The 57,671-nt window shown below is 52.6% G+C and carries 49 protein-coding genes (2 of these 49 running past the window's edge); 19 read left to right on the top strand and 30 right to left on the bottom strand.

Annotated elements, in window-relative coordinates; genetic code table 11:
• The 7 genes from K7P01_RS28985 to K7P01_RS28955 form a co-directional block, all read right to left on the bottom strand.
• Positions 1-76: the beginning of a DUF3570 domain-containing protein gene (locus K7P01_RS28985; protein ID WP_267298084.1), read on the bottom strand. The gene continues 1,142 nt to the left of window position 1, outside the view; only the first 76 of its 1,218 coding nucleotides appear in the window; its start codon is at positions 74-76; the stop codon falls past the left edge of the window.
• 12 nt (positions 77-88) lie between these two features.
• Complete coding sequence (locus K7P01_RS28980) at positions 89-298, bottom strand: DUF4266 domain-containing protein (protein ID WP_267298083.1); 210 nt, start codon at positions 296-298, stop codon at positions 89-91.
• Positions 295-1,239: an FAD:protein FMN transferase gene (locus tag K7P01_RS28975; RefSeq protein WP_267298082.1), complete on the bottom strand. Its 945-nt coding sequence runs from the start codon at positions 1,237-1,239 to the stop codon at positions 295-297. Before K7P01_RS28975 ends, K7P01_RS28980 begins: the two co-directional genes overlap by 4 nt.
• Positions 1,236-1,745 (bottom strand): thioredoxin family protein, encoded by a 510-nt coding sequence (locus tag K7P01_RS28970; RefSeq protein WP_267298081.1) that lies wholly within the window; start codon positions 1,743-1,745, stop codon positions 1,236-1,238. Before K7P01_RS28970 ends, K7P01_RS28975 begins: the two co-directional genes overlap by 4 nt.
• A gap of 112 nt (positions 1,746-1,857) precedes the next feature.
• Positions 1,858-3,321 (bottom strand): aminopeptidase P N-terminal domain-containing protein, encoded by a 1,464-nt coding sequence (locus K7P01_RS28965; protein WP_267298080.1) that lies wholly within the window; start codon positions 3,319-3,321, stop codon positions 1,858-1,860.
• A gap of 668 nt (positions 3,322-3,989) precedes the next feature.
• Positions 3,990-4,202: a hypothetical protein gene (locus tag K7P01_RS28960; protein WP_267298079.1), complete on the bottom strand. Its 213-nt coding sequence runs from the start codon at positions 4,200-4,202 to the stop codon at positions 3,990-3,992.
• A 20-nt stretch (positions 4,203-4,222) separates the two neighbouring features.
• A complete protein-coding gene (locus K7P01_RS28955) occupies positions 4,223-4,597 on the bottom strand; it encodes a co-chaperone GroES (RefSeq protein ID WP_267298078.1) in 375 nt (124 codons plus the stop codon).
• A gap of 99 nt (positions 4,598-4,696) precedes the next feature.
• On the opposite strand from K7P01_RS28955, the gene K7P01_RS28950 reads away from it, so the two are divergent.
• Complete coding sequence (locus tag K7P01_RS28950; protein WP_267298077.1) at positions 4,697-7,969, top strand: S41 family peptidase; 3,273 nt, start codon at positions 4,697-4,699, stop codon at positions 7,967-7,969.
• 65 nt (positions 7,970-8,034) lie between these two features.
• Here the strand turns inward: K7P01_RS28950 and K7P01_RS28945 are convergent, their stop codons facing one another.
• The 3 genes from K7P01_RS28945 to K7P01_RS28935 form a co-directional block, all read right to left on the bottom strand.
• Complete coding sequence (locus K7P01_RS28945) at positions 8,035-11,508, bottom strand: tetratricopeptide repeat protein (RefSeq protein ID WP_267298076.1); 3,474 nt, start codon at positions 11,506-11,508, stop codon at positions 8,035-8,037.
• Positions 11,509-11,878: 370 nt separating this feature from the next.
• Positions 11,879-12,682 carry an anti-sigma factor gene (locus K7P01_RS28940; protein ID WP_267298075.1) on the bottom strand — a complete coding sequence of 268 codons (804 nt, stop codon included), beginning with the start codon at positions 12,680-12,682 and terminating at the stop codon, positions 11,879-11,881.
• A complete protein-coding gene (locus K7P01_RS28935; RefSeq protein ID WP_267298074.1) occupies positions 12,679-13,338 on the bottom strand; it encodes an RNA polymerase sigma factor in 660 nt (219 codons plus the stop codon). The genes K7P01_RS28940 and K7P01_RS28935 overlap by 4 nt, the downstream gene beginning before the upstream one ends.
• A gap of 108 nt (positions 13,339-13,446) precedes the next feature.
• Here K7P01_RS28935 and K7P01_RS28930 point away from each other — a divergent pair, with 108 nt between their 5' ends.
• Together K7P01_RS28930 and K7P01_RS28925 are read left to right on the top strand one after the other, a co-directional pair.
• A complete protein-coding gene (locus K7P01_RS28930) occupies positions 13,447-13,785 on the top strand; it encodes a PadR family transcriptional regulator (protein WP_267298073.1) in 339 nt (112 codons plus the stop codon).
• Complete coding sequence (locus K7P01_RS28925) at positions 13,782-16,454, top strand: ABC transporter permease (RefSeq protein ID WP_267298072.1); 2,673 nt, start codon at positions 13,782-13,784, stop codon at positions 16,452-16,454. The genes K7P01_RS28930 and K7P01_RS28925 overlap by 4 nt, the downstream gene beginning before the upstream one ends.
• A gap of 5 nt (positions 16,455-16,459) precedes the next feature.
• On the opposite strand, the gene K7P01_RS28920 is transcribed toward K7P01_RS28925, so the two are convergent.
• Positions 16,460-16,900: an Lrp/AsnC family transcriptional regulator gene (locus K7P01_RS28920; protein WP_267298071.1), complete on the bottom strand. Its 441-nt coding sequence runs from the start codon at positions 16,898-16,900 to the stop codon at positions 16,460-16,462.
• A gap of 120 nt (positions 16,901-17,020) precedes the next feature.
• Here K7P01_RS28920 and K7P01_RS28915 point away from each other — a divergent pair, with 120 nt between their 5' ends.
• A complete protein-coding gene (locus K7P01_RS28915) occupies positions 17,021-18,298 on the top strand; it encodes an NIPSNAP family protein (RefSeq protein ID WP_267298070.1) in 1,278 nt (425 codons plus the stop codon).
• A 105-nt stretch (positions 18,299-18,403) separates the two neighbouring features.
• Here K7P01_RS28915 and K7P01_RS28910 read toward each other — a convergent pair whose 3' ends face one another.
• Positions 18,404-19,177 carry a class I SAM-dependent methyltransferase gene (locus K7P01_RS28910; protein ID WP_267298069.1) on the bottom strand — a complete coding sequence of 258 codons (774 nt, stop codon included), beginning with the start codon at positions 19,175-19,177 and terminating at the stop codon, positions 18,404-18,406.
• A 139-nt stretch (positions 19,178-19,316) separates the two neighbouring features.
• On the opposite strand from K7P01_RS28910, the gene K7P01_RS28905 reads away from it, so the two are divergent.
• Positions 19,317-20,474 (top strand): GWxTD domain-containing protein, encoded by a 1,158-nt coding sequence (locus tag K7P01_RS28905; protein ID WP_267298068.1) that lies wholly within the window; start codon positions 19,317-19,319, stop codon positions 20,472-20,474.
• Between the two features lie 55 nt (positions 20,475-20,529).
• On the opposite strand, the gene K7P01_RS28900 is transcribed toward K7P01_RS28905, so the two are convergent.
• The 9 genes from K7P01_RS28900 to K7P01_RS28860 all read right to left on the bottom strand — a co-directional run bounded on the left by K7P01_RS28900 (position 20,530) and on the right by K7P01_RS28860 (position 30,806).
• Entirely contained in the window at positions 20,530-21,996 is a 1,467-nt protein-coding gene (locus K7P01_RS28900; RefSeq protein ID WP_267298067.1) for a lytic transglycosylase domain-containing protein, read from the bottom strand.
• Position 21,997: 1 nt separating this feature from the next.
• Positions 21,998-23,428, bottom strand: coding sequence for an Asp-tRNA(Asn)/Glu-tRNA(Gln) amidotransferase subunit GatA (gene gatA / locus K7P01_RS28895; protein WP_267298066.1), 1,431 nt, complete (start codon positions 23,426-23,428; stop codon positions 21,998-22,000).
• Positions 23,429-23,430: 2 nt separating this feature from the next.
• Positions 23,431-23,634 (bottom strand): Sec-independent protein translocase subunit TatA/TatB, encoded by a 204-nt coding sequence (locus K7P01_RS28890; protein ID WP_254090990.1) that lies wholly within the window; start codon positions 23,632-23,634, stop codon positions 23,431-23,433.
• A gap of 116 nt (positions 23,635-23,750) precedes the next feature.
• Positions 23,751-24,938, bottom strand: a complete 1,188-nt coding sequence (locus K7P01_RS28885; protein WP_267298065.1) for a murein hydrolase activator EnvC family protein — start codon at positions 24,936-24,938, stop codon at positions 23,751-23,753.
• Entirely contained in the window at positions 24,925-25,680 is a 756-nt protein-coding gene (locus K7P01_RS28880) for a DUF4292 domain-containing protein (RefSeq protein WP_267298064.1), read from the bottom strand. The genes K7P01_RS28885 and K7P01_RS28880 overlap by 14 nt, the downstream gene beginning before the upstream one ends.
• On the bottom strand, positions 25,673-27,445 hold the full coding sequence (locus K7P01_RS28875) for a tetratricopeptide repeat protein (RefSeq protein ID WP_267298063.1): 1,773 nt from the start codon (positions 27,443-27,445) through the stop codon (positions 25,673-25,675). The genes K7P01_RS28880 and K7P01_RS28875 overlap by 8 nt, the downstream gene beginning before the upstream one ends.
• Positions 27,442-28,446, bottom strand: a complete 1,005-nt coding sequence (locus K7P01_RS28870; protein WP_267298062.1) for a sugar nucleotidyltransferase — start codon at positions 28,444-28,446, stop codon at positions 27,442-27,444. Before K7P01_RS28870 ends, K7P01_RS28875 begins: the two co-directional genes overlap by 4 nt.
• A gap of 74 nt (positions 28,447-28,520) precedes the next feature.
• Positions 28,521-29,981, bottom strand: coding sequence for a lipopolysaccharide biosynthesis protein (locus tag K7P01_RS28865; RefSeq protein ID WP_267298061.1), 1,461 nt, complete (start codon positions 29,979-29,981; stop codon positions 28,521-28,523).
• Between the two features lie 48 nt (positions 29,982-30,029).
• Entirely contained in the window at positions 30,030-30,806 is a 777-nt protein-coding gene (locus K7P01_RS28860; protein WP_267298060.1) for an enoyl-CoA hydratase-related protein, read from the bottom strand.
• Positions 30,807-30,870: 64 nt separating this feature from the next.
• Here K7P01_RS28860 and K7P01_RS28855 point away from each other — a divergent pair, with 64 nt between their 5' ends.
• The gene (locus tag K7P01_RS28855) at positions 30,871-33,126 is read left to right on the top strand and encodes a hypothetical protein (RefSeq protein ID WP_267298059.1); all 2,256 of its coding nucleotides are present in this window, start codon (positions 30,871-30,873) and stop codon (positions 33,124-33,126) included.
• 51 nt (positions 33,127-33,177) lie between these two features.
• Here K7P01_RS28855 and K7P01_RS28850 read toward each other — a convergent pair whose 3' ends face one another.
• On the bottom strand, positions 33,178-34,143 hold the full coding sequence (locus K7P01_RS28850) for an NAD-dependent epimerase/dehydratase family protein (protein ID WP_267298058.1): 966 nt from the start codon (positions 34,141-34,143) through the stop codon (positions 33,178-33,180).
• A gap of 134 nt (positions 34,144-34,277) precedes the next feature.
• On the opposite strand from K7P01_RS28850, the gene K7P01_RS28845 reads away from it, so the two are divergent.
• From K7P01_RS28845 to K7P01_RS28830, 4 genes are all read left to right on the top strand, one after another.
• Positions 34,278-35,081 carry a hypothetical protein gene (locus tag K7P01_RS28845; RefSeq protein WP_267298133.1) on the top strand — a complete coding sequence of 268 codons (804 nt, stop codon included), beginning with the start codon at positions 34,278-34,280 and terminating at the stop codon, positions 35,079-35,081.
• A gap of 5 nt (positions 35,082-35,086) precedes the next feature.
• Positions 35,087-36,298: a glycine C-acetyltransferase gene (gene kbl, locus K7P01_RS28840; protein WP_267298057.1), complete on the top strand. Its 1,212-nt coding sequence runs from the start codon at positions 35,087-35,089 to the stop codon at positions 36,296-36,298.
• A gap of 146 nt (positions 36,299-36,444) precedes the next feature.
• Entirely contained in the window at positions 36,445-36,846 is a 402-nt protein-coding gene (yiaA, locus tag K7P01_RS28835; protein ID WP_267298056.1) for an inner membrane protein YiaA, read from the top strand.
• Between the two features lie 125 nt (positions 36,847-36,971).
• Positions 36,972-37,892: an NAD(P)/FAD-dependent oxidoreductase gene (locus K7P01_RS28830; protein ID WP_267298055.1), complete on the top strand. Its 921-nt coding sequence runs from the start codon at positions 36,972-36,974 to the stop codon at positions 37,890-37,892.
• Here the strand turns inward: K7P01_RS28830 and K7P01_RS28825 are convergent.
• The 5 genes from K7P01_RS28825 to folP all read right to left on the bottom strand — a co-directional run bounded on the left by K7P01_RS28825 (position 37,887) and on the right by folP (position 44,506).
• Complete coding sequence (locus K7P01_RS28825) at positions 37,887-38,807, bottom strand: aldo/keto reductase (RefSeq protein WP_267298054.1); 921 nt, start codon at positions 38,805-38,807, stop codon at positions 37,887-37,889. The two genes, K7P01_RS28830 and K7P01_RS28825, sit on opposite strands and share 6 nt — an antisense overlap.
• Positions 38,808-38,906: 99 nt before the next feature.
• Positions 38,907-39,359 (bottom strand): hypothetical protein, encoded by a 453-nt coding sequence (locus K7P01_RS28820; RefSeq protein WP_267298053.1) that lies wholly within the window; start codon positions 39,357-39,359, stop codon positions 38,907-38,909.
• Positions 39,360-39,443: 84 nt separating this feature from the next.
• The gene (locus K7P01_RS28815) at positions 39,444-42,674 is read right to left on the bottom strand and encodes a caspase family protein (RefSeq protein ID WP_267298052.1); all 3,231 of its coding nucleotides are present in this window, start codon (positions 42,672-42,674) and stop codon (positions 39,444-39,446) included.
• A gap of 39 nt (positions 42,675-42,713) precedes the next feature.
• Entirely contained in the window at positions 42,714-43,580 is an 867-nt protein-coding gene (gene cdaA, locus K7P01_RS28810) for a diadenylate cyclase CdaA (RefSeq protein ID WP_267298051.1), read from the bottom strand.
• A 38-nt stretch (positions 43,581-43,618) separates the two neighbouring features.
• Positions 43,619-44,506 carry a dihydropteroate synthase gene (gene folP / locus K7P01_RS28805; RefSeq protein WP_267298050.1) on the bottom strand — a complete coding sequence of 296 codons (888 nt, stop codon included), beginning with the start codon at positions 44,504-44,506 and terminating at the stop codon, positions 43,619-43,621.
• Between the two features lie 58 nt (positions 44,507-44,564).
• On the opposite strand from folP, the gene K7P01_RS28800 reads away from it, so the two are divergent.
• From K7P01_RS28800 to K7P01_RS28790, 3 genes are all read left to right on the top strand, one after another.
• On the top strand, positions 44,565-45,110 hold the full coding sequence (locus K7P01_RS28800; RefSeq protein WP_267298049.1) for a DUF1599 domain-containing protein: 546 nt from the start codon (positions 44,565-44,567) through the stop codon (positions 45,108-45,110).
• A gap of 141 nt (positions 45,111-45,251) precedes the next feature.
• A complete protein-coding gene (locus tag K7P01_RS28795) occupies positions 45,252-46,367 on the top strand; it encodes a BT_3928 family protein (protein WP_267298048.1) in 1,116 nt (371 codons plus the stop codon).
• Positions 46,364-46,882, top strand: a complete 519-nt coding sequence (locus K7P01_RS28790) for a shikimate kinase (protein WP_267298047.1) — start codon at positions 46,364-46,366, stop codon at positions 46,880-46,882. Before K7P01_RS28795 ends, K7P01_RS28790 begins: the two co-directional genes overlap by 4 nt.
• Here K7P01_RS28790 and K7P01_RS28785 read toward each other — a convergent pair.
• A complete protein-coding gene (locus K7P01_RS28785) occupies positions 46,872-48,485 on the bottom strand; it encodes an OmpP1/FadL family transporter (protein WP_267298046.1) in 1,614 nt (537 codons plus the stop codon). The two genes, K7P01_RS28790 and K7P01_RS28785, sit on opposite strands and share 11 nt — an antisense overlap.
• A gap of 25 nt (positions 48,486-48,510) precedes the next feature.
• Positions 48,511-49,749 (bottom strand): hypothetical protein, encoded by a 1,239-nt coding sequence (locus tag K7P01_RS28780; protein ID WP_267298045.1) that lies wholly within the window; start codon positions 49,747-49,749, stop codon positions 48,511-48,513.
• A gap of 160 nt (positions 49,750-49,909) precedes the next feature.
• Between K7P01_RS28780 and proS the strand changes: the two genes are divergently transcribed.
• Genes proS through floA form a run of 3 tightly spaced genes read left to right on the top strand, consistent with a single transcriptional unit; the run spans position 49,910 to position 52,894 of the window.
• The gene (gene proS, locus K7P01_RS28775; protein WP_267298044.1) at positions 49,910-51,388 is read left to right on the top strand and encodes a proline--tRNA ligase; all 1,479 of its coding nucleotides are present in this window, start codon (positions 49,910-49,912) and stop codon (positions 51,386-51,388) included.
• 24 nt (positions 51,389-51,412) lie between these two features.
• Entirely contained in the window at positions 51,413-51,883 is a 471-nt protein-coding gene (locus K7P01_RS28770) for an NfeD family protein (RefSeq protein WP_267298043.1), read from the top strand.
• Positions 51,884-51,898: 15 nt separating this feature from the next.
• On the top strand, positions 51,899-52,894 hold the full coding sequence (gene floA, locus K7P01_RS28765) for a flotillin-like protein FloA (RefSeq protein ID WP_267298042.1): 996 nt from the start codon (positions 51,899-51,901) through the stop codon (positions 52,892-52,894).
• Between the two features lie 75 nt (positions 52,895-52,969).
• Here the strand turns inward: floA and K7P01_RS28760 are convergent, their stop codons facing one another.
• Positions 52,970-55,144, bottom strand: coding sequence for a tetratricopeptide repeat-containing sensor histidine kinase (locus tag K7P01_RS28760; RefSeq protein WP_267298041.1), 2,175 nt, complete (start codon positions 55,142-55,144; stop codon positions 52,970-52,972).
• 53 nt (positions 55,145-55,197) lie between these two features.
• Between K7P01_RS28760 and murI the strand changes: the two genes are divergently transcribed.
• The 3 genes from murI to K7P01_RS28745 form a co-directional block, all read left to right on the top strand.
• Positions 55,198-56,013 (top strand): glutamate racemase, encoded by an 816-nt coding sequence (murI, locus tag K7P01_RS28755; protein ID WP_267298040.1) that lies wholly within the window; start codon positions 55,198-55,200, stop codon positions 56,011-56,013.
• 96 nt (positions 56,014-56,109) lie between these two features.
• Positions 56,110-57,192, top strand: a complete 1,083-nt coding sequence (gene nuoH, locus K7P01_RS28750; RefSeq protein WP_267298130.1) for an NADH-quinone oxidoreductase subunit NuoH — start codon at positions 56,110-56,112, stop codon at positions 57,190-57,192.
• On the top strand, positions 57,189-57,671 hold the start of the coding sequence (locus K7P01_RS28745) for an ATP-binding protein (RefSeq protein ID WP_267298039.1). 1,557 nt of this gene lie beyond the right edge of the window; 483 of the gene's 2,040 nt are visible here — the first part of the coding sequence; the start codon lies at positions 57,189-57,191; its stop codon lies beyond the right edge, outside the window. Before nuoH ends, K7P01_RS28745 begins: the two co-directional genes overlap by 4 nt.

Genomic DNA, 57,671 nt, shown 5'->3' with positions numbered 1-57,671 from the left:
CATAAGGCGTTGTTTGCTGGCCGAAGGAAGTAATGGCGGCTGCCAGAAGGGCTGCGGTAAGGTAACGTTTCTTCAAAGTCCTGGCCCGTTAGTTACATCCACATCCGCCGCTGTTCTTGGTGCTGCCGCCTCCGGTCGCGCCCTCACGGTATGCCTGTACGTTTTCCTCCATGCTGCGCGCGCCCGGCTGGCCCGGTTGCATCTCGTGGTCGTTCAGGTAAACGCGCTGGTAAGGCTTTACACTTTCGCAAGCCAACAGCGTAGCGCCGAGCAACAGGCAGTAGAGTAAACGTTTCATGTGGCAGAATTCAAAGTTATGGACAGGTGACGCGACGTGTGTAGACGATTTTGATCGTCAATGATCAAACAATGTGTGTTGGGCAGCTGATCGATGAAGTGTAATCCTACCGATGGGCCCATGACGGTAACCGCCGTGGCCAGTGCATCCGAAAGCTCGGCACTCGGGCTCACCACCGTGGCGCTCTTTATTCCCTGTACGGGCAAGCCCGTCTTCGGGTCAATGTTGTGTGAATACCGCACACCCTCCAGCTCAAAATATTGTTCGTAGTTGCCCGACGTTGCCACCGACGCCTGATGCACCGGTATCCAGGCAATAACACGTTCAGGCGCATTCGGATCTGCAATGCCCACCTTCCACGGTGTCCCATCGGGACGCGTGCCCCACGCCGTCAGGTCGCCACTGGCGTTGATCACGCCACTGTGTATACCTTTTTGTTGCAGCACGTTCTTCACCTTATCGGCCGCATAGCCCTTGCCAATCGCCCCAAACCCAATGTGCATACCCGGCGCCGACAAATATGCCTGCCCCGGTGGTGTCAACACGATCTTGTCCCATCCCACACGTTGCAGCGCAGCATCGATCGCTGCGCGACTGGGTAGCGTGGTGGGTTTGTTTCGAAAATCATATAGCTTTTTTAATACCCCGGCTGTGATATCAAAGGCACCTTGCGTCAACCGCGCAATCTCGCGGCTGCGGTGGAGGATGGCGTATACTTCTGGATCTACTTCCACGGCATGGATACCTGCCGCGCGGTTCAGCTGGGCGGTCTGAGAAGTGTCGGAGAACTCCGTCAACAGGGCCTCCATACGCCGCACCTCCGCGACCGCGGTGTCGATATGATCTTCGGGGTCGCTTGCTTCTGTCACCGTGACGAACTCGAAGGCAGAACCCATCAACCGGGCCTGCTTCCGATGCTCCGTTAACGGCGCCACCATCATGGCAATAACAGCGGTTTGATCTCGTCGATGAATTGCGCCGGCGATTCGTTGCGATAGTTCAATATCTTCACCACGTTACCATTGTCGCGCAGCAGCAGAATGTAGGGGAAGATGCCCGTGGGATTATACTTCTCGGCCAGCGCTTCGTTTTGTTTCCGGAGCGACTCCGGTTGGCGCGTACGCTGCGGGAAATCAGCCTTTAACAATACCAGGTTGGCACCAGCAAAATCCTGGAAAGAATGCTCTGCCAGAATCTTTTTTTCAAAATGAACGCAGGGCGCACACCAGTCCGAGCCGGCAAAGACCAGCAACACCGGCCGGTGATGTTCGGCCGCCTGCTGAAAAGCTTCGTCCGCGCTCTCCTGCACCTGCGCCCACACGGCCAGGCTCGAAAGGCAGAAGCAGAGCGTCAGAACAAAAGGCAATCGGAAGCGTGTCAAGGGCATGTATTCGTTGCGGTAAAAGTAACGATTTTGGAAGGTAAAATGTTTCTTGACAAAAATCATAACATAGGTCTTACAGGAGGAGACGTAAGACCTGCAAAAAATAATGCAGGGGCGGGGAAGAAAAATGAAGAAGGCTGTCTTCCGGGGGAAAACAGCCTTGCTTCGACTTGGGTTAATTGGTTTTGTTGAGGTTTGGAAGCACAAAGTTGTCCAAGGGACTAGGCTGCTTCATCACGGCCTCGATATCATCTGTCGTTCGAGGCGCATAGCTGGAGAGTAGCTCGTAGCCAGTCTTGGTTATGAGATAGTCGTCTTCAATGCGCACGGCAATGCCCCACCACTTCTTGTCGCAGGCGCTGTTGTCAGGTATATAAATGCCGGGTTCGATCGTCACCACACTGTTCTCCGCCAGCACATAAACGCCGCGGTCGTGTACATCCAAACCAATGTGGTGGGATACGCCGTGCGGGAAGTAAAGATGTTTGTCGGTGGGCGATTTGATAACGCCCAGATCGGCCAGGCCTTTGTTAATAATGTCACGACACACCACCGTCAGCTGGTTCATGGGCAGGCCTGGTTTGGCGATCTTCATCGCTTCTTCCTGCGCTTTCAATACCAGGTCGTAGATTTGCTTTTGCTCGGTAGAAAACTTGCCGTTCACCGGAATGGTGCGAGTAATATCGGCGGTATAACCGTGGTACTCCGCGCCCAGGTCCATCAGGATCAGCTCCTTGTTTGTCAGCGACGGTTTATAGTTGTCGATATAGTGCAAAATACAACCGTTGTGGCCACCTCCAACGATGGACGGATAGCCCAGGTCTTCGGCCTGATATTTCTTAAATACCAACTCGTGAATACCCTGCACTTCGCGCTCAGACATGCCCGGCTTGATCGCCTTCATGACTTCCACCTGGCCCACGCACGAAACCGTGACCGCCTTGCGCAGCAGGTCGATCTCTTCTTTTGTCTTGGTGCCACGCAGCTCGTCCATAATCGGTGCCAGCGCATCTTTGTCGAGGTTGTTCTTCTGCGCCTCGCGTGATACCGTTAACGAGGTACCCGGAGTAGGGTAGTTGGTTTTCTTTTTGAACTGGGCGATCAGATCATACAGATCCGCAGTATCGTCCTGTTCGTCGCGCACGTCGTTTTGAAAGTCGAAGAACAGGATCTTGGCAAACTTCGAAAAGTCGAGGTTATACTTATCAAACTCGCTGTTGTTAAAGGCTTGCTCAAGGCCCAGTTGCTCGCGTGTCTTCACATCGCCCAGGCGGCGGCCGGTCCACATTTCATGAATGGGGTTGCGCGGCTGTACGAAGATGATCTCGTCGTACTGCGAGCCATTGGCAGCGGTCTGTTTGTCTTTGAACACCAGCAGCACAGCATGCGGCTCTTTGTACCCGGTCATGTAAAAGAAGTCGGGGTCCTGGTGGTACACGTACTCCACGTCGTTGGCGCGGTTACGCACGGGGTTGGCAAAGAACACAGCCACCGAGTTGGCGGGCAGTTTTTCGCGCAGCTTGGCGCGGCGCTCTTTGTGAAAGGTCGGCTTCAGGAAGTCGGTCGGCAAGTCTTCATTCTGGGCGAAGACCGTAGCAGTCAGGGCTAATGATAGGAGTAAGGCTAGTGTTTTTTTCATGGTCAATGAGGTCTGACCGTAAATCTCGAAAAAAACGACAAGATCGCCGTCACCCTCTTCAATGTACGGGAAAGGAAATAGTCTGAGTGGCAGCAGGGGCATAAAAGAGATGGTCCGGAGGGGGTCAGCAGCGATTCCGGGGTGAAGCCCGGAGCCTGGTTGGGCGCGAAAAGACTGATTCCCAAATCCTGGGCCAATTCCCCCCGATTGGGGGACAAAAGACTAGAAAAAGCCAGGATATCCAATATATAAGGAATAGTTAAAGAATAAATGACCAATAGATATCCAATACTTAAATAGGTATTGGATATCTATCTAATAACTGTTCATACATACCTACTAAAATATTCAATATTCGGGCTGATAAACGGCTTTCTGAGGGTTTTTGGCAAGAAATTGCAACGCACTATGTTTTTAGGCGAAGGGCTATTGGGGGAACCGAAGATGCCCGGCGAATCGTGCCCTGGGAGAGAGCTTCCGCGTACAGCATCCTGTCCCGGCATGTATAAAAAACGAAAGCGATGAGAGGCTTTTGGACAGGGGCAAAGTATAGACCGGGCGTTACAACGAACACCTGATGCCTATTTCCGATGGACTACACTATTTTGGGTCACCGACCTAATGCGACATAAATCTGCCGCGATTCACGAAATAAGTGTTGGGTTGCCTTACTCCATATACAACTCTTCGATGATGTAGTCTTTGCCATGGCCATATGCAATCAGCTCCTTGAGGTTGTAGGGCTCGAGTGTGTCAAGATCCTTTACCCGGAAGTCTCCTCCGGGCAGGGTGGCTTCGATGATAAAATCATGTTGCTCGCCATAGTTTATGAGGCGGTATTTTTTTCCTACGCGGAGCACGTCTAAATGGAGGCCAGCCATGGTTGTCGTGTGTTGAATGGTTATAGGTCTTCTTCGCGCTCCAGCATCAGGATGGATGCCTGGGGGACGATGAAATATTTTTCCTCTTCGTAGAGTACTTCGATGGCGCCCTTTTGCAGGTAGATGGCCAGGTCGCCTTCCTGTGCTTGCAGGGGCAGATACTTCACCTGATCTTCTTTGCCTTTCCAGACATCATCCTCGTCGGCGGGTAGGGGTAGGGGATAACCGGGGCCGACCTTAATGACATAACCACTCTGTATCTTTTCCTTTTCTTGCACGCTGGGCGGCAGGTATAAACCGCTGGCTGTCTTATCCGTATAGGTCGTGGGTTTGATCAGCACGCGGTCGCCTACGACGATGAGTTTTTTAAGCCGGTTATCCGCTGTTATTTTCATTGTTGCCGTAATTTTCGATCTTACTAGGGTACAAATATCCTAAACCTTACTTAATCCGTATATGCTTTCATTCAAAATCCCGGTCTTAACCAAAACCTCATGAAAAAAATCCATTTGTTAACCCTTATGCTAGTCGGGCTGCTCTCGCATGGGGCGATCGCGCAGATCGACGCGGGCCTGTTCCGTTACCCCGACGTTTCGCAGACGCACATTGTTTTTACATACGCCAACGACCTGTGGGTTGTGCCGAAAAGCGGGGGGGTGGCAAGTCGCCTCAGCTCGCCGGCCGGCGTGGAAGTATACCCGAAGTTTTCGCCTGACGGTAAGGCCATTGCCTTTACCGGCAATTACGATGGTAACTACGACATCTATACCCTCCCCACGTTGGGCGGCGTTCCGGCCCGCCTGACATACCACGGGGGAACGGACCGTGTGGTCGATTGGTTCCCCGATGGCCAGCACATTCTGTTCGCTTCCGGCCGCGAAGCCGGCCGTGAACGGTTCAACCAGTTCTTCAAACTGAAACCCAATGGGGGGCTGCCCGAAAAACTGCCCATGCCCTACGCCGAGTTTGGCTCGGTGTCGCCTGACGGCAAGCAGGTTGCGCTTACGTTCCGCTCGCAGATCGGCCGCAACTGGAAACGCTACCGCGGTGGCTGGAACGCCGAGATCCATCTCTTCAACCTCGAAACACTGGCCTCCGAAAATATTTCCGCTACCACCGACGCGGCCGACGAGCTGCCTATGTGGCACGGCACCAGCATTTATTTCCTGACCGACCGTGGTCCGGACAACCGCATGAACCTGTGGGAGTATAACACCACCACCAAGGCCTTCCAACAACTGACACACTACGCGGATTACGACGTACACTTCCCGTCGCTGGGCCCCGAAGATATTGTGTTCGAGCAGGCTGGTAAACTGTTTCTCTTCAACCTGGCCTCACGTAAAGCACAAGAGGTGAAAGTATCCGTTGTAACGGATGGGCTGGCGCTCAAGCCCACCATCCAGAACGTAGGTCAGCCGCAGCACGCCTTCATCTCGGCCGATGCCAAGCGCGTGTTGGTAGAAGCGCGCGGTGAAGTCTTCAGCGTTCCCGCCGAAGATGGCTTTGTAAAGAACCTGACCCAAAGCCCCGGTGTGGCAGAGCGTTACCCCTCGTGGTCACCCGACGGCAAGTATATCGCATACTGGAGCGATCGCTCGGGCGAATACGAACTGACGCTGCGTGACACCAAGAGCGATGCCACCGAGCGCAAGCTGACGGCCTATGGCGCCGGCTTCCGCTATAAATTGTACTGGTCGCCCGACAGTAAGAAGGTTGCGTTTATCGACAAGGCCATGCGCATCAAGATTTACGATGTAGCGACCAACCAGACGGTCGAAGCCGACCACGGTCTGCGCATGATGCATTATGACCTGGAAGACTTCGCTGCCAACTGGTCTGCCGACAGCCGCTGGCTCGCGTTCGACCACGACCTGGTAAACGGCCACCAGGGTGTATTCCTCTTTGATTACACCAACCGTAAACTCACACAGGTGACGGGTGGTTACTACACGGCACGCAAGCCGGTATTCGATCCTGAAGGTAAATACCTGTACCTGCTCACCAACCAGTTCTTCCAACCGGTGTACAGCGACATCGACAACACCTTCGTGTATCCGAACAGCACCAAGATCGCAGCGATCTCATTGAAGAAAAGCACTCCTTCGCCGCTGGCGCCGAAGAACGATGTGGTAGATGTGAAGGCCGATGAGGCGGCTTCTGATGCGAAAGAAAAAGACAAAAAGAAGAAAGGAAAAGAAGAAAAGAAAGAAGAGTCGAAAGACGATAAAGTAGCCAAAGTGGAGATCGACCTGGACGGCCTGGAGTCACGCCTGGTACTGTTACCGATGAATCCGGGTAACTATGGCAGCCTCGGAGCGGTAAAAGGCAAAGTGGTATATCACCAGATGCCAAACACGGGCGCAGAAGATCAACGCAAACCGCTAAAGTATTTCGATCTGGAGAAGCGCGAGCAGAAAACTTTTAGTGACCAGGTCGACTGGTATCAGATCGCTGCGAACGGAGAAAAGATCCTGATCGCGAAGGATGACAACCTGTATATCATCAAAGCAGAGGAGAATCAATCGGCGGATAAGGCGCTACGTCTGTCGGAAATGCAAATGTTCATTGACCCGCGCGAAGAATGGAAACAGATTCTGGTAGATGCCTGGCGCCTGGAGCGCGACTATTTTTATGATCCCACCATGCACGGTGTAAACTGGGCTGCCGTAAAAGATCAGTACCTCAAGATGCTGACCGGTGCGCTGACGCGTGAGGAAGTGAACTATGTACTCGGTGAAATGATTGGCGAGTTGAATGCATCGCACACGTATAAAGGTGGTGGGGCAGAAGAAGACTCGAAACACTATTCGGTGGGTTACCTTGGCATTGACTGGCAAGTTGACGGTTCTTACTATAAAGTGAAAAAGATTATCCGTGGTGCAGCGTGGGATGCAGAAGTGCGCTCACCGCTCGATCTGCCTGGCGTGGAGATTAAAGAAGGCAACTATATTCTGGCAGTAAACGGCGTGAAGCTCACTACAGCATTAGATCCATATGCGGCCTTCCAGGGTTTGGCGGGTAAAGCGGTGGAGATCACCTTTAACACCACGGCATCGTTCACCGGTGCAAAGACTGCTATCGTGGAGACGTTGTTTGATGAGGCGCGTCTGCGTCACCTGGCGTGGATCGAGCAGAACCGTAAGCGTGTCGAAGATGCTACCGGTGGCGCAGCTGGGTATATCTATGTGCGGAGCACGGGTGTCGATGGACAAAATGAATTGATTCGTCAGTTTAATGCGCAGATGGACAAGAAGTCATTGGTTATTGACGAGCGTTTTAACAACGGTGGTCAGATACCGGATCGGTTTATTGAGCTTCTGAACCGTCCTCCGCTGGTGTTCTGGGCGATTCGTGATGGTGCCAGCTGGCCATGGCCTCCGGCGGGTAACTTTGGTCCGAAGGTGATGCTGATCAACGGCTGGAGCGGTAGCGGGGGCGATGCCTTCCCGGATTACTTCCGCAAGGCAGGACTTGGTCCATTGATTGGCGCCCGTACGTGGGGTGGTTTGATCGGTATCAGTGGTGTGCCCGGGTTGATTGACGGCGGCGGTGTGACCGTGCCGACGTTCCGGATGTATAACATCGATGGCACCTGGTTTAAGGAAGGACATGGTGTTGATCCTGACATTGCAGTACCGGAGGATTTGACGCAAGGAGCGAAGGGTGTGGATACGCAGCTGGAGCGGGGGATAACGGAGATTCAATCGCAGTTGAAGACGAAAGGATTTACGGTGCCCAAGGTGCCGGCGTATGAAGTCCGTTAAGGTAGATATAAGTATAAACAAAAAGAGCAGCTGATAAAGCTGCTCTTTCCGTTTATACACTTCTGTTACTTACAATACTGGTCTATCTGGAAGCGCGCCTTTGCGTCGCCAAGCTCTACAGCTTTGCGCCAGTCGAAGCAGGCTTTTTCTTTGTCGCTGAGCTGGTAGTGGAAGTTGCCGCGTTGTTTGTAGTAGGCGGCGTTTTTGGGGTCGAGCTTGATGGCTTCGTCCAGGTCGGAGATGCCGGCGCCGTAGTCTTCGAGCTCACCTTTGCAGTTGCCGCGGTTGTAGTGGGCGATGGCGTCTTCGGGTTTGAGCTGGATTACTTTGTTATAGTCCAGCACGGCGCCTTCGAAGTCGTCGATGGTTTCTTTGATGTAGCCGCGGTTGAAAAGGGCATCGACGTTTTTAGGGTCGAGGTCGATGGCTTTGTTTAAGGACAATACGGCAGACTTGGTGTCTTCCAGGGCCAGGTGGGCGCGCGCTTTGTTGATGTATAGTGTTACCGAGTTCTCGCCGGCCTTTTGGGCGTTGTCAAAATCGCTGACGGCGGCTTCGTATTCCGTCGCTTCCATTTCCATGAGGCCGCGGCGCAGGTAGGCATCTTTATCTTTAACACCGGCATTGATGAGCTTGTCGTAGTAGTCGCGGGCCGGGGCGTAGCGGTTAGCGGCGTAGTAGCCGTCGGCCAGCAATTTATAGAGATCGGGGCCCGGCTTCTCGGTGAGCTTTTCGACTTCACGGTAGTCTTTTACACCCGCATCGAAGCGGTTCAGCTTGTAATACGCCTGCGCGCGGTTTTCGTAGGCCTTGAGGTAATCGGGGCGGCGCTCCAGGGCTTCGGTGAAGTCAATGATGGACTGTTGATAATTTTCCTGGTTGAAGTAGGCCTTGCCGCGGTTGTTAAACAACACCGGATCTTTCAGGCCCAGGCTGATGGCTTGGGTATAGTCCTGAATGGCGGCGGCCAGGTTGTTGGATTTGAACTTTACATCGCCACGGTGGTACCAGGCGGTGGCCAGCTTGGGATCTTTTTCGATGGCCATGTTGTAGTCGCTCACGGCACCGTCGGTGTTTTGGGCGTCATACTTACAGTAGCCGCGCATGTCGTATGCGAGCGCCGTGCCACTGCCGGTCGAGATGGCTTTCTCGAGGTCGGGCAGAGCGCCCTTGAAGTCGCGCTGATAATATTTAGCAGCACCGCGACGCAAGAAGAGATTCGTGTCGTTGCTACCGCCGGCGATCGCTTTATCCAGATCGGGTATTGCCTTTTCGTAATCTTTCAGCTCGAACAGTGCATTGCCGCGGGCGACATAAATAGCGGCGTCTTTGCTGCCGGCGGCCTCGGCTTTTGTGAGCTCCGGTACTGCACCTTCGTAGTCTTTAATGGCATATTTCGATAGGCCAAGCATGGTAAGCTCGTCGACGCCGGCTTCGTTACGCGCTACGATTACGGCCAGGTCGGTAATAACACTGGCATATTCTTTCAGCTGGTATCGTGCGACGGCGCGGTTCTTCAGGGCCGTGGTATAATCTTTCTTTAAGCCCAACGCGCGGTCGAAGTCAGGAATAGACTCGCGCACGTTGCCGGCCAGGAGCTTGGCTTTACCGCGGTTGTTATAGATGATCTCGTCGTTGGCGCCGTTGACAATGGCTTTGTCGTATGCGGCAATGGCGCCGGCGTAGTTGCTTTGTTTGAAGCGGGCGTTACCGAGCTGGTAATAGATTTCTTTGTTCTTCGTATCAAGGCTGGCGGCCTTCTCCAGGTGGGGCAGAGCCTCTTTGTCTTTTTGCTGTGCCATATACGACAGCGCGAGGGCTTCGTAGGCAGGTAGGTCAGCTTTGCCTTTAGCGACGGACTTTTCGAGGTCTATCGTGGTGGCGTTGTAGTCTTTTTGCTGGAAGGAAGCTTTGCCGCGTTTGAGGTATAGCTCGTCTTCTTTTTCACCGGCCATTTCAGCGGCAGTAAATGCTTCGATTGCACCTTTGTAATCATTGGCGTCATAGCGCAGGTAGCCTGCATAGAGCGATACCTTGCCATCTTTTATACCGGCTTGGATCGCTTTGTCGAGGTATGGTTTGGCAGCATCTTTTTTCGCGATCATGTAGTTCGCAATGCCGAGCATTTTTAGCAGCTCGGGTGTCTCACCATCGCCTTTCGCTTTTTCCAAATCCGCTACGGCGCCGGCATAATCTTTCAATGCATACTTGGCAGTACCGCGGTTGAGGAATGCTTTGGTATAGCTCGCGTTCAGCTGAATGGCTTTGTCGAAGTCGGGGACAGCGCCCGCGTTGTCGTTGATGTTGAGCTTGGCTTTACCGCGGTTGTTATACAAAATGGCGTCGTTGGTGCCGAGTTTCACGGCATTGTCATAATAACGAATGGCGCCGCCGAAATCGCTTTTGAGAAATTTGATGTCGCCGAGGTTTTTAAAAGCATCGGCATCTTGTGCGCCGAGCGATACGGCCTTCTCCAGGTCGACGAGGGCTTTGTCGTAGTCCTTCTGGGCAAACTCCGACTGACCTTTGTAGAGCATCACTTCTTTACTGGCAGCACCCGCGTTCACGGCACGGCTAAGCGACTCGATCGCCCCGGCGTATTCTTTATTTTTGTACTGGCATGTGCCCAGTTGGGTGAAGACATCTTTATCGGTTACACCCATGGACACGGCGGCTGACAGGCTTTGTGTCGCTTGTGCACAATCGCCTGCCGCAGCGGCGCTAAGGCCCAGCATGCGGAATACGTCTTTATCTTTTACACCTTTGGCGGCTACTTTACCCAGGGCTTCGACGGTGCCTTTGTAGTCTTGCAAAGTATATTTGGCGGTGCCCACCTTTTGATAAATCTCGGTGTCGGTGCGGCCGGCGGCCAGCATCTTTTCAAAGTCGGCGATGGCACCTTTCCAGTCCTGTACGAGGTAGCGTGTTTCGGCGCGGTTTTCGAGGGCCTTGTCATAGCCTGCGCGTAATTCAAGGGCCTTGTCGAAGTCAGGCAGCGCGCCTTTGTAATCTTTCAGGATGAACTTCGCTTTACCGCGGTTGTTGAAGAGGATAGCGTCGGCTTTGCCGGTGGCAATGGCTTTATTGTAGTTGGTGACGGCATCCTGGTAACTTTCCATGCGGAATTTGGCGTTGCCCAGGTTGGCAAACGTGTCAAAGCTGTTCGCACCCATGGTCACAGCCTTTTCGAGGTCGGTAACAGCGCCCTGGTAGTCGTTGAGGCTATAACGTGCGTTGCCGCGGAGCTCGAACAGCTCCACCGTGTTGATACGGGCTTTGACCGCTTCGTCGAAGTCGGCTTTGGCTTTATCGTATTCCTTGAGATTGTAGTACGCCACACCCCGCTTGAGGTATACCTCCTTGTTGGCGAAGTTGCTATTGATAAGCTGTGTGAATTGCAGGGCAGCGTCACTGTAGTCTCCGGCTTTTAGCTTCTTCAGCGAAGCTTCCCACTGTACTTGTTGGAGGGAATCGGTTTTCTGGGCGAGGGACGTGAGACTTATAAACAGAAGCGCGGCGGCCAGTTGGAATGCTCTCATGGGGTAGTTCAAAAAGTTGTTCCTAAGAACAAAGTTATTAAATCCTGCCATTCATGAGGCCGTCGTTTCAGCCTTCCACCGGGCCACCTGGCTTCTGTAATAAAAAATGCAATACAGAAAAAAAGAGAGGGTCTTTCCTCTGTATTCAGAGAGGGTCTCCGAATGCTTAGAGAGGGTCTTTGCATGCAGAGAGGCCTTACCAATTACGAGATAGGATTCATTAGCAGGGGTGATCACGGCACTCACCATCAGTAATGACACCAGAACCTGGTGTTACTACATACGCGACCGACTGGTTTCCTGGATTTCTACTTTTGTAGAATTTTTGCAAATAATTTTTAAACAGAAAAAGGGCGTTTAAGGCTGATATTTAGCCTTTTTCGACTGGGCCAGCCACTTGCATGGTCTCCAGCGTCGGGGTGGGCTTGCCGCCGCGGGGTTCGACGGTCACGGCGAAAAGTGTGGCGCCGGTGCTGATTTCCTTCATTTTAAGCAATCCACCAGGGATTCCAGCGTCGAATACGCCGGCGTCTACCGGTTTGCCGTCAATGATAGCCCATAACTGGTACTGGTTTTCCTGCGCCAATTGCTTCATTTCCTGTAAGCTGAGGTATACCTCGCGGGTATCTTCGTTCCAATACACGTACGCCAGGGAGGCAGGGGCATTGGGTGTACCTTTTAGCGCTACACGTTTGAAGGCGGGGTTATGAATGATGTGAATGTCGCTTTCAATCTTGTCGAGCCGTTGGTTGACCCGGTTGTAGTCGCCGGCCACGCGCTCGTTTTGCGCCATGAGCTCGGTCAATTCACCTTGCGAGCTTTTCCACTTGTCGTAGTAGTTGTACGCCAGGTAGGACGACACCAGGGCTACCGTTACGGATGCTGCGGTGACGAATTTCCACATTGTCGTGTCGGACGACGGCATAGACACGACTTTGCCGGCAGGAGCCAGGCCATCAATCCGGGCAAAAATCTGCGTCTTCACAGCGTCCCGCGGGCGGATCGCGGTGTGCTGTAGCAGCTTTTCCTGTACTTGCTCGATCTGGTCAAGCTCTGCGCGGAGCTCAGGACTGCCAGCCAGGTGGTGTTCCACCTCGCTGCGCTCCTGCTCCGAGAGCTCTCCCAAAGCGTACGCTTCCAGGATTCCGGACGATATGTATTCACGTATATTCACGTTGTTGTTACACCCAGTGTCGTTCGTAGCTGTTGCATGGCCAGGCGCAAACGCGTCTTGACCGTTCCCAGCGGGATATTAAATTCTTCCGCCAATTCCGATTGTGTATATCCTTTTAGATACAGATGCTCCACGATAAAGTGTTGCTCTTTGGGGAGATCTTTCAGAATGTCTTTGACACCGATTCCGTCGACGCGCTGTTCAATGTAAGCCTCGTTGTCAATTCTACTTACGACATTTTGGATGTCCCTGGTTTTCCGGTCTTTGCTTATTTCGCGGGAGCGGGTCTTATCGATGGCTTGATTGCGCGCAATGTTGAGTAGCCAGGTGAAAAGCTTGCCTTTGGAGGCGTCGTAGTATTCGAACTTATCCCAAATCTTCAGGAAGACGTCCTGTAGCACTTCTTCGGAAATGGCTTCTTTTTGAATGATGCGGAAGATGGCGCCATAGAGTGCCGCCGAGTAGTGGTCGTATAAATATTCCAACGCGGCGCGGTCTTTCGCGCGGAGGCGTCGGACCAGCTCGACTTCTGCAATATGGTTGGGAAAAGTGTTTATAGAAAGGGTCGTTTGATGTGAAAGTAACGAGGAAAGGAGAATAAAAAAAACCTGGGCGGTCTGATCGGTTGTGGGAAAAGATGTTATGAATCCGGACAAGCACGTCGGGTTGTTGGGTAGGAAGTGTTTGTTTTTGCAGTAAAAACGCTGTTTTCGTCCTGGCAGACTATTTGGTCAGCAAAAATGGAATTAATACCTGTTTTGCTGATGAAACGTGTTTATCTCGGAGAGTTTGAGGAGATCGTTTTGCTGGTCGTAGGCATGCTCGACGGCGAGGCCTACGGTGTACAGATTGCCCATGAAATTCTGCAACAGACCCAGCGCTCCGTGCGCCTGAACCAGGTGCATGCGTCGTTGCAGCGCCTGGAAGAAAAGAGCATGGTGACGTCGGTCATGGGCGACCCCACGCCCGAACGCGGTGGGCGGCGCAAACGCCTCTTTCAGGTGACGGCGTACGGACGCCAGACACTGCACGATATACAGGCTGTACGCACCACGTTGTGGAGCCTGCTGCCGGATTCCCTCAAAACGCTTCCGTCCGTATGAAACAAGCCTCGAACCCGCCATCACCCCCGGCCTGGGCTACACGCTTGCTGCGCTGGTATTGTTCGCCGCACAAGCTCGAAGAGATCGAAGGCGACCTGGAGGAAGAATTTATGTATCAGGTATCGCGTGTGGGGATGCGTCGTGCGCGTCGCGATTATATACGCCATGTGATGGGCTTTATGCGGCCCTTTGCCATCAAACGAAAACCAACTACACCATCTGCTTCTGTCTTTACTATGAGCCTGTACAAACATTACATCCTGGTGGCCCTGCGCAACATGCTGCGCCACCAGATCTTTTCGGGTATTAATATACTTGGCCTCGCCCTGGGCATGACCTGCTGCCTGTTCATTTTCCTGTGGGTGCAGGACGAGCGCCGCGTCGACAATTTCCACGCCAGCGGCGATCGCTTGTATAGCTTGTACTATACGCATTCCGCCCACGGTGAAACGACAGCCGGCTATGCTATTCCCTATTTTATGTTTAGCAACAGCGAAAAGCCCCGACACGACGCCACACTGGCCGAAGACCTGCTGGGCGAGATAGCCGGTATACAATATGCCACGCCCTATGCTACGTCATACGAGTTGCCCTGGGGCCACCCCATGACCTTCCAGGTAGGAGAGACGATTCACAAGCTGCAAGGCTCGTCGGCGACATCGGATTTTTTAAAGATGTTTAGCTTCCCAATCATCGCTGGCGACCGGGCGAAGCCGTTGGGTGACGTGAGCAGCATTGCCGTGTCGCGTAAGATGGCGCGGATGTTTTTTGACAGCCCCGAAGCGGCAATTGGTAAGAGCATACGGTATGAAGACGTACGAGACTTTATGATCACGGCTGTATTCGAAGATGTGCCACAGGAGAGCTCGCTGCAATTTGATTATCTCGTTAACTGGGAGGCCGCAAGCATGGGCGGTGTTGAGTTCTCGGATAACAAATGGCCCACGTATATACAACTGGAGCCCGCTGCCGATGCTGCTGCCGTGCAAGCGAAGGTGCGTGATTTTCTCGAACGCCGGAAGCCAGAGAAGGCGGAGTTTACGGTAGCCCTTGGCATGCAGCCTTTTCGTGATCAATACCTCGTGTCGAATTTTGTAAACGGCGTGCCGCGTGGCGGACGCATTGAGTATGTGCGCATCTTTACCGGCGTGGCGATCTTTATATTGCTGATTGCCTGTATTAACTTCATGAACCTGGCCACGGCCCGCTCACTGAAGCGGGCGAAAGAAGTGGGCGTACGCAAAGTGGTCGGCAGCTCGCGGTCGCACCTCATTGCGCAGTTCTTTGGTGAATCCATTCTTTTGTCTTTCCTGGCACTTGCCTGCTCGCTGTTGATCGTGCACGTGCTGTTGCCCGGCTTTAATACCTATACTGGTAAAAATATCGAATCGCCTTTTCACACACCGGCGTCTTGGGCGTTCATGGCAATCTTAATGGTGGTGACGGGGCTTGCCGCGGGTAGTTACCCGGCGTTGTTCCTGTCATCCCTGAAGCCGGCGCGTATCCTGAAAGGTATACTTCGCTTCTCGCCGGGTGCGACGCGATTCCGGAAAGGGCTGACCGTTTTTCAGTTTGCCTTGTCGATCATGCTCGTGATTGCCACGCTGGTGGTATCGCAACAAACGCACTATGTGCAAACTATAAATCTGGGGTATAATAAAGAGAACTTGCTCTACATGCGCATTGAGGGCGAGATGGGTAAGTTTGAAAAGTACGCTGCCTTTAAAACACAGGCACTGGGCATGCCGGGCATTGCGATGGTAGACCGCAGCAGCGAGGCTCCGCACGCCATGGGCTTTGTGATCGCGGAACCCATTCACTGGGAAGGACAACAGGAAGGCGAAGAGGTGGGATTCAAACCTACCTCTGTAGGATTTGATTTTATACGCCTCATGGACCTGAAGATAGCAGACGGCCGCGACTTTTCCCGCAGCCATGCTACCGACTCGGCCGACGCATTTTTAGTGAATGAGGAAGCCGTGCGACAAATGAAAATGAAAGACCCGCTGGGCAAGTGGGTATCGGCGTGGCAGAAGAAAGGGCATATTATCGGCGTCCTGAAAGATTATCATACACACTCGCTGCACGAGCCCATTAAGCCATTGATCATGGACGTGAAGGAATATGAATACTTCGGGGTAATCGTTGTACGGACGGAGCCGGGCAAGACGCGCGAGGCGATTGCCAGCCTGGAGAAGGCATACCATGATACTAATCCCCATTATCCGTTTGCGTATCAGTTTTTGGATCAGGAGTATGCGAAGCTCTACCAGAGCGAAGAGATCATTACCCGCTTGTCCAATACGTTCGCTTTGCTGGCGATAGTCATCTCGTGTCTGGGACTATTGGGCTTGGTGATGTACTCGGCCGAACAGCGCACGAAAGAGATTGGGATACGCAAAGTACTGGGTGCGCGGGTGAGTCATATTGTGGGACTGTTATCGACGGACTTCCTGGTGTTGGTGTTGATTGCCTTTGCCGTTGCCGCGCCGGTAGCGGGGTATTTCATGTGGCAATGGTTGCAGCAGTTTGCATTTCGTATAGATTTATCGTGGTGGATCTTTGCGTTAGCCGGCGGATTGGCGCTGATGGTGGCGTGTCTGACGATATCGGTGCAGGCGCTACGGTCGGCGATGGCCAATCCCGTGAAGTCGCTCCGAAGCGAGTAGTGAGGTCACTTTTGCAGGATACGGGGAAAGCTATTTCCCGATAAGATCAACGAAGTGGTCGTGTCGCCAAAGCGGCCGAGCTCAACCAGCAATGTTTCGAGCTCTTTCGTAGATGCCACGACCACTTTTAGTAACATGCAGTTTTCTCCGGTCACTGCGTGCCACTCCACGATCTGTGGCATCTTGTCGATTTTCCGTACCATCTCATTGTGTTTCATCGCGCCGGCTTTAAAATGGATGAATACTTTTACGGGAAGGTTTAGCTTGTCATAATCAATGACGGGCTGGTAGCCCTGAATAACACCGTCTTCTTCCATGCGTACGATGCGCTCGGCTACAGCCGGGGCCGAGAGGCCGATCGTACGGCCAATCTCTGCGTTTGATGCCCGCGCATTTTTTTGCAGCGCTTGTAAAATCTTCCAGTTTAATTCGTCAAATGTTCGCATAGCACAATATGTTCAAAAACTTTGAAACGAAGGTAAACGGGTTTTAATTCCTTTGAAACGAAACCGTCGGTTAGAGAAGCATGCGCCATCTTTGGGTGTTCACCTAAAAGCGCTTTGGCTATGTATATTCCTGGTTTCGTAGTACATTCACTGGTATATATAACCGTATTTCTGGCCATCGATGTACAAGCACAAACGCTCACGAAGCATCCTATGACAACTTTTACGCTCACGCCGCACGGCTCGCTGGTGGTTACACCCGCCGCTACTTCCTCACCCCACGACTTTGATTTTTTGATTGGACGATGGGTCATTCAAAACCGAAAACTCAAAACACGGTTGAACCACTCCAACGAATGGGATACGTTCGAGGCCACAGGCAATCTGCGTAAGGTGTTGCATGGCAGAGGAAATATTGACGACTTTATTACGACGTTTGATGGGCAGCCGTTCGAGGGAATGGCGCTGCGGATTTTTGATCCTGCTACAAAGTTGTGGAGTATCTATTGGTCGGATACGAACCGTGGTACGCTTGACAAGCCTGTAATAGGTTCGTTTGATGGCAACATCGGTCGGTTTTATAGTCGGGATACGTATGCGGGGAAAGAGATTGTGGTGATGTTTCAGTGGGATAAGACTGATCCAGCCAAACCTGTTTGGAGTCAAGCTTTCTCGGATGATGCGGGTAAGACGTGGGAGTGGAATTGGTATATGTATTTTACGCGATCGCCTCATCACGTAACGTTTAAAGATCCGATACGTGTGCTGGAGCTGCGCAATTATCTCATGCAGCCCGGCATGACCGAGCGGTTTGTGCAATACTTTAGCGACCACTTCGTAGGCACGCAGCAAGCGCAGGGGGCGATGTTGCCTGGTATATTTACAGTGCGGGGTGAGGCCGATCGGTTTTTCTGGATGCGTGGATTTGGTGACATGGCATCGCGGCTTTCCTATCTGCAGAGCTTTTATGGTGGCGCTGTGTGGAAAGGCTACGGTCGCGAGGCGAATAGTATGATAATTGATTCTGATCAGGTGCATTTGTTGCGGCCCTGGCCGGAGGGGCGAATAGACAATGTGCTGGGGGATGGTCGGTATGGCCTTGTTGTAATTGATTATTATTACGCTAAGGCGGGGCAGCGGGATGCGCTGTTGCACATGCTGACGCAAGCGTATGAACCTAAGATGAAAGGGCAGGGTATGCCGGTGTCGCTGTGGGTGACGGAGATGGCGGTGAATGAGTTTCCGCGGTTGCCGGTGATTCAGGAGAAGGATTTGGTGGTGGTCATCTCGTTGTTTGTGAACGAGGAGGATTATGTGCGCACGGTTCCGTTGGCGGAGGTGAAAGAGTATAGCATGAAAAAAGAAACGGTGGTATTGAACCGCGTGTTAAATCGATAATGTGCCGTGGTTTTGCTAAAGCTACGCCCCTTGCGGGGCATACTGCAGTCTGGAGACAGCATACTTGCGCCAGCCGTTAATGCCTTAGCCTTTTGCGACAGCTACTTACTTTCGTACAATCAGCAACAAATCCAACGCATTCGTAGCGTCATCCACGACGATATAGTCATCGTGATGGATATTCGCGACCAGTGTATTATCAGCAGACTGAAGTTTGTTTCGGTTCCGGCGATTCAGGATTTCGTAGGGCAGTCGGAGCATGAAGGCTGGCAGACGGTACTGCAAGTTGAAGATATCGAAGCGCATGATGCGGTTAACCGAGCGGCGGTTTTCTTCGTGATACTCCATGACCTTCTTGTTCCCCGTGATGCCTTTCATTTCTACCTGCGGGAAGAATTTTTTGGCCAGGTTGGCCAATTCTTGGGGCAGGTATTCGCGGATGTGCCACGGGTTGCGTGACAGGGACATGCTGCGGTTGGGGGTTGTCAGCAGGGCGATGCCGCCGGGCTTTAGCACGCGGTGTATTTCTTTTAGAAACAGGGCGTCTTCCTGGATGTGCTCGATTACCTGGAAGCTGACGATGCTGTCGTAGGTGTTGTCGGCCAGGCCGGAGAGCGGGGGAATGTTCATAGCCATGAACTTGCCGGTTGGAAAGCGTTGTTGCAATCCGGCAATGACGGGTTCGATCTTGTCTACGGCCGTGAAACTTTCGGCCAGGGGCAGCAGGGTGTCGATGCCACGGCCTTCGCCGCAGCCTACTTCGAGCACCTGGCCGCGGATATAGTCCTTGGCCACAACATAGGCCTTAAATAAACGTTGATGGATTGGGTTATCGGATGCGATTTCTTCGCTGGTAATTTCCGTGGTGTAGATCTTCATGTCCTGCCGTTTACGGCCTGCTGGCCGGGGCGCAAAGGTAAGGAGGAATCGGGTCCAGGGTTTACCGCTTGGCTGAAAAGTTTGGAAAACGTCGATTGCAGTCCCAACCTGGTACTTTAAAATGCTTATTTTAGGCTCAATGAAACGATTTTTACTGCTCTTTTTACTGGTAGGTCCGGTGGCGCATGGGCAAGCCCTGCGCGACATCAACTTCAGCTACCATTATAGCCCCCTCGAGCTTTTTACATTTGATATGAAACCTGTACGCCAACCGTCGGGGTGGCAGGTGTACTATACGCTGCAGATACGCGACACGTCGGCTACGGCCGCGGACTATTCCATTCAATGGGAGACGCGTACCTCCCTGAGCGAGAAGGAAGGTAAAGTATTCCAATATGACAGTGCCGGCAGCGACAGTAAAGGCCATGCACTCACCGGTGTGGTAGCACCGCCGTCCCTGGCTGTTCCGCAAGTGCTGGTAGCCAAAGTGGTCCATAAGGCGCTGAAGCGTGCCTGGTATTTTTTCCGGGTGCTGGACCCGAAATATCCGGTGAATGGCTTGTTGTATGCCGGTAATACCCCCGTGCTGCAATCTTATGCTTACGTTGCACGTCCCTATACTTTCACGGGCGCGACGCAGACGCTATCGTTCTATCGCGACGACTTTCCTGCCTCTGCACCGGCCTTTTCAGAAACGCTGGGCCGTGTCAAGTCACGATTGCAAATAGATTCGATATTCTCTGTCCCCGCCGGCCAGACCATCACCTTCACGCAACGGGGCCTGTACCTCGTACAGCAAGACACGAGCTCGGCCGAAGGCTATACCTTCCGCGTTGCCGAAGACTATCCGCGCTATGCGAAAATCCAGAACCTGGCAGACCCGCTTATCTACGTGTGCACACAGGCTGAGTTTGATCGCATTAAACAAGCCAAGGGCGACAAGAAAGCTTTTGACAAAGTGATCCTGGGCATTACCGGCGACGCCGAGCGCGCCAAGGGCTTTATGCGGAGCTATTTCCGAAAGGTAGAGCTGGCCAATCAATATTTCTCGTCCTATAAAGAAGGATGGAAGACCGACCGGGGTATGATCTATATCGTCTTTGGTCAACCTGACGAGGTCTTTAAGTTTTCCGACCGCGAGGTGTGGTATTACAGCAACAGCATGTTCAAAACCTCCTTCAGCTTTTCGAAGTCGCCGACTTTGTTTGACCCCGAGAATTATGTGTTGATACGGGAGAAGAAATACCGGAACACCTGGTACGAAGTGATCGACCTCTGGCGCAACGCCCGGATGTAAAACAAAACAGCCCCGCATGTGCGAGGCTGTTTTGTTTTATGTTGGTTGGTATGAATTACATCCCGATGATGAGTTTCTGACCGGGCTGCAGTTTTGTGTTGCTGAGGTTGTTGAGGGACTTGATCTTATCAACCGAAAGGCCTTCAAACTTCTGCGAGATGTGCCACAGGGTATCGCCCGGCTGTACGACATATATTTTCGAGTCGGGGATGGGTGCGGGTGATGTCGATTTTGCAGACGCCATCATGGTGGTGCTGGCGGTGCTTTTTGCGCCTCTGCTGCCACGCTGCCAGATGTTGAGGCGTTGGCCTACATGGATGTTGTTGCCACGCAGTTTGTTCCACTTCTTGAGGTCGGTGACACGTACACCGTGGCGGATGGCAATCGAGCCCAGTACATCGCCACTGCGCACTTTGTATACAATGCGGTCGCGACCATAGGTGCTGCCTTCGGTGTTGCGCGCCAGCACTTCCAGTTCTTTACGGCCGGTCTTCGAGGCAGAGTCGAGAATGGCCAGGCGATTGCTGTCGAGTACAACCTTGGCCTCGCGCGGTATGTATACGACGTAGGGCTTGCCTGTCTCCGGCATCGCGTTGTGCTGGATAGACGGATTAAGCCGTTGCAGATCATCGACACAGGTGTTTGTCAAGCCTGCGAACGTATCGAAGTGCAGAAATTTCTTGGTGCGGATAGTGTCCGATACTACGAGCATTTCTTCACCTTCGTCGAAGAAGTTGTGCTCATCCAGGTAGTTCATGGTATAGGTAATGGCCACGAACTGCGGCACGTATGAACGGGTCTCGCGCGGCAGGTTGGGATAGATCTCCCAGAAGGTACGTTTGTAGCCCGAGCGGCGAATGGCACGCTTTACGTTGCCGGGGCCCGTGTTGTAAGCGGCCAGGGCCATCTCCCAGTCATGGAACATATTGTACAGATCGCGCAGGTAGCGGCAGGCAGCGTCGGTTGACTTCTCTGGATCCATACGCTCGTCGATGAACCAGTCGTTGTGCAGGCCGTAGTATTTGCCCGTACCCGACATGAACTGCCAGAGCCCCACAGCCCGTGCACGGGATATCGCGCGGGGGTTAAGACCAGACTCTATAATCGACAGATACTTGAGCTCTTCGGGCAGGCCGTATTGCTTCAGATATTTTTCAAAGATGGGGAAGTAGAGGTTGCGCCGACGCATCACCATCTTGGTATACTCACGGTCTCTTACCGTGAAGTAGTTAATGAAGGCGTGGATGCGGTCGTTATAGACCAGGTTCATCTTGGTATCAATACAGGCCAGGCGGTCGGCTACCAGTCGCGGGTCGTCGTCGCCGGGTACGTATTCGATCTCCGTGGGCAGGGCGAAGTATTCGTAGTCTGCTGTATCTTCTTTATACAGCATTTCCTCTTCTGCTACGGCTACCTCCAGAGAATCCACCACAACCGAATCAACACGGACCTTCGGTGCTACCTGGGCCACTGCTGCGGTTGAAAAAAGTATGATGGCTGTCAAGAGAATGGGTTTCCTCATCTCAATTCATTTTCAGTAATGCGTTTGAAAAATGTAAAAGCTTCGATTCTTCGAAGTCGTCGGCAATGACTTGCAAGCCCATGGGCAGGCCCTGGTTGTCGTTGCCACATGGCACGGCAATGGCGGGTACACCGGCCACATTAGCTTGAACGGAAAAAAGATCCGCCAAGTACATCTCTAACGGATTATCGGTGTGCTCGCCTAATTTGAAGGCTGTCGTTGGCGTAATAGGCATGACGATGAAGTCATACTGACGCAGCAGCTCTTTTGTTTTTTCGCGAATGATGCGGCGTACTTTCTGCGCCTTGGTATAGTATGCATCGTAATAGCTCGCGCTCAGTACAAAGGTGCCGAGCAGAATGCGTCGCTGTACTTCTTTACCAAATCCTTCTGACCGGCTCTTCTTATAAAGTGAGCTCAGGTCGGTGGCGCCGGCGCTGCGATAGCCATACCGCACGCCGTCATAGCGCGACAGGTTAGAGCTTGCTTCGGCGGTAGCCAGGATGTAATAAGTAGGCAGTACGTATTCTTGCAGCGGGAAATCGATCACTTCTACCGAGTGTCCTGCGGCACGAAGCTGGTCGAGCTTCGCGACAATGGCATCGCGGATCTCGGGTTGCAGCCCTTCGCCGCCGTCGATCTCGCGCACGTAGGCTACCTTGTAAGGCTTGCCATTAGATGCCGTAAGCTCGGCGGAATAAGACGGTACGGGTAGTTGGGACACCGTGCTGTCGACATCGTCGGCGCCGGCAATGACTTCCAGTACCAGGGCTACGTCTTCTACTGATTTGCCAAAGATGCCAATACAGTCGAAGGACGAGGCGTACGCGGCCAAACCGTAGCGGGAAATGCGGGAGTAGGTGGGCTTGAGGCCTACCAGGCCACAAAAGGCTGCAGGCTGACGTACGGAGCCGCCGGTATCAGAACCAATGGATACCTGGCACATATCGGCCTGAACGGCAACCGCTGAACCACCCGACGATCCACCCGGTACACGGGTATTGTCGGCATCGTTCAACACGGGGCCAAAGGCAGAGTTCTCGTTGGAAGAGCCCATCGCAAATTCGTCGCAGTTTTGACGACCGATGATGATGGCGTCTTCGTCCAGCAGGCGTTGTACGGCGGTACCGTTAAATTGAGAAATAAAACCATCCAACACCCGGCTGGCGCCCTGCAGTGGATGGTCTTTATAGGCAAGGACATCTTTCAGGCCCACCACGAGGCCCGCTAGTTTACCAGCGTTGCCTTCTTTGATTTTCTTGTCGACTGCCGCGGCCTGAAGAAGCGCTTCTTCTTCGTACACGCTCAAAAATGCATTGAGGTGCGCTTTCTTCCGGATGTTATCCAGATGATGACGAACCAGCTCGATGCTGGTGATGGCGCCGCGCTGCAGATCGTGCTGTATCTCGCGAAATGTAGCGTACGTTTTCAAGACTATTTACCTTCTTCGATTTTGCCTGCTTCCTCGACGTCTTTCTTAACATCGTTTACGGCACTCTTAAATTCTTTCACGCCCTTTCCAAGACCCTTCATGAATTCAGGAATTTTTTTGGCGCCAAAGAACACCAGTACAAAAAGGCCGATGAGCAGAATTTCCTGGAAACCAACCCCACTGAGAAACAATATGATAGCTTTCATGGCTTAATATTTTAAATACATGACAAAAGTAGACCAAAAAAGATTACCGTCAAACGAATATGGATGTGGGAGGCGGCCCGTGGAGGCCGGCGGCAAGTATTAAAAAACGCTTTTTCTTACATGTTCCGTAACCATCCCTGGGGGTCGAGGGGGGTCGTGCCTTTAAAGATCTGGAACCGCAACTCCGACGTCCCGTCGGTGTTGGAAAACACCCGCCCGATTTCCTGGTTGGTGGTGATCTTTTGGCCAGTACGCACAAAAACCTCTTTCAGGCCGGCATATACCGTAAAGTACTCACCGTGTTTAATAATGACCGAGCTGCCCATGGTCTGGATAAAAGCTACACGGGTCACTTCGCCCTCAAAAATGCTTTTTACCTTCTCGTCTTCCTTGGTCTGAATGTTCACGCCATTGTTCTGAACAATGATGCCCTTGATGACGGCGTGGTTTTGCCGCCCGAACTTTTGCGACACAAAGCCCGAGCAGGGCCAGGGGAATTTGTTTTTGTTGTTTTCAAAGGACGAGGAGAGGGCCACGGCCGCCTCGCTATGCTTTTTGGTCGAGCGTGATTCACGGGCCAATTCTTCGGCAATAATGTTTTCGATGAGCTTTTCCAGCTCAGCAACGGCCTTTTTGGTGGCGGCAATGTCTTTGCGCAGTTTCTTTTCTTCTTTTTCGAGCGACTTGACGATGGTGTTCTGCTTTTTGCGCAGGTCGGCCAGATTTTCGTTCTCGCGCTCTTCCTCCAGCAGGAGCTTATTTTTTTCTGTACGGCGGCCTTCGATCTCGCGCACCTGGCCGCCGAGGGCTTCCTGCACTTTGGCGATCTCCTGGGCTTGCAGCTTGCGCGTTTCGGAATATTGATCCATGTACCGCATGCGCATGATGAGCTGGTCAAAAGACTCCGACGAGAAAAGGAAGGTAAGGCGGGTTGTGCTGTTCTGTGCCTTCTGGGCGGCGTACAGCATTTTGGAATATTCTTTTTTGAGCTTGGTCAGGTCGTCTTCCAGCGCCCGGATGATATCATTGTTTTCGCCTATCTCGCCGTCGAGCAGGCGAACTTCTCCTTTGATGGAATTGACAAGCCCCTCCTGCTCGGTGATGCGCTGGTTTACAGCATTCAACTCACCAATGGAGTTTTTCTTCTTCGTCGATGTCTCCGTAAGGATCTTTTCGGTTTCTTTTATTTTTTCCAGGTTTTGCTGTTTCTCCTTCTGAAGCTGCGTTTTGTTTTTTTGCGCATACAGGGGGAGACAACCGGCCGACAGTAGAACAACAAGTAATAGCGCCTTACCTGCGGGCATACTTCTTGGGTATGTTAAACGGGAATTTTAATTCTTTGCCACCGACTTCGGCTTTGTTATACTCGAAGATGATGGTGGTGTTCAGGACGCCGCTCAGCGTTTTGTAGAAGAGGTTTATGGTGCCGTTGTAAGGAAAGAGCTTATTGCCCACCGGCTGGAAGTTGGAATAGTTCAGGGTGAGTGAATTGTTATTGGTGGCTTCCTTCATTTCTACCTTTTCGATCTTCATGCTGGCCGCGTTTACATAGTTGCTCACCGTGATGTCGCCGGTTTGTTGCTTAAGCAAAAAGAACGACGACTCCTGGGAAATATCATCGGCGTCGTTGCGTGGCAGAATGAGGTTGCCCAGCATCGCTTCCTGTATAACGTTGTAGTTGATCTCGAAATTATACCGTTTGGAAAGTTCGGGATATTCAAACACATAGTATTCTTTGTCGAGGTTGGAGACGATGGTGATCGAGTCTTTGTTGATCAAAGCCTTGCCGCCCTGCACACCAATGACGGAGAAGGTCATCCAGATGACGCTGTCTTTGCGAATGCGGATGTTGGTCTTCACCTCCCGTTCTTTGTTGGCATCGCGCAGCACCATGCGTGCTTTGCCTTGCATGTATTCAAACTCGATCTCTTCAATGTTCAGATTGGGTTTGGCGGGGCCGGCGGGTATCGTGCTGACGGCTTTTTTGCTACAGGCCATGGCCACAAGCGCCAAGCCGAAAAGCCAAAACCTAAGGTATCTATTCATAGATTTTTCTATTCGCTATTTTCTTATTTAATATTTCGCTGTCCGCATTCATGCCCCGGGCCTTCTCCCACTGCTGCACAGCGCCATTCACATCCCCCAGCTGGAACAGGATGTCGCCGTAGTGCTCGAAGTGTGTTGCCGTCGCTTTGCCGGTTTCAATGGCGCGCTCGATGGCTTTGCGGGCATCTTTAAATTTGCCACGAACATACAACACCCAGGCGTACGTATCCAGAAAGGTGGCATTTTCCGGATTATTCTTTATGAGGAGAGACGCCATTTTTTCGGCCTTCTCCAGGTTGACTTTCCGCAAGGAAAGGTAGTAGCTATAGTTGTTCAGCACCGTACTGTTCTCGGGGGTCAGCAGCAGGGCTTCTTCGTAGGCCTTGTCAGACTTGTCATATTCCCGGGCGGCGTGGTAGGCATCACCGAGCAGGCCGTTGATGTCTGACAGTACGGCGGGGTTAGAAGCAGACAGCCGCTTGGACTGTTGTAGGGCAGCGATGGCTTCCGGATAGTGACGCTTGCGAATGTGGGCGTTGCCACTGAAGTAATGGATCATCGCCTGGTTCGGGAATATTTCCAACGCCTGGTCGGCGTGACGGATAACGGCGTCCCACTGGTCGAGCTGTGTTTCGAGGTACAGCAGGTTCTCCCACACTTCGAAGTTCACGTCACCCAGCTCGATGGCTTTGAGGTATTCTTTCTGGGCATCGCGGGCTTTGCCGACCGCCAGGTTCAGGTCGCCCCCGACAATGTGTACACCCGACTCGGTGGGGTAATTTTTTTCGAGCTTCTCAAAGAGCGAGAAGGCATACGACACAAGGTCGGCATCGGTCTCACCTGTACGGGACTTGCGTTGGTTGATTTCGGCGTTATAGGTGCCCATGACGATCAGCTTGCTGCCAATCTCTACGCTCGGGTCGTCAAACAGGCTGAGCAACAACGGGCGGGCTTTGGCCTCCTGCTGTGCGTCGCGGTAGAAGCCGGCCAGGAGCATTTTGGCATTGCCGGCGTCGGGGTTCTGGGCGATGAATTTTTCGAGGTGCTGAATGGCCTCATCGCGCAGATTCTTCTGGGCCAACAGCTCGGCAAAGCCCATGCTATAGCGCTCTTCTCCAGGAAAGGCGGTGATTAGTTTTTCACCTTCCGCCAGGGCTTCTTTGATCTTGCCTTGTTGCAGGTACAGACGTTGTTTCTGTACCGACGATATTTCGGTTACGCCCAATACGGCCTCGGCGCGATTGTAAGTCTTGATGGCGTCCTCAAAGCGGTTGGCGTACTGATAAACGGCGGCGAGGTCATAAAAGTACTCTTCGGTATCGGGTACTTCTTTGATCAGGTTTTCGTAGGCTTCGGCGGCTTTGTCAAAGCGGGTCAGGCTGCTATAGATATTGGCCGCGAGCAGGTAAAAATATTTATTTTTCTTTTCGAGCTTCAGCGCGCTTTCAATGCTGAGAGAGGCCCGAAGGAGGTCTTCCTGCCGGTTGCTTTGGGCGAGCACCTCAGCCACTTTATAGTGCACGGTGGCATTGTCGGGGGTGATTTCGAGCGTGCGCTGGTAATAGAGGAGGGCCTTGGCATAATCCTCCAGGATGAAGAACTTTTCACCTTCGGTGAAGTAAAACTCTGCCTCGCGGAGCTTGATGCCGGATGCCTGTTCCTCCCCGCCGTTCTTTTTTTTACGCTGCGCCATGATGTCGCCTGAGGCGAAGAGTGCCATGGAGAGGATCATGGCGCAGGTAATATGCAGTTTTTGTGCCGTCACGCTATGGTATTGAAGTCACCAACGCTCAAATCGAGCGATGAACCTTCAAAAATAGCGAAATTCCCAAACATGCTGTTTTCCAGTAGTGCCTTTGATATGCGGCCCTCTTTCTGGAGGATAGAATTTTGGATACGGCTGTCGGTAATGCGGGTATTTTCGCCTACCGAGACATAGGGGCCAATGACAGAATTTTCAATGACCACACCCGGTCCGACGTAGCAGGGGGGAATAATGACGGAGTTGATGACTTTGGCCTTGTCGGAGACAAGCTTCTGGTCTTTAATGAATTCCAGGTAACGCTGGTTGGTTTGCACCGTCACGGCCTTGTTGCCGCAGTCAAGCCACTCGGTAACTTGCCCGGTCATAAGCTTGGCGCCGGCATTGCTGAGCCGTTGCAGGGCAGAGGTGAACTGGTACTCACCCTTGTCTTTGATATCGTTGTCGATCAGGTACTGCATCTCGCGGGCGAGGGCTGCACCGTCCTTAAAGAAGTAGATGCCAATGATGGCCAGGTCGGATACCGGCTGTGAGGGCTTTTCTACCATCTCTACAATCTCGCCGGTGTCGTTCAGGCGGACTACGCCAAATTGTGACGGGTCTGCTACGCGTTGTACCCAAATGATACCGTCTTTGTTGGTATCGAGCTTGAACTCTGCTTTGAAAAGGGTGTCGGCAAAGGCGACGATGACCTTGCCGGTAAACAGCTCTTTCGCGAAAAGCAGCGCGTGGGATATACCCATGGCAGTTTCCTGATAGTAAATTTTACCTTCTGCACCCACCTCGCGTGCAATGGCAATGAGGCTCTCTTCCACTTCTTTGCCGAAACTGGGGTGGATGATGAACCCAATCTTGTCAATTTTTTCAGGAGTGACCTTGGCGATGTCTTCCACCAGACGATGTACAATGGGCTTTCCGGCGATAGGTAATAGCGGTTTTGGAACGGAAAGCGTGTGCGGGCGTAAACGTTTTCCCAGGCCCGCCATGGGGATTATCATGTTCATAAGAGAGGTGATTGGTTAAAATGTTATGCAGCCAACTGTGCCGCTGCATAAACTACTGGCAAAATAATTAAAATTCATCGGACGGCTCGTGTTAATGATTTCCTTTCCAGGAAAAAAATCGTGCCGATGTAAACTATGATTATAATTGCCCGCACTCCCGTGCCGATCCACAAGTTTTCAAATGTCAGCTGATTTATGGCCCAAGTGAGTGCGATAGTGCCGAGTATATACCCCATGCCTGCCGCCACCCGGTAGGGGATGGGATAGTACTTCTGCCCGAGCAGGTAACAGGCCGCCACCATGCTGCCATAGCACAGCAAGGTAGCCCATGCGCTACCCATATACCCATAGTGAGGTATGAGAATATAGTTAGCAGCAATGGTAACCACGGCACCGCCCACCGTCAGCAACGTACCGATATAGGTGCGGTCGCTGAGCTTGAACCAGACGGATAAATTATAGTAAACGCCCAGAAACAGGTAGCCCAGGAGTAGTACCGGCACGACGGAAAGCCCCTCCCAATACGCCTCGTTCTTCAGGAACAACATCTTGAGGATGTCGAGGTTTGTGCTCACCACCAACAGCAACAGACAGCAGACAATAATGAAATAGTGGTTTACCTTCGCAAATAACTCAGGCGAGTTTTTATCGGCGGCGTTCGAAAAAAAGAAGGGTTCGGCTGCATAGCGAAACGACTGTATCGCCAGGTTCATGAGCACGGCAAATTTGTAGACCGCGCCGAAGATCCCCAGGGCAGATTGAGACGACCGCCCGGGATAGAAGCCCTCCGGCAGCCACCACTTCAGCGTCATCCGCGAAAACATTTCATTGGTCATCCCCGCCAGGCCCATCAGCATGACCGGGTATGCATACGTCAGCATGGCGGGCGACACCGTCCGGTCAAAGGTAGGACGCCACTGTAACAGCATACCGGCGAAGAAGACGAGATAGAATGCGTTGGCGATCAGGTTTGCCAGGATAACAAACCCCGCTCCGGCCGAAGGGTCGGGTGCTGCCGTGGGAAATACCACATACAGAAAGTAAAGGTTTAACCCGATGATAATGCCGATGTTTACGATCTTTCCGATCGTAAAACGCAATGCTTTCTTCTGTGCCCGCAGACGCGCAAACGGAATGGCCACGGCGGCGTCGATAAACAGGATGGCGGCAAGCCAGGTAATGAGGTTCGGCTCTCGCGGAACCTCCAGAACGTCGGCTGCCGGGCCGGCCAGGAGCACCAGCACGAGGCAGGATAGCAGGCTGACGCACAACACCACGGTTTGTGTAAGGTTAAACACCCGTTTTTCGTCTGCACCGGGTTTGTTGGCAAACCGGAAGTAGGCCGTCTCCATACCAAATGTAAAGATGACGTTCAGAACCGCTGTGTAGGTAAACAAGTTCGTGATCGTGCCATAGGCCTCGGTCGACAAAACTCTGGTATGCGGAACTAACAGAAGGAAATTGAGAAAGCGGGGGAGGATGCTGCCTAATCCGTACAGTACTGTCTCGCCTGCCAGGCGCTTGAGTTTACCCATGAGTCGATTTGCTGATTACAATACCGTGTCGTCGTGTGCGGCGTGGTACTACTTCCCTGTAAATGCGGGTTTACGTTTTTCAATGAAAGCGGTTGTGCCTTCTTTGAAATCATTGGTTACGGTAGCGGCGGCGAAGTTCTCAGCCTCGGTCTGATAGCCATTTTTTTCAAATCCATAGCCGGCGTTCACGGCCTTGATGCCGAGGGCAACGGCAAGGGGGCCTTTTGTCAGGATTTTGTCCATGATCTTTTGCGCCAGCTCGTCGAGCTCTGCCCGGGTGCCCACCACGTGGTTTACCAATCCGATAGCTTTTGCTTCCTGCGCGGTGATCATGTCGCCGGTCAGGATGAGCTCGAGTGCCTTGCCGCGGCCAACGAGTTGGGCCAGGCGCTGCGTGCCGCCATACCCCGGGATCAATCCCAAATTGACTTCAGGCTGTCCAAATTTGGCATTTTCTGTCGCAATACGCATGTGGCACGCCATGGCCAGCTCACAGCCTCCACCCAGGGCGAAACCGTTTACGGCGGCAATGATTGGTTTAGGGCAATCTTCTATCAGTTTAAATAAATTTTGGCCTTTCTGCGCCAATTCAAACGCTTGTTCTTTTGTCAGCGACGTAAATTCTTTGATATCGGCCCCTGCAACAAAGGCCTTTTCACCATCGCCCGTCAGAATAATTCCACGATAAGTGTCATTCTGGTAAGTTTCTTGTATAACTTCACGTAGCCCATCCATTGTTGCAACATTTAGTGCGTTCATTGCATCTGGTCGTGAGATCGTTACGACCAGTGTTCCAGAACTGTGATGTGTTTTAAGCACGGGCATAAGAGTGTTGGGGTGTTTAATGCATTGCAACTTATCGAGCTTTTATAAAGGGACAAAATATTTTATGCGGAAGAATTTTCACGCCTTTTTTTCAGTACTCCTGTTTGTTTGTGGGGGGATGACCACGTCCATGGCCGTCGACTGCCAGACCGTGGCGGGTACAGTCGGCGCACCGGCGAACTATAATAGTGCGTCTACGTGGAGTTGCGGTCATGTCCCGACCAGCTCCGACAATGTCATCATCAATCATCCTGTTACGATCACGGGCAACCAAACGTACCAGTGGGCGAATCAAACCATCACGATCAATAGCGGGGGCATCTTAAAAATCACGGGTACGCTGACGGTGCAGGGAAGCAACGAGATATTCAACGTCAACGGTGGTACCCTGGACGTTGCCGGCACCATCACACTCGACAACCAGCCGAAACTTAATGTTACCAACAATGGGGTTGTGAAGGCTGGCAACATCGTCATGAGTAATGCTGCGCGATATGTCACCACCAGCGGTACACTGGAACTAGCGGGTAGCCTGACAGTACCAAGCGGTAACACCTTTACCTACCCGGGTACATTGTCTATTCCCGGCGACGTCACCCTAGCCGCTACCGGAACGACGTTAACCTCCAGCTATGTGGGAGGAAATATCAGCCTGACAAATTCCAAACTTACCCTGACGACTTTACCTGCGACCACAACGTCGCCTGGCAATCTCACGCTTGGATCCAATTCCGAGCTCGTGTATTCTGGAGGTACGCTTAACTACGCGGCGGCACTGACCGTCAACAGCGGTGGCAAACTGACCGTTAACAGCGGTAATGTCAATCTGCAGGATCTTACGATCAATGCCGCGACAGTGACGGTAGCCGGCGGCAACCTGTCGGTTACAAATGCGATCATCCTGCAAAACAGCAACGCTACGCTTAACTTCAACTCGACGGGCGCTCTCAGCGCGAAGGCGATATCCCTCATCAGCTCCGGCTCTAACAAAAATCTGAATCTCACTGCCGGCACCATGTCGGTCACCAATCAGGTATTTATCGGTGCTGGCGCAAGCATTAATACAACCGCAGGGACGACCAGTACCGCCGGCAGCTTGTCGGTGGCAGACAATTCAAGTGCTATACTCAACAACAACGGATCGTTCACGGTGAACGGCAACGTGGCGAACTCCGGAAAAATCAACAACAACGGCACCATGCATGTAACCGGGAATATCACCACGACAAGCACGGGCAACTCTATATTCACAAATAACGGCAACCTCCACGTCGACGGCAATGTATCCATGGCGTCGGCTGCGAAATTCCAGGTCAATCCGGGTGGCACGGCCTACGTAGACGGTAACTTTACCGTGAATGCCAATCAGGGCCTGACGGTGGGCACAAATGTCAACCCACCTGCCTACGCCGACATGAAGATCGGTGGAAACCTGATCTCGACCGGTGGTGGCGATGCGTTGATTGATAGAAACGGACGGCTCGCCGTCTTTGGAAGTATGACGGGCGAAGGCGGTGGTGATACCCGGCTTACAGTCAATCAGGGAGGTCAGGTATATATCGATGACGATATAACCTTCTCCGGGGGTGGTGATAAAATCATTAACAACAATCCGAATCCTCCTGCCAACTACGGCCTTTACGTGGACGGAACAATTACCAATACAGGGGGAGGCGTAACAACCACTCCCAACACGGGTGATCAGGCTTACATGGAGTCTTCCAACAAACCTTTTTACGATTGGGTGAAGGCCTTGCCGAACAGTCCGCTGCCGGTAATATTGGCATACTTCCGTTTTGGTGCGACCACACCGGAACACGTAGCCCTGCAGTGGGCAACGACACTCGAGCAGAACTTCCGTCACTTTGAGGTTGAGCGTGCAGGCGAAGCGCTGACCTTTACAGCCATCGCGGTTGTAGCCGGAGAAGGTAACGAGCAGAAAGGCGCCGCCTATGAATTTGTTGACGATGCACCGCGTGCCGGTTGGAATTATTATCGCCTCAAGCAGGTAGACCTCGATGGTACGGTGGTATATTCCAATGTGATCCGCACGTACCAGACGACGGGCGCGTCGTCAACGGTATCCTTGTCGCCCAACCCCGCGCAATGCCAACAGGTGGTAACGCTGTCGCTACAAGACCGTGTTACAACACCGGCCATGCTGACATTCATCGATGGCGCGGGTCGTGTGTTGTTAGAAATAGCAGTGGATGAATCTGTAACCGCTATACCGCTGCCAGCAAACTTAATCACCGGTATATACGCTGTACGGCTGGCGTCGGCTTCCGGTCAGGCGCTTTTCCGTCTGGTGATACAATAGAATAGACAGTGTGAGAGCGAGAGCGAGTATGTTCGCTCTCGCTCTATTTTTTTAGATCATCGCCTGTTCGTGCATGAGCACCGGCAGGTTTTTGAGAATATCGTCGGTCATGCCCGCCAGGTCGAACTGAGGTTCCCAGCCCCAGTCAATGCGTGCAGTGGAGTCGTTGATAGAGCGTGGCCACGAGTCGGCAATGGCCTGACGGAAGTCGGGCTTGTAGGTGATTTCAAACTCGGGTATGTGCTTTTTGATCTCGGCAGCGATTTCGGCAGGGCAGAAGCTCATGGCAGAGATGTTGTAGCTGCCGCGCTCGTTTATTTTTTCGGCGGGCGCTTCCATGAGGTCAAGTGTTGCTTTGACAGCATCGTCCATATACATCATGGGCAGATAGGTGTCGGCGCTGAGGAAGCATTCGAATTTTTTTTCAGTCAGGGCCTTGAAGAAAATGTCGACGGCATAGTCCGTTGTGCCGCCGCCGGGTTTGGTCTTGTAGCCAATGAGACCCGGGTAACGCAGGCTGCGTACGTCGAGGCCGCGATTTTTATGATACCAGTTGCACCACAGCTCGCCGGCTTGTTTGCTGATGCCATAGATTGTGGTGGGGTCCATGATGGTATCCTGCGGTGTTTTTATTTTAGGCGTTGTGGGGCCGAAGGCCGCGATAGAGCTGGGCCAGTATACCTTCTCTATTTTATAGTTTACAGCGGCATCCAACACGCGAATGAGGCCGTCCATGTTCAACTGCCACGCAAACTTGGGATTTTTTTCACCCGTGGCCGACAGCACCGCGGCCAGGTGATATAGCTGCGTAAAGCCATTCTTTTTCACGAAATCGAGAAACTCGTTTTCTTTCATGACATCCAGGATCTCGAAGTTGCCGGTGGCGAGCACGCCTTCCGGATCTTTGATGTCGGTCGCGATCACGTTCTCTTTTCCGTGAAGCTTCCAAAGGCCTTGCGTCAGTTCAGAGCCCAGTTGTCCGCCTGCACCGATAACAAGAATTTTCTGTTTCTTCATGTGTATAAATTTCTGGTTTGCCTTTTAAGGGTTTGGTCTCGTTCCCCGTACTTGTAGGAAGGCGGGGCGAAATTACCAAAATTTACCATTCGCCTACTCTACGTTAGGAATGGTTTTGCATTAACTTAGCGGCCATGAACTTCAGGGATTACCTGACATCGAAAAAAATTGATGCGGAGGCTTTCCGGCGGGCAGAGCCTGCCCTGTGGGCTACGTGGGACGCCGAATTTGCGGAGATGCACCCCAGTAGTTTTACAGCACAAAAGCTGTATCTGATCAATCCGGTTCGAAGAAAGTATACTTTACAGATAGAGGTTATATCAGAGAAAACCGCTACAACTTTATCGCAACCGGTTACTACGACAGCGACTGAAACGATTGCACCAAAGCCCGCCGTTGCCAGGCCTGCTATCGCGAAGCCGATGATCAAGCCGAAGCCCGCGGAGACAGGCGAACAATCCGTCACGCAAGCGCCATCAGTGGCTACACCGCCGGCCGATGCCAGTACCAGCACAGATACTGCTGCCATTACACCACAGGCAAAACCGGCGGCTGCAAAGCCAGTTATTCCGCGACCGGTCATGAAACCGAAGCCGCCCGTAGAACAGCCTACGCAAGCAGAGACAACCGCGGCCGGGAAAAACACGACCAACGATATTATACCAGCGCAAACCACAGAGACACCGGCACCATCAGCAAAGCCTGCCGTGAAGCCTGTGGTTCCGCGTCCTATTATAAAGCCCGCTATACCGGCACCTGCCACGGAGTCAACAACCGCAACGGCTGGTATATCTTCACAAGAAGCAGTCACGTCATCGGACGCACAGCCGACGCCAGAGGCAGCACCGCCAGCGCCTGAAACACCACCGGCTGCTAAACCTGCTAAACCCGGTATGGCCCGGCCGGTGATCAAACCCCCAAAACCGAAAACAGATTAAACCCTATGTATAAGAAGCTACAACCGTTTTTACAACAGGAACTCGAAACCATCCGCACGGCCGGTCTTTTTAAAAAAGAGCGGATCATCACGACGCCGCAAGGAGCTGACATAAAGACCAGCGAAGGCAAAGAGGTGATCAACTTCTGCGCAAATAATTACCTGGGCTTGTCGTCACACCCGCGTGTGACCGAAGCCGCCAAGCGCGCGATCGATACACACGGCTTTGGGATGTCTTCGGTACGGTTCATTTGTGGCACACAAGATATTCATAAGACACTGGAGAAAAAGATTTCGGAATTCCTGGGCACGGAAGACACGATCTTATACGCGGCAGCCTTTGACGCCAACGGCGGTGTATTCGAACCGCTGCTGGGCGCAGAAGATGCCATCATCTCAGACGAGCTGAACCATGCGTCGATCATTGACGGCGTGCGTTTGTGCAAAGCCATGCGTTACCGGTATAAACACAACGATATGGCTGACCTGGAAAAGCAACTGCAGGATGCCCGCACTGCCGGGGCCAAACAGATCATCGTTGTGACCGACGGTGCATTCTCCATGGACGGCACCATTGCTCAAATGGACAAGATCTGTGACCTCGCGGATAAGTATGAAGCATTGGTGATGACCGACGAGTGTCACTCCACGGGGTTCATTGGCAAGACCGGTCGCGGTGTGCCGGAATACAGGGGAGTAACAGGTCGTGTAGACATTATCACCGGTACCCTAGGCAAGGCGTTGGGCGGTGCATCGGGCGGTTTTACATCGGGTCGCAAAGAGATCATTGAAATGTTGCGCCAGCGCTCACGTCCGTATTTGTTTTCGAATACCCTGGCGCCGTCGATCGTCGGCGCCTCAATCGAAGTGTTTAATATGTTGTCAGAGACCACTGATCTGCGCGACAAACTGGAAGAGAACACACACTACTTCCGCGCAGAGATGACGAAGGCCGGCTTCGATATTAAACCGGGCGAGCACCCTATTGTACCGATCATGCTATACGACGCGCCGTTGGCGCAGCAATTTGCTGACCGTCTGCTGGAGAAAGGTATTTATGTGATTGGTTTCTTCTTCCCGGTCGTGGCAAAAGGACAGGCACGGATTCGTGTGCAAATTTCGGCAGGTCACGATCGGCATCACCTGGATAAGGCCATTCGCGCTTTTACCGAAGTTGGAAAAGAGCTAGGGGTATTAAAAGAGGCTGTCGCAAAATAAAACGACGTAAATTATTATACTATAGGGCCATCTTTCGGGATGGCTTTTTTTTTGTCCAAAAACGAAACCTAACCTTTGTTTCAGTACACCGTTTACACGGCGAAGTGCCGGTTTCATATGAAACGGTCTAACCTAAAACATAAAATATGAATCAGAAACCATCAAATGCATTTGTCGCTGCTTCCTGGATTGCCCTTCTGGCCGGTATGATCTCGTTCATTATCGGACTCTGGAATGCCGACATGCTGTTGAATGAAAAAGGTTATTATTTTACTGTGTTGATGTTCGGCTTGTTTGCCGCCATCTCGTTACAAAAAAGTGTACGCGACCAGTTGGAAGGAATCGCTGTTACGCAGATCTATTACGGCCTGTGCTGGTTCTCCACGCTGCTGGCCATTGTGCTGCTAACGGTAGGGCTGTGGAATGCCACACTAACCCTAAGTGAAAAAGGCTTTTACTCCATGTCGTTCCTCCTGAGCTTGTTTGCCGCCATCGCCGTACAGAAAAATACCCGCGACTTAAAAAAGGCTGAGAGCGAGGGTCGATAACCACACCCGCTTCTCCTATCATCAAAAGGCTGTTTTCCCAGGGACAGCCTTTTTTATTTTTTCAGGCTTCCCTGAACTTATTATTATGTGCAATGTTGTTGCATGTAGTTAATCTTAAAAAATCTATGGTATCCACCTCTACCTCTACTTTTGACGTCATTATCGTTGGCGGCAGCTACGCTGGGTTGTCAGCCGGCATGGCCCTTGGGCGCTCGTTGCGCCGCGTACTCATTATTGACGGCGGCAAGCCCTGTAACGCACAGACACCGCACTCCCACAACTTTTTGACACAAGACGGCAGCACACCCAAAGAAATCGCTACGCTGGCCAAAAGCCAGGTGCTGCGTTATCCCACCGTCACCTTCCAGGAAGATGAAGCCACCCAGGTAACAACCGTCGGCACGCTATTCCAGGTGGAAACAACCAGCGGCCAGACGTTTGAAGGCCGGAAGGTGCTGCTGGCTACGGGCATCCGCGACAGGCTGCCGGCTATTCCCGGGCTACAAGAGTCCTGGGGTATTTCAGTGCTGCATTGCCCGTATTGCCACGGCTACGAGGTTGCAGGGCACCGACTGGGAGTATTGGCTAACGGCGACACCGCCTACGATCTGGCCAAGCTGATCGGGCACTGGAGCAAAACGTTGACCTTGTTTACCAACGGCGCTTCAACCCTTTCCGCCGCGCAGCAAGCCGAGATCAAGAAGTGGGGTATACCGGTCGTAGAACAAGAAGTTACGGCGTTGGAAGGCAAGGATGGTTATATCCGCGAGGTGGTGTTAGACGATGGATCGCGTATAGCGTTGGATGCCATCTTTACCCGGGCACCCTTTGAGCAGCCTGCGATTGTACAACAGCTGGGCCTTGATTTTACCGAGATGAATTTTATTCGCATCGACGAGTTTGGGAAGACCAACATCGAAGGCCTGTTTGCGGCAGGTGATAACAGTTCGCCGATGCGTAGTGTCAGCAACGTTGTCGCCATGGGCACCAAGGCAGCGGCCTTTATAAACCGGGTATTGATCGACGAAGACCTGAAGACGTTATAAAGATTCGATCAGGGCGACCATTTTCTCACGACCTTTTTCATCCGGCAGGGTGCCGTGCCCCGCGAGCATGTTGTCTACGACATGTTTGGGACTGGATGTACCCGGTATAGCACATGTTACTGCCGGATGAGAGAGTATATATTTCAGGAAGAACTGTGCCCAGCTTTGAATGTCGTAGTCGGCTGCCCAGGCAGGTAGGGCTTTGCCTTTCGTTAGTGAAAACAGCGAGCCCTTTTCAAAGGGTTCATTGATAATAACAGCAACACCTTTTTCTTGCGCGGCCTGCAGCAGGCTGCGCTCAGCATTGCGTACGCGGAGGGAATAGTTGAACTGTACGAAGTCGACGGCTTCCGTCTTGAGAATCTGCTCCAGTTGTGCGTGAGCGGAGGTAGTATAATGTGTGATGCCGGTATAGCGAACTTTGCCTTCGGCTTTCCGGCGCTGCAGCGTGCGGAGGTGCGTCTTCCAGTCGGTGAGGTTGTGTACCTGGACCAGGTCCATCGTTTTGCGCTGCATCTTTCGCAAGGAGTCGTCCATTTGGTGAATGCCGGCAGCTTCCCCCGTGGTCCAAACCTTTGTAGCATAAAAGAGCTTCTCGCGAATAGGGCTGGCAGCCGTAAGATCGCCGATCACTTCTTCGGCGCGGCCATACATGGGGGAGGTATCGATCAGCTTACCACCTTGTTGGGCCATCAGGTTTAATACCTCGGTGAGGGGCTGGCGCCCGGCATTGTCGTTGCCTACGTCAAACTGTATCCAGGTGCCTAGGCCTACGAGGGGAAGTTGCTCCCCCGACGACGGTATCGGGCGGGTGTTCATGCCTTTTTCCATGCCTTTCTGCGTGTACGACGACAGCAACAGACTGGCACTGGCCAGCCCCAACAGGGCTTCGCGGCGTGTGATTCGTTCTGTCATGCTCGTTGATCTTGTGTGCCAACAAGGTACGATTATGCGCTAACAACCCCATCCATTATGACCAGGCGGATGATCTGGTCTGGGGCCGCGGCGGTAAGATTACTTGATACCGAATTCCTTCTTGCGCTTGGCGACGATCTCGCCCATTTTAGAGGTGTCCTTGGCAATGAAGCCAAACGCCGGATCGATGTTATCGGAAGGGAAAAAATAGATGCAGCTTTTTTTGCCCCGGATCTTGAGCTTGTAAATATTCAGGTAGGGTACAATGCGCAGGGACTTGACCTCAGGCCACTCCAGCCGGATGTTGCGGTGACCTTCCAGGACCACGATCTTGTTTTTGCCGACCGCTACTCGCCGAATCTTGTCGCTGACGATGGAGAAAATAAAGAGGGAAATAAGTCCCAGCGTGAAAAAGATCAAGGCAATGAAAAAGCTTTTGGCATTAAAGTCGCGGCCAATGATAACGATACCTCCTACGATCCACTGGATAAGTGCGAAGGCCAGGAAAAAGTATTTGGCGAAATAAAATTTAACGGGGTTAGCTTCTACCATTTTCTTAAATCAAGTCAGGGGTTATGTGTAAACCTAATTTACGATATGTCTGCCAATTTTGTTCCAGTTACCGTGATTTTCTTATCACTCGATTACCACAGGGAAATCTTGTCCCCGGCTGAAGGTATACGGATACTGCGGTTTGCCCTTCAGCTGGCGTGTCATCTCGGGCACCTGGTCGTCAATGTATGACTTCAGTTCATAAATTGTAACCTTGCCGTCGTGCGGGGCGCCGTCTGCTGCGCCCTGCAGGGCCTTGATCAACACATATGTAAAGAGGCCGTGGCCCAACTCGGTAAACTCGGTGGCGAACTGCTCGCTGCCCGCCGAGGCCATGACGTGAATGCCCGCACTGCGCGACAATTGGGCAATGGCCTTCTCTTCGCCCGCACCCCGTGTGGCCAGCAACTCGACGGAGCCACCCGACTGGCAGGCGTCCATGATGATAAGCTGCTTCAGCGCCTTGATGTGCTTCAGCTTGTCTTGTAAAACACCGGCCTCAATGGCTTCTTTCTGCAGCGCGGCCTGGTCGTACAGCCGCAGACCTTCCGTGGGGATAAAGTAAAATTTGTTCTCCACCATGCTACCGTGGCCGGCGTAGTACAAAATAAAGACGTCCTCCTGCCGGATCTTGCTGCTGAGCTCATCCAGTTTACGCAGGATGTGTTCGCGCGTGGCCTCGCCGTCGTACAGGGTTACCAGCTCGATGTCCTTAAAGAGTTTCGTGCTTTTGTCGTTGACAATCACCTTGCTGAACGACTCGGCGTCGGGACGAGCATAGTTCAGGCTGAGCTTGCTGTTTTTGTATTGGTTGATGCCGACCGACAGTACATAACAGGTGCTGTTCTTCGAAACGTGGTCGGAGACGATCTCCGCCGTGTGTGGATCAGACTCTACATGGTCACGGTTGCTGGCGACGGCGGTAAAGCTGTTAGGGCCGCTCACCAGGTCAACGACTTCTTTATACGTGGACGTCTGTCCTTTGCCTGAAGGAAGCTTCAGTGCCCCACGATCCAGTGAAATGCTTTTGCCATTGTGCATGACTCGTAAGTTCTCTACTCCGGCGCCATTGTCAGTAATGCGAATGTATAGTTCTGCCTTGCCCTCGGTGGCATGCGGCAATACTGCCACCTTTACCGTCGGAGGAGGTGCGCTGTTGAGCTTACCCTGGATGCCACCCTTGCGATCGTCACGACCGCCGCGGTTTTGGAATATTTTGGGAAGCAGATCGGGTCGGTAAAACTCGTGGAAGAACTGGTCGACCGCGTAAGTCTTCAGACCGCTGACGAAGTGTATATTCTTGCGTGCGTCGTCGGTGCCATTAAAATATCCCTCGGGGTTCTTGACCATCCAGTCGCGCTCGCCCAGGTGTATGTGCTCGAAGAACTCTTTGCCGGTGGCGAGGTCCCAGAACTTGGTCACGCCGTCCAGACTATGGCTGATCAGCATTTTTCCGTCAGGGCTCAACAGCAGTGAGGTTACTTCGGCATTGTGCCCCTGGAAGGTGCGGATAATTTTACCGGTCGCAGGCTCCCACACGCGGATGGTGCGGTCGGCACCGGCGGTATAAATCTCTTTTTCGTTGGTGCTAAAGATCGCCGTGTGCACTGCGCCGCGGTGGTCTTTCAGCTTGCGGGTCATCAGGCCGGTGCCTACATCCCACAGGCGCACCGAGCCGTCCCAGCTGGCACTGAGCAGCGTTTTGCGGTCAGCGCTGATTTGGATCGAGCCTACAATATCTGTATGACCAACAAAATTGCGCACTTCTTTCTTCGTGTCGATCTCCCACATCTGAATGGCGTTGTCCAGGCGGGCCGTAATGACGTAGAGGTCGTCGGGGTAAAGCAGGTTATATACCGAGTAGCTCTGAAAATCGAAGTAGGTTTGCATTGTGCCGGTGGCCAGGTCGTGGATTTTCATGGTAGCGTCCCAGCTGCAAGAGATCACACCGGTCTCGGCGGCGTTGAAATGTATATCGAAGATCGGCTCACGGTACGATTGAATTACCTTGAGCGAGTCACCGGTGTTCAGGTCCCACAATACAATCTTGCCGTCGCCTCCGCCCGTCAGCAGTTTGCTGCCGTCCTTAGAAAGATCGTAGCTCAGCACTCCTTTCTTGTGGCTGACATACTCCATCACGGTCTTGCCACTGGCAATGTCCCAGCGTTTTACTTTGGTGCCAAACTTACCTTTGATCAGTGTCTTGCCGTCGGGCGTAATGCGAAGGCTGTTTTTGAGGCGTACATATTTAGCAATGGACGACTGCCAGTAAAAGTTAGGGTCGTAGTCCAGGCCGCCTTTGTCGCGTTGGCTGAGGAAACCGGTAAAGACGCTGGTCTTCTTTTGTGATGTCGGGTTCCAGGCAAACGCTGTGTTGTTGTCGGAGGTGACGAGCAACTCGTTGCCACTGTTGGTGAACGTCACCCGGTGGAATTGACCTTTTTCTTCGGCTACCAGTTTGGCAAGTACTTTGCCCGAAGCTTCGTCCCATACGGTAACATCTTCTTCTGTCGCCAACGCCAATTTCTTACCGTCCGGGCTAAGCGCCGAGCCGGTTACGTCCTCTTCGTTCTTGTCGTAGGTGCGCACCAGGGCCAGGGTGGCGAGGTTAAATTTCTTAGCGATGCCGTTGTGGGGCAGGGTATACAGGAACTTGCTGTCGGGACTGAACTCCGCACGGGTGCCACAGCCACCGCAGCTGCCTTCGTCTTCGGCGGTAAAGTCTTTGACAAGTTTCCACTGCTGTACGTCGTATAGGCTGGTGCGGCGGTCATCCTGGCCGAGAGCCATCCAGCGGCCATCGGGGCTGATGGCGATGTCAGTGCCCGTGCCCAGGCCCTTGTCGGGATCGACGGGCAGGCGCACCAGCACGCGGCGGGTTTTAAAGTCGTAGATTACGGCAGAATCGTAGCCCGTATCGTTAGTGCCCGTGTGTACAAAAAAACGCATCTGTGGATCGATGGCGACGTCGCCGACGAAGTCAATGGTGGTAATAACGGCTATTTCCCGTCCGGTCTTCACTTCCCACAAGCGGATGGTTTTGTCGTAGCTACCGCTGAGGAGGTACTGGCCGTTAGGCGTAAAGGCCAGGCTGGTGACAGTGGCTTCGTGGCCCAGGAAGCTGCGCACTTCGCGGCCGGTGCTGATCTCCCATAGCTTGGCAGCCTTGTCTTTGCTGCCGGTAGCAATGTAATTGCTGTCAGGGCTGACGGCGACGGTCATGACCGCCAGCTCGTGGCCCTTTTGAATAATGGTTTCAATGGATTGTGCGAAAGAGCTGCTGGTGAGCAGCACAAAGAGGAAGGTCAGTCTCATGCCGGCGGCAAATTAGATGCCAGGCAAAAGTAGTAAGTTTTACGCTTTAACGGGTGGCGTTTCGGCGGGCGCCTCGGCTTCGTGCTCGTGTACCTCCTCCCAGTTGCCAGATTCGTTGTTGTGCAGGTAGTCCAGGATCTTTTGCTCGATCTGTTTCAGTTTCAGGGCGCGCAGATATTTACCGTTCCGGGCCAGCACCAGGCGACCCGTTTCTTCCGATATCGCCAGCACGAGCGTGTCCGTGCTTTCGGACATACCCACGGCCGCACGGTGGCGCAGCCCAAAGTTAGGGGGAAGGTGGTCGTTTTCACTGACAGGCAATACGCAGCGTGCCGCCCGGATGCGGCCTTTATATATAATCACAGCGCCGTCGTGCAGGGGAGAATTTTTATTGAATATCGACAGGAGCAGGCGCTTGTTTACTTCGGCATCCAGGGCATCGCCGGTCTGTGCGTAGAACTTCAGCTCGGTGTCGCGCGAGAAAACCATGAGCGCTCCGGTCTTTGAAGCCTTGAGGGTCTTAACCGCTTCGATCACCTGGCTTATATCAAAGTCATCATGGTATTCGTGGCGCCAATTGGAAATGGTCTTGAAGATATTTTCGCGAAACTCCGTACCGCGGCCGATAACGAGCAGGAACTTCCGGATCTCAGGTTGGAAGAGAATGATCATGGCCAACACACCTACGCCCATAAACTGTCCCAGGATCATCGTCAGCAGTTCCATCTGGGCGGCACGCACGATGAGGTATACCAGGTACAGGGCGAGAATACCCAGGAAGATATTCACGGCAATACTGCCGCGAATGAGCTTATACACCTGGTACAATAAGACACTGACCAGGCCAATATCGATGACATCGACCCAGCTAACTTCCAGGAATCCGATTTTGAACAGGAAGATCATGTCTTACAAATGTAACCGATCAGGCATAGAAGCCCAATTTAAACAACGGACTTCTGTGCGGAAGAACGTGTGGTAAGCATGACCAGCTTGACGGCCTCCACGGCCTCGCGTACATCGTGTACCCGCAGTATGCCGGCGCCTTTCACCAGGGCAATGGTATTCAACACAGTAGTGCCGTTCAGCGCATCTTCCGGTCGCTGCTCCAGCGTGCGCCAGATCATTGACTTGCGCGACAGCCCCGCCAGCATGGGACAGCCCAACACGCGAAAGTGCTCGAAGTGTTGCAGCAGCTCGAAATTCTGCGCGGGTGTTTTAGCAAAACCAAAGCCCGGATCGATGATGACATCTTTCACCCCACGTTGCCGCAGAGCGTGTAGCGCCGGGTGTAGAAAGTCCAGAACTTCCTTCAACAGGTCGGTATAGTTCGTTTGCGTCGCCATGGTTTGGGGCGTGCCGCGCATGTGCATCAGTACATAGGGTATTTGCAGACGGGCTACGGTGTCGAACATGGCCGGGTCCAGCGTGCCGCCCGATACGTCGTTTATGAGGTGGGCGCCGGCTGCTACGGCTTCGGCTGCAACCTCGCTGCGAAAGGTATCGACAGAAATCAAAGCACCCGGAAAGGCCGTAAGAATGGCCCGTATAGCGGGCACGACACGTTCTACCTCTTCGGCTACGGTAATGTCAGCTGCTCCCGGCCGTGTGGAGTAGCCGCCGATGTCCAGGAAAGTTGCGCCTGCTTCCAGCATAACGCCCGCCTGTGCCTGTACCTGGTCCAGCGACGAGTAGCGGCTGCCTTCGAAGAAGCTGTCCGGCGTAACGTTCAGGATGCCCATGACGCGGGGCGTCTGCAGGTCGATAAGCCGTCCGCCGCAATGCAGGGTACGGTTTGTGGAAAAAAAATCATTTTCGAACACGGATTTCATGGGCAGGCGCTGGAATTCTCATTCAAATTAAGAAGTTTGCGGGCTAAAGTTTATTCCCTTGGTTGAAAAAACATCTCAGGAGTATAAGGCGGTAATCGCCCAGTGCCGCGCGCTGTTTGAGAAAAAAACACGCGATTATGGAACCGCCTGGCGCATTCTGCGACTGCCTTCCATCACCGACCAGATTTTTATCAAGGCCCAGCGTATTCGCAGCATACAGGATAAGGGCATGCAGCTGGTGGACGACCCCATCCGCGATGAGTTCATCGGCATCATCAACTACAGCATCATCGCGCTGATCCAACTGCAGCTCGACGAGCACTCCAGCCTCGACCTGCCGTTTGAAGAACTGGCGCCGCTGTACGACAACGCCGCCAATGAGACCTTCACGCTGCTTCAGCAAAAGAACCACGACTATGGCGAGGCCTGGCGCGCCATGCGCGTCTCCTCCATCACCGACATCATTCTCATGAAGTTGCTGCGGGTAAAACAAATCGAAGACAATCAGGGCAAGACACTGGTGAGCGAAGGTGTAAAAGCCAACTACCAGGATATGATTAACTACGCGGTATTTGCCATGATCATGAGTGGCGAAGCCAGGTAAAGACCGCCTATGCGGAAAAGTTGTTATTTAATAGTTAAAGTAAGCTGTGCTATGGCTTTTGAGAGGCGGAAGTGGGAAGTTTGGTGACTGTAGCCGCCCCGTGCACAGCCGCGATGTGAACCGAGTACAATATCAAGAACGATGATCAAGATAATCGACCAATTCTCACGCTTCTTTGTAGGAGCCTTATTCATCTTCTCCGGACTGATCAAGTTGAACGACCCGATCGGCACCGAGATAAAAATGGAAGAATACTTTGAAGTCTTTGCCAACGACTTTGGCTCTTTCTTTCTGGTGTTTAAAGATTGGGCGTTGGAAATTGGTCTGATCCTGATCGTACTGGAAGTCGTGCTCGGCATTGCCGTGCTGCTGTTCTACCGCATGAACCTCACCACCAAGGTGCTGCTGGGATTGATCATCTTCTTTACATTCCTCACATTCTACTCCGCATATTTCGATAAGGTGACTGATTGTGGCTGCTTTGGCGACGCGATTAAGCTTACACCCTGGGAGTCGTTTACGAAAGACGTTATACTGGTCGTGTTTATTCTGCACCTGTTCTGGTATCGCAAGCGTTATACACCTGCGCTGCCCGACCGGGTGGGCCATATCATTATAGCATCTTCAACGATCATCAGTTTCGCACTGGGTATTTACGCGTTGTTGCACCTGCCCTTTATCGACTTCCGCGCGTATAAGATCGGTAACAATATACCGCAGCAAATGCAGCCCGAAGAGCAACCACGCTTCGAGTATGTATTTAAAAAGAAAGACAGTGGCGAAGAGGTCGCTTCAGAAAAATACCTCGGCGATACTACCGTGTATCAGTATATCAGTGTACGCCAGACAAATGAAGATAAAACCAAAGCGAAGATCACAGACTACTCAGTCTTTACCGATCAGGGTGAAGATATTACGCAAAATACTTTCGAAGGCAACAAGCTCTTGCTAATCTTCTACGACGTCTCGAAGGCCTCGGCCAAAAACATCGACAAAGTTCGCACGCTCGTAAAAACACTGGAGGGTAGCAAGGTGGAGGTGATGGCGCTGACAGCTTCCAGCGCCGGCGAATTTGAAGCCTTCCGTCATGAACACCAACTGCCGGTAGCGTATTACTTTGTCGATGCCACCGTGCTAAAGACCATCATTCGCTCCAACCCCGGCATTACACTGTGGAAAGAAGGCACGGTAAAAGGCATGTGGCATCACAACGACACGCCGGACGCTGCAACGGTATTGAACACCCTGGGCGAGTGAGCGACTACCTCAAGATATTCCTGGTCGGCATGCCAGGCTCCGGCAAAAGCACACTGGGGCGACCCCTGGCAGAGGCGTTGTTATTGCCATTTGTAGACCAGGACAAAGAAATTGAACGTCGCGCCGGGAAGACGGTGCAAGCCATTTTTGCCGAAGACGGCGAAGCATACTTTCGCCTGTTGGAATCAGAAGTGTTAAAGCACTGGGCCTCGACCGACATGAACTTCGTGATGGCTACCGGTGGCGGGGCTCCCTGCTTCCACGACGGCATGGCCGTCATCAACGTAGCCGGTATAAGCGTGTTCCTGGATGTGCCGGTAGAAGAGCTACTCAGCAGAACGGCTACCGACAAAGGCCGGCCGCTGCTACAAGCCGAAGATCTGGCGGAAAAGAAAGTAAAGTTGACAGCACTATACGATCGCCGGCAGACCTGCTATGCACAGGCGCAGATCGCTTTGAAAGAACCCACCTTGCCGGCATTGCAGCAAGCCATCGACACCAGGCTTAGAAAGTAAAGCCCAGCGTGAGGAGGTAGTTCATATTTTTTACGTCTTGTATGGCACGCGGTTCTGGGATTCCGTCCACGGAATACGGCACGCGTATATTCTCCGTTTTGCTGGAAACAACAGCCAGATCGGTATAGAACTTTTTCACCCGCACGCCAACGCCTCCGGAGATAGATTGGATCTTGCGATCGGCGCCATTGCTGACGCGATAGGGATCGGCCATCAGGTTATAGCCGAGCCGGGCACGAAAGATGTTATAGCGATATTCTGCTCCCACGCGGTAATTCACCACCGAAGTATAACTAGACTTGATGCTCTTGTTGTCGGAGTCGTACCAGTCGGAATTACCAGTATTGTCTTTGTACTTGGAGCTGCCATAGTTCACAAACTCTACATCGGCGCTGATAAAGCCAAACTTGGCAATGAATGTCGCACCGGCGCTTACCTTCATAGGTGTACGAAGCGTGTATTCAGACAGTGTAGGTGAATCGAATTGCGAAACAATGTTCCTCAGGTCGTCACTGGTATTCGTCGGGGTATCATAGTAGTCAAAGTCATTCCAATCGGCTTCCTGTCTGGCCGTATAGTTGTCGGTCAGGCTGTACCAGGTGGGCGTTGCCAGCGAAACACCTAACTGTACAAAGCTTACTGGCTTGTAAATAGCGCCAATGGTAAAGTTCGCGCCACTTCCCTCAATGTCGATGTTCTCGCTCGTGGAATGGTAATTAAGTGGATTATAATCGACGGCATCCTCGCCGCGGCTATACCGGAAGTTCGATTCCCGGAAATTCAGCTCCAGGGAGTAGCGCAGTGTAGTCAGACCGAGGCTGGCACCGAGATAAAACTTATCAGAGAAATTGGCGCCATACGCAAAGGACCATTGATATTGGCGTCCGCTGCGGCGGAAGGACTCTACCTGATCGATCGTACGTACTTCGTCTGGTTGGTTCGGTATAGGAATGTCCGTGTCAAGGACCGAACCATACCGGTTGAGAAAATTACCATTGTCGTCATAGACGGCGTCGACCAGGAAGTTATTATACGCAAGGCCTGATAACGTGTAGTATCCGTCGTTGCCCGCCTCAAGGTAGGAGGGATCGTCGGGGGCCTGGAAGAAAGCATCATCCACAAAAAAGTCGATGATCGATGACTCGCTGTTCGTGCCGCTGTAGCGATACGAGTTATTCAGATCATTAATGCGGGTGAAGGTAATAGCAAAGTTGCCGCCGAGAAACCCCGTCTCGCGATCGTTGCCGTAGTGCAGTACCAGGCTGAGCGAAGGAATGTTAAATTTTGTATTCTGATTGCTGGAAGTAGACCCATAGTAGCGAGTACTGATATCTTCACCCGCTACGCCCAGCCCCAGGGTAAACTCTGATTTATTATAAAATCCCAACCCGGCTGGGTTTGACGCTGCAGAGCTGAAGTCACCCCCCAGAGATGTCTGTGTACCACCCAGTGCCTGGATGCGCGCGCTACCGGCCGGCTTCGTACGGCTAAAGAGCAGTGCGTTACTGGTGAAGCTTTGCGCCAGCACGGGAAGTGTTGGGGAAATCATGAACAATAGAATAACCACCGTGAGGCTCACCCTCACTACCTTCATCACCTTCATAGTGTACTGTACGAGAAATTAAGAATTAGTTGCCTCTGCCACCGCGCGAGCGGCCCCCGCCGGAGTTACCACCCGAGTAGCCACCGCTGCTGCGTCCACCACCGCCGCTGTTGCTGTTACCGAACGAAGAGTTTGAGCGGTCGTTGTTGCTGCTTCTCGACGGTGTATAGGAGCGGTCGCTGTTACTGTTGCCATTGTTCCAGTTCGAATTGCTGTTGGATGTACGGCCGTTAGAGCTGTTACCCGAGTTTGAATTCGAATTGCTATTGCTGGCGTTTGAAGGCTCCTGGGTTACGCGCCTCCATGTGCGGTTGTAGTACTCGCTGCCTTGTTGACGCGATCTGCCGTTGGTGGTGTTCGCCGGTGTAACAGCGTTGTTATTCAGGTTAGACGTGCGTCCGGCGGTAGCCTGCCGTTGCGAGCGGTTGTTGCTGCCAAAAGCATCCGACACCTGTGTGCGGGTACTTGGACTGGGGCGCGTAGTGTTGACAACATCATTGCCACGGCTGCCACGTTTGGCGTAACGAGGGCCGTAAGTGCCTTCACCATTGTTAATAATGATTACACTGCCGGGGTAGCCATACCAGCCCGGATAACCGGAATTGTAGCCATAACCAAATCCCCAGGAAGAAGCGTAACCGCAATACGGACGGTTCCAGTAGTTGTAATTACCACCCCACCCGTAGCCATAGTTACCATAGTTATTATAGGAGTTACCCCAATAGTAGCTGAAAGAAGCTGACCAGCCGTTGTTGTTCCAATATGGGTTGTACCAGGGGCTGTAGTAGGGATCGGCATATCCATAATACGGGCTATTCCACGAATTGATATTTGAGTTGTAGTAGTTGGGTGTATACCATGAACTGCCGTACCACGAATTAAAGTTGTTGTTCCAGTTGTTCATGTTGCTGGAAGTGGAATACTGATAGTTGTTCACGAAATAATCCTGGTCGTCCGACTGCGAGAGCTTTGCGGTGGAACGAGCTTCATATTCCGGATTGACGTTGCGGGCCGAGTAGCTGTCGGTAGGGTTGAGCGCCTCTACACTTTCGACACTTTCCCCTTCTTCCTCCACAGCCGGCTCTTCACGCATTTTTTTCGCCTTCTTCACGCTGGCTTCATAGGCAATTTGGTCCTGTCGCTCTTTAGATTGAAGCTTAACGCGATCCGTGGCGTTGAAATACATGTCATCGTCCTCCTGGGCGAAGGCGCCGATGTTTATGATGAAAGCTGCCAGTAACAGCAACAATGCCTTGGTTTTCATAGCGTGGTGTGTTTTATATCTTGGTAGTGGCTCTACACAACCTAACGAGTGTAATGCCGTAAAAGTGTCGATAAAGCTACAAAATTTAGCCAGTATTTGACCCGCTTAATTTACATTTGCCTTTTCGACATCGATTACATATAACAATAATTATACCAGTATGGCCAAAGAATTACCCACCCGCAAAGAAGATTATTCTTTGTGGTACAACGAATTAGTGAAGAAGGCAGATCTTGCCGAACATTCAGACGTGCGGGGGTGTATGGTCATCAAGCCCTATGGGTACTCCATCTGGGAAAAAATGCAGCAGGCACTGGACAAAATGTTTAAGGATACAGGCCACAGCAACGCCTATTTCCCGCTTTTTGTGCCGAAAAGCCTGTTTGAAGCAGAGGAGAAGAACGCCGAAGGTTTTGCGAAGGAGTGTGCCATTGTAACGCACTACCGCTTGAAAACCGACCCACAAAATAAAGGCAAGCTGATTGTCGACCCTGAAGCCAAGCTCGACGAAGAGCTGGTGGTACGGCCTACCAGCGAGGCCATCATCTGGAGCACCTACAAAAAATGGATTCAGTCGTACCGCGACCTGCCCATCCTCGTAAACCAATGGGCCAACGTGGTGCGCTGGGAAATGCGTACGCGCCTTTTTTTACGGACGGCAGAATTCTTATGGCAAGAAGGCCACACGGCGCACTCCACAGCCGACGAAGCCGTAAAGGAAACCGTGCAAATGCTCGACGTCTATGCCGACTTTGCTGAAAACTTCATGGCATTGCCGGTTGTAAAAGGAAGAAAGTCCGAAGGCGAGCGTTTCCCGGGCGCGGTCGACACCTATTGTATCGAAGCTATGATGCAAGATGGCAAAGCACTGCAGGCAGGGACGTCGCACTTCCTCGGACAAAACTTTGCCAAGGCGTTTGATGTACAGTTCACAAACAAGGAAGGCAAGCTCGGCTACGTGTGGGGCACTTCCTGGGGCGTGAGCACACGCCTGATGGGTGCCCTGATCATGGCGCACTCAGACGACGACGGCCTCGTGCTGCCGCCGAAGCTGGCCCCCATCCACGTGGTAATCGTGCCGATCTTCCGCACCGACGAGGAATTGGCCAAGATCTCTGAAAAAGCACAGGAAATCGCTGCTGCCCTGCGCAAGCAAGGATTTGCGGTGAAATTCGATAACCGTGATACCCACAAGCCGGGCTTTAAGTTTGCCGAGTGGGAGCTGAAAGGCGTACCCGTGCGCCTGGCCATTGGGCCCCGCGACATGGAGGCCGGCACCGTAGAAGTGGCGCGCCGCGACACCAAAGAGAAGCAGGTCATGAGACTGGACGAAGTGGTAGAAAAAATCCCTGCCCTGCTGGACGACATTCAGACAACGATCTATGCCCGCGCCAGGACATTCCGCAGCGAGGTTACCACAGAGGTTAACTCGTATGAAGAGTTCAAGCAGGTGCTGAACGAAAAAGGCGGCTTCCTTGCTGCGCACTGGGACGGAACACCCGAAACAGAAGCAGCCATTAAAGAGGAAACAAAAGCCACCATCCGTTGCATTCCGCTGGATGCGAAGGAAGAAGCAGGCGCATGTATCTACTCCGGCAAGCCTTCGACCCGGCGGGTACTGTTTGCCCGGGCGTACTAACCTCACAACTAAACTCGTTCAGCCATGATCATGTGGATAATCATCTTTTCTTTGCTTCTCATCGGCCTGGCGCTGATCGTGATTGAATTGGTATTCATTCCCGGCACCACGGTAGTGGGTTTGCTGGGGCTCATCTTTGCCGGTGCCGGCGTGGTGATTGGCTACCAGCATTTTGGTAGCGATACCGGTTTCTACATATTAATGGGTACCTTGTTGGCTACGTTGGGCTCACTCTTCTACAGCTTCCGGTCGGGGGCGTGGTCGCGGTTCTCCAATAAATCCTCCAGCGATGGGAAAGTGAACGAAGGTATTACCGGTGGCCTGAGCATAGGCGACGAAGGTGTTACCCTGTCGACGCTCCGCCCCATTGGCAAAGCCGAGTTTCACAACAAAACATTCGAAGTGAAAACGCTGGGGCAGTACGTGGAAACTGGCCAGCATGTCCGCATCATACAAATTCGTCTTAACGACATTGTCGTAGAACCTTTTAACTAACCATAGCAAATCATCATGGATCCTGTTTACTATCTTGTTCTTGTGTTGGGTGGGATTATTCTGTTCCTGCTCTTTTTATACTTTGTACCCATCAACCTGTGGATCACCGCCATCTTCTCCAACGTGAAGGTGGGTCTGCTCGAACTGGTGTTTATGCGCATCCGGAAGGTGCCACCACGCATTGTCGTAGATTCGTTGATTACGGCTACTAAAGCCGGCTTGCAGATCTCCTCGAACGAATTGGAGACACACTATTTGGCCGGTGGCAATGTGCCAAATGTTATTCGCGCCCTGATCTCGGCCGATAAAGCCAATATCAGCCTGAGCTTCAAACAGGCTACTGCCATCGACCTCGCGGGTCGTGACGTGTTCCAGGCCGTACAGATCTCCGTTAACCCCAAGGTGATTACAACGCCCAAGGTAGCGGCCGTAGCGGCCGATGGCATTCAGCTGATCGCCGTAGCCCGCGTGACTGTACGTGCCAGCATCGCCCAGCTGGTAGGGGGTGCCGGTGAAGACACTATCCTGGCCCGCGTGGGCGAAGGTATTGTATCGTCTATCGGTTCAGCCAAATCACATAAAGAAGTACTGGAAAGTCCGGATAAAATTTCCAAGCTTGTGCTCTCGCGCGGTCTGGATGCCGGTACTGCCTTTGAAATATTGTCGATTGATATTGCCGACGTAGATGTAGGTGCCAACATTGGTGCCAAGCTGCAAATCGATCAGGCTACTGCCGACTTGAAAGTGGCCGAAGCGAAAGCCGAAGAGCGTCGTGCTATGGCCGTAGCGTTGGATCAGGAAATGAAAGCCAAGGCAACGGACGCCCGTGCGAAAGTAATCGAGGCGGAGGCCGAAATTCCGAGAGCCATTGCCGCTGCGTTTATGAATGGTAACCTGGGTGTAATGGACTACTATAAAATGCAGAATGTACAAGCGGACACCGACATGCGGCAGGCAATCTCCGGATCGGGCGCTAAAGGACAAGGACAGTCGTCTACGCCGAAACAATAACAGCGAGGCAGCGTACTAATTATATAACGAGTGTTGTCTTGATGGGCAGCACTCGTTTTTTTTTCCGGCATTACGTTAATTGGCCGAATTAGGCTGTGCCAGCGGCAAGTGGATGGTAAATGTAGTGCCTATCCCATAATCACTAATCAACGTAATCGTCCCCTTCAATTTGTGAATAGCCTTATTCACAAGATAAAGCCCCAGGCCGTTGCCTTTAGAAGCCTGCGAGGCCCGAAAGTACAGATCGAATAAACGCGCCTGGTATTTTTCTTCCACACCCATGCCGTTATCGGCGACGTGAATCTCGACATGATCGCCTATTTGCATAATGTTTACATCGATAAAAGGAGTGACGCCGGGTTGTGTCTTCCGGAAGAGCACGGCGTTTTCAATCAGGTTGCGGAAGATGATGCGCAGCAGGCCTACGTTAGACAAGATGGTGATGTCCGCGTGTACCGAGAGGTGATTGGTGATGCCAAACCGACGGAAGTCGTTTTGGAAATATTGCACCGCTTCTTCCACCAGGGGGTTGAGATGGATGGGCTCCAGCGGCAGATCGGGTTTGTTGAGCTCATACATCATTTGCATTTTAAACAGCATGCTGTCCATGTTCCGCGCCGTCTCTACCACTTTGTCAAAGAGCATATTTGCCTGCGGGTCGTTCACAATGTGGCGGGCGACCTGGTCCAGACCCAATAGCGTAGTGATGGGGCGGCGTATATCGTGCGACGACCGGTATAGAAACGTGTCCAGCTCCTGGTTGGAGAGCGCCAGCTGGCGCGTGCGTTCGACTACCTTCATTTCCAGTTGTGTGTTCAGCGTCTGGATATATTGGTTGTTTTCTTGTAACATGGCACTTTGCGCTTCCAGCTCGGAGTTTTTGATCTCGATCTCGTCGCGCTGCTGGCGTATAAGCCGGGAGATGTTTCGCTGCCGGCGGAAGTTATTAACGAGCAGGATCACCAACACCACCAGAAGGATCAGGCCCATGAGGGTCACGATAAAAAGAATATTCTGACTGCGGATGCGCTCTTCCTGGATTTCGTTATTTTTCGTAAGCAGTGCAATTTCGGTTTGCTTGCGGTCGAGGTCGAACGCAACATTCACCTTCGCCAGGTTCAAGGCCTCCTGCTCATGGGAAAGTGAGTCGCGGAGCTTTACATGTTTTAAGAGTCCATCATAGGCCGGGCCATAAGCGCCCTCCACAGACTTGAGGCGCGACCATGCCAGCCAGTACGACGCCATATTCTTTCGGGACTCAACGACGTCATGCTGGCGGCTAAACATAAGATGGGCGGAGTCGAGATAAGCGTTTGCCAGGGGGTAGTTGCCCTGTGTCAGATAAATGTCACTCATCGTCAGGGCAGCCATGCCGGCGCTGCTCCACATGCTGAACTTCTGGCTCACCCTGTAGTCGGCCAGCACGCCCGCCTTCGCTTCCTCCGTGCGACCCATATCGCGCAGCACCACCGCTTTGTTACCATTGATGAGGCCGATCCAAAACTCATCGTTGATCTTCCGCGCCAGGGCCTCTGCCTGGTCGTAATAGCGCAACGCGGCAGCATACTGTCTCATCTGTCGGTGCGCCAGCGCAATGGTGTTACACGTGCTCATCTTCTGAAAGTAGTCCGCGCGGCTACTTTCGGTTTCACCCACGCGGTCGTGATATTGAAGCAAGCGGTATCCTTCGTCAATGCATTGCTGGTAGTTGCGCGCCGAATAGCTGATCATGCAGCTCTCGTAGTGGCACAAGGTCACATAATTGTAGAGTTGTAACGATTCAAAGATCTTGGAAGCGTCAAGAATGTGTTGAAGACCTTCCGATAGTAAGCCTTGCTGGGACAAAAACTGTCCCAGGTGAAAATAGGCCAGTCCCAGACCCATTTCCTCCCCTTGATTCTCTTTGGCCGTGGCCAGTGCCCGTTGAAAGTGGCGCAGGGCTTCTTCCTTAAAGCCAAATTTCCCATAAACAAAGGCCATGTTTCGGTTGGCCAGCACACGGCTGAGAGGGGAGCCCTTCTCGGTTTGTTTCAAACCCTGTCGCGCAAAGTGAATGGCCTGCTCCTGATCCAGTGCCAGGTAGCGCTCTTGTAAAGCATCAAAGACCGCCACCATCTCGCGGGGCGAGCTCATCTGTGCGCGATTGTAAAGGCTGTCAAGATCGGTAGTATCCTGTGCGCGGGTGCTACCTGGTAACAAGAGCAGGATGGCTACCAGGAGGAAAAAAAAGCACGGATTTTTCTGGCTCATGCAGTTAAGATGACACTAAAAATAGTAAAATTCGCAGCGATTTACAGCAGCCAATGAAGGTAGAAAAGCAGCAGCCCATCGGCGTATTCGACAGCGGCATCGGCGGATTGACCGTAGCCCACGCCATTAAGAAATTATTGCCGAACGAAAGCATGATCTATTTTGGCGACACCGCGCACTTGCCGTACGGCGAAAAATCGGAAGCTGCCATTCAAGCGTACTCCATTCGCATTGCCGACGTGCTCGTAAAAAAAGGCTGCAAGGTGATCGTGATTGCCTGTAACTCTGCCTCTTCCGCCGCCTATGCGCTCCTGAAAGAATACGTACGCAAGGACATTCACATCATCAACGTCATAGACCCCATGGTCTCGTTGGTGTTGGATAAATTCCCCGGGGCACAGGTCGGATTGATCGGCACCAAACGCACAGTACAGTCGGGTGTCTATCATCGTAAGATTGAAGAGGCGAACAAAGGCACAACGGTACACTCCCTGGCCGCACCGTTGTTAGTGCCCATGATCGAGGAGGGATTCTTTAACAACCAGATCAGCCATGAAATCATCGCCCAATATCTGGCCGATCCGTCCCTGCAAAACATTGCCGCGCTCATCCTGGGCTGCACACACTACCCCCTTATAAAAAGAGAGATCAGCGATTACTATAAAGGACAGCTTCCCATTCTGGACTCGTCCGAGGTCGTGGCCCAGGCCCTGCAGCGCCACCTGCTGCAGGAGGGACTTCTCAACGACACGGGCGCCGATCCGTATTATCATTTCCTCGTATCGGACTACACCGAATCATTTGAGGCATCGGCCCGGCTGTTTTTCCATGAAACGGTCCACCTCGACCGTCATGCGTTGTGGGAATAGGGCATTGGGCCCGCGGCTGGTGTACTGTTTTTTCAGAAATGATAGAAAACCACCGTAATAAATTCAGCATCTTTGACGCCATTTTAACCCAATTTTCTGAGCACACTCCTGTTCATATTACCCTTCCTCCTGCTGTATACCATCATGGCCATATACGCAGAACGGAAGATCTCGGCGTTTATTCAGGATAGGTTGGGTCCTATGGAAGCCGGTCCCTACGGCCTGCTGCAAAGCGTTGCCGATTTGGTGAAGCTCATTCAGAAAGAAGACATTATACCCGCGGGCGCCGACAAATTCCTGTTCCGGGTGGCGCCCATTGTCATTTTTACAGCAGTATTTGTCGGTTTTTCCGTACTGCCGCTATCCCCCGCGTGGACGGGCGCGCCCATTTCTTCGGCCGTCTTTTTCCTGCTGGCCATCACGTCGCTGGATGTACTGGGAATCCTGGTAGCGGGCTGGAGCTCCAATAATAAATACAGTGTGTTGGGTACCATGCGCTCAGCCGCCCAGATCATCTCGTACGAAGTACCGCTCGGCCTGTCCGTATTAAGTGTCTGCATGGTGTGCGAAACGCTCGACCTGCAAGCCATCTCGTATCAACAAAGCGCACTCAACGCCGAGCACCAATATCTTTTTGGCATTCGTGCCTGGGGTATAGATGTGACGGCGATCGGCGGCTTCCTGGCATGGAACGTCGTCCGTATGCCCTTGCTCTTTTTGGCGTGGGTGATCTTTTTTATAGCCTCCCTGGCCGAAAGCAACCGCGCACCGTTCGACCTGCCCGAAGCGGAATCCGAGCTGGTAGCAGGCTTTCAAACCGAATACTCCGGCTTCCGCTGGGCCGTAATCATGCTGGGTGAATATGGAATGATGCTTTTAGTGAGTATATTAGGGTCGGTGTTATTTTTTGGAAGCTGGAGTACGCCCCTGCCTAATATCGCATCGATGCGGTTAGCGGAATGGACAAGCGGTACACCGGGCACTGTAGCTTCGACCCTCTGGGGAATTTTTTGGTTGCTGGGCAAAGCGTTGCTGTTCGTAGCGATTCAAATGTGGGTCCGCTGGACCTATCCTCGGCTCAGGGTCGATCAATTAATGAATTTATCGTGGAAATATTTAACACCAATAGCACTAGCATTGGTCATTCTATGCGGATTTTGGAAAGTACTATGTATATGAGCAGGATGCTGTCTTTACGCGTTATTTTAACGACTATGGTGCTGGCCACGTGCGGCCTGTCGCAAGCACAGACGCCCGCGGGCGTTGACAGCCTCGAAAACGTTGTCAAATCGTCTAACCTGCCGGACAGCGTGCGCCTCGACGCTCTCACGCGGTTGTCGGACCTGTACCAGTTCGTAGACTTCGCCCGCAGCGTGGAGTATAGCGAAGAAGCCATTGCCCTGGCGGCCAATACCGACTTGCCCCTGCACAAGATCAAAGCCTATCGCAACGCCGCCCTGCTGTATACTATCAGCGGCGACTATAGTTCCGCCCTGCGCTACGACAACCTGGCCCTCGAGCTTGACATGATCGTGAAAGACAGCGTCGGCATTGCAAAAGAATATAACGCCATCGGCAACGACTACTACGACCTCGGTGAGTACGACGATGCATACTTCTACTTCACGCAATCACACCGCATGGCCAGCGCCACCCGC

Source organism: Parachryseolinea silvisoli, from assembly GCF_021190955.1.
Classification (GTDB): domain Bacteria; phylum Bacteroidota; class Bacteroidia; order Cytophagales; family Cyclobacteriaceae; genus Ohtaekwangia; species Ohtaekwangia silvisoli.
Note: the sequence above shows the minus strand (reverse complement) of the source record. Positions and strands in the feature narration are given on the sequence as shown.

Coding starts and splice junctions, on each gene's coding strand:
- K7P01_RS28905 (WP_267298068.1), top strand. CDS start 19,317: ATGAAACGATTTTTACTGCTCTTTTTACTGGTAGGTCCGGTGGCGCAT.
- K7P01_RS28900 (WP_267298067.1), bottom strand. CDS start 21,996: ATGAGGAAACCCATTCTCTTGACAGCCATCATACTTTTTTCAACCGCA.
- K7P01_RS28915 (WP_267298070.1), top strand. CDS start 17,021: ATGTATATTCCTGGTTTCGTAGTACATTCACTGGTATATATAACCGTA.
- K7P01_RS28830 (WP_267298055.1), top strand. CDS start 36,972: ATGGTATCCACCTCTACCTCTACTTTTGACGTCATTATCGTTGGCGGC.
- K7P01_RS28965 (WP_267298080.1), bottom strand. CDS start 3,321: ATGAAAAAAACACTAGCCTTACTCCTATCATTAGCCCTGACTGCTACG.
- K7P01_RS28760 (WP_267298041.1), bottom strand. CDS start 55,144: ATGAGCCAGAAAAATCCGTGCTTTTTTTTCCTCCTGGTAGCCATCCTG.
- K7P01_RS28890 (WP_254090990.1), bottom strand. CDS start 23,634: ATGAAAGCTATCATATTGTTTCTCAGTGGGGTTGGTTTCCAGGAAATT.
- K7P01_RS28770 (WP_267298043.1), top strand. CDS start 51,413: ATGATCATGTGGATAATCATCTTTTCTTTGCTTCTCATCGGCCTGGCG.
- K7P01_RS28980 (WP_267298083.1), bottom strand. CDS start 298: ATGAAACGTTTACTCTACTGCCTGTTGCTCGGCGCTACGCTGTTGGCT.
- K7P01_RS28785 (WP_267298046.1), bottom strand. CDS start 48,485: ATGAAGGTGATGAAGGTAGTGAGGGTGAGCCTCACGGTGGTTATTCTA.
- K7P01_RS28870 (WP_267298062.1), bottom strand. CDS start 28,446: ATGAACATGATAATCCCCATGGCGGGCCTGGGAAAACGTTTACGCCCG.
- kbl (WP_267298057.1), top strand. CDS start 35,087: ATGTATAAGAAGCTACAACCGTTTTTACAACAGGAACTCGAAACCATC.
- proS (WP_267298044.1), top strand. CDS start 49,910: ATGGCCAAAGAATTACCCACCCGCAAAGAAGATTATTCTTTGTGGTAC.
- K7P01_RS28945 (WP_267298076.1), bottom strand. CDS start 11,508: ATGAGAGCATTCCAACTGGCCGCCGCGCTTCTGTTTATAAGTCTCACG.
- K7P01_RS28845 (WP_267298133.1), top strand. CDS start 34,278: ATGAACTTCAGGGATTACCTGACATCGAAAAAAATTGATGCGGAGGCT.
- K7P01_RS28910 (WP_267298069.1), bottom strand. CDS start 19,177: ATGAAGATCTACACCACGGAAATTACCAGCGAAGAAATCGCATCCGAT.
- K7P01_RS28850 (WP_267298058.1), bottom strand. CDS start 34,143: ATGAAGAAACAGAAAATTCTTGTTATCGGTGCAGGCGGACAACTGGGC.
- K7P01_RS28960 (WP_267298079.1), bottom strand. CDS start 4,202: ATGGCTGGCCTCCATTTAGACGTGCTCCGCGTAGGAAAAAAATACCGC.
- K7P01_RS28920 (WP_267298071.1), bottom strand. CDS start 16,900: ATGCGAACATTTGACGAATTAAACTGGAAGATTTTACAAGCGCTGCAA.
- K7P01_RS28925 (WP_267298072.1), top strand. CDS start 13,782: ATGAAACAAGCCTCGAACCCGCCATCACCCCCGGCCTGGGCTACACGC.
- K7P01_RS28950 (WP_267298077.1), top strand. CDS start 4,697: ATGAAAAAAATCCATTTGTTAACCCTTATGCTAGTCGGGCTGCTCTCG.
- murI (WP_267298040.1), top strand. CDS start 55,198: ATGAAGGTAGAAAAGCAGCAGCCCATCGGCGTATTCGACAGCGGCATC.
- K7P01_RS28970 (WP_267298081.1), bottom strand. CDS start 1,745: ATGATTTTTGTCAAGAAACATTTTACCTTCCAAAATCGTTACTTTTAC.
- folP (WP_267298050.1), bottom strand. CDS start 44,506: ATGAAATCCGTGTTCGAAAATGATTTTTTTTCCACAAACCGTACCCTG.
- K7P01_RS28880 (WP_267298064.1), bottom strand. CDS start 25,680: ATGAATAGATACCTTAGGTTTTGGCTTTTCGGCTTGGCGCTTGTGGCC.
- K7P01_RS28795 (WP_267298048.1), top strand. CDS start 45,252: ATGATCAAGATAATCGACCAATTCTCACGCTTCTTTGTAGGAGCCTTA.
- K7P01_RS28865 (WP_267298061.1), bottom strand. CDS start 29,981: ATGGGTAAACTCAAGCGCCTGGCAGGCGAGACAGTACTGTACGGATTA.
- cdaA (WP_267298051.1), bottom strand. CDS start 43,580: ATGATCTTCCTGTTCAAAATCGGATTCCTGGAAGTTAGCTGGGTCGAT.
- yiaA (WP_267298056.1), top strand. CDS start 36,445: ATGAATCAGAAACCATCAAATGCATTTGTCGCTGCTTCCTGGATTGCC.
- K7P01_RS28825 (WP_267298054.1), bottom strand. CDS start 38,807: ATGACAGAACGAATCACACGCCGCGAAGCCCTGTTGGGGCTGGCCAGT.
- K7P01_RS28930 (WP_267298073.1), top strand. CDS start 13,447: ATGAAACGTGTTTATCTCGGAGAGTTTGAGGAGATCGTTTTGCTGGTC.
- K7P01_RS28820 (WP_267298053.1), bottom strand. CDS start 39,359: ATGGTAGAAGCTAACCCCGTTAAATTTTATTTCGCCAAATACTTTTTC.
- K7P01_RS28780 (WP_267298045.1), bottom strand. CDS start 49,749: ATGAAAACCAAGGCATTGTTGCTGTTACTGGCAGCTTTCATCATAAAC.
- K7P01_RS28975 (WP_267298082.1), bottom strand. CDS start 1,239: ATGATGGTGGCGCCGTTAACGGAGCATCGGAAGCAGGCCCGGTTGATG.
- K7P01_RS28860 (WP_267298060.1), bottom strand. CDS start 30,806: ATGCCCGTGCTTAAAACACATCACAGTTCTGGAACACTGGTCGTAACG.
- K7P01_RS28815 (WP_267298052.1), bottom strand. CDS start 42,674: ATGAGACTGACCTTCCTCTTTGTGCTGCTCACCAGCAGCTCTTTCGCA.
- K7P01_RS28955 (WP_267298078.1), bottom strand. CDS start 4,597: ATGAAAATAACAGCGGATAACCGGCTTAAAAAACTCATCGTCGTAGGC.
- K7P01_RS28855 (WP_267298059.1), top strand. CDS start 30,871: ATGCGGAAGAATTTTCACGCCTTTTTTTCAGTACTCCTGTTTGTTTGT.
- floA (WP_267298042.1), top strand. CDS start 51,899: ATGGATCCTGTTTACTATCTTGTTCTTGTGTTGGGTGGGATTATTCTG.
- K7P01_RS28885 (WP_267298065.1), bottom strand. CDS start 24,938: ATGCCCGCAGGTAAGGCGCTATTACTTGTTGTTCTACTGTCGGCCGGT.